At 70.4% G+C, this 57,671-nt stretch carries 45 protein-coding genes and 1 pseudogene (2 of these 46 running past the window's edge); 35 read left to right on the top strand and 11 right to left on the bottom strand.

The genetic code is table 11. The features are described 5' to 3' along the window. Positions 1 to 182 (top strand): annotated as a pseudogene (locus RKD20_RS12005) (LLM class flavin-dependent oxidoreductase) (its annotated part extends 565 nt beyond the left edge of the window); the annotation flags it as partial. Between the two features lie 55 nt (positions 183 to 237). On the opposite strand, the gene argG reads toward RKD20_RS12005, so the two are convergent. Next, a complete protein-coding gene (gene argG, locus RKD20_RS12000; RefSeq protein WP_007385143.1) occupies positions 238 to 1,692 on the bottom strand; it encodes an argininosuccinate synthase in 1,455 nt (484 codons plus the stop codon). A gap of 143 nt (positions 1,693 to 1,835) precedes the next feature. Here argG and miaB point away from each other — a divergent pair, with 143 nt between their 5' ends. From miaB to RKD20_RS11985, 3 genes are read left to right on the top strand one after another with little or no spacing between them, the layout of a single operon-like run. Next, positions 1,836 to 3,362 carry a tRNA (N6-isopentenyl adenosine(37)-C2)-methylthiotransferase MiaB gene (gene miaB, locus RKD20_RS11995; protein ID WP_424877729.1) on the top strand — a complete coding sequence of 509 codons (1,527 nt, stop codon included), beginning with the start codon at positions 1,836 to 1,838 and terminating at the stop codon, positions 3,360 to 3,362. 39 nt (positions 3,363 to 3,401) lie between these two features. Beyond that, the gene (locus RKD20_RS11990; protein ID WP_424877728.1) at positions 3,402 to 3,698 is read left to right on the top strand and encodes a hypothetical protein; all 297 of its coding nucleotides are present in this window, start codon (positions 3,402 to 3,404) and stop codon (positions 3,696 to 3,698) included. Between the two features lie 10 nt (positions 3,699 to 3,708). Further along, on the top strand, positions 3,709 to 4,422 hold the full coding sequence (locus tag RKD20_RS11985) for a class III extradiol dioxygenase subunit B-like domain-containing protein (protein ID WP_424877727.1): 714 nt from the start codon (positions 3,709 to 3,711) through the stop codon (positions 4,420 to 4,422). 137 nt (positions 4,423 to 4,559) lie between these two features. Here RKD20_RS11985 and RKD20_RS11980 read toward each other — a convergent pair whose 3' ends face one another. Continuing rightward, positions 4,560 to 4,829 (bottom strand): antitoxin, encoded by a 270-nt coding sequence (locus RKD20_RS11980; protein ID WP_424877726.1) that lies wholly within the window; start codon positions 4,827 to 4,829, stop codon positions 4,560 to 4,562. A gap of 24 nt (positions 4,830 to 4,853) precedes the next feature. After that, positions 4,854 to 5,201 carry a hypothetical protein gene (locus RKD20_RS11975; protein ID WP_424877725.1) on the bottom strand — a complete coding sequence of 116 codons (348 nt, stop codon included), beginning with the start codon at positions 5,199 to 5,201 and terminating at the stop codon, positions 4,854 to 4,856. A 183-nt stretch (positions 5,202 to 5,384) separates the two neighbouring features. Here RKD20_RS11975 and miaA point away from each other — a divergent pair, with 183 nt between their 5' ends. From miaA to hflX, 6 genes are all read left to right on the top strand, one after another. Then, positions 5,385 to 6,323, top strand: coding sequence for a tRNA (adenosine(37)-N6)-dimethylallyltransferase MiaA (miaA, locus tag RKD20_RS11970; RefSeq protein WP_424877724.1), 939 nt, complete (start codon positions 5,385 to 5,387; stop codon positions 6,321 to 6,323). Positions 6,324 to 6,431: 108 nt separating this feature from the next. Further along, positions 6,432 to 6,935, top strand: coding sequence for a hypothetical protein (locus tag RKD20_RS11965; protein ID WP_424883202.1), 504 nt, complete (start codon positions 6,432 to 6,434; stop codon positions 6,933 to 6,935). Between the two features lie 90 nt (positions 6,936 to 7,025). Next, positions 7,026 to 7,895 carry a diaminopimelate epimerase gene (gene dapF, locus RKD20_RS11960; protein ID WP_424877723.1) on the top strand — a complete coding sequence of 290 codons (870 nt, stop codon included), beginning with the start codon at positions 7,026 to 7,028 and terminating at the stop codon, positions 7,893 to 7,895. Between the two features lie 287 nt (positions 7,896 to 8,182). Continuing rightward, a complete protein-coding gene (locus RKD20_RS11955) occupies positions 8,183 to 10,474 on the top strand; it encodes a RelA/SpoT family protein (RefSeq protein WP_424877722.1) in 2,292 nt (763 codons plus the stop codon). 826 nt (positions 10,475 to 11,300) lie between these two features. Beyond that, entirely contained in the window at positions 11,301 to 12,833 is a 1,533-nt protein-coding gene (locus RKD20_RS11950; RefSeq protein ID WP_424877721.1) for a M1 family metallopeptidase, read from the top strand. Positions 12,834 to 12,967: 134 nt separating this feature from the next. Beyond that, a complete protein-coding gene (gene hflX, locus RKD20_RS11945) occupies positions 12,968 to 14,464 on the top strand; it encodes a GTPase HflX (protein ID WP_424877720.1) in 1,497 nt (498 codons plus the stop codon). A 144-nt stretch (positions 14,465 to 14,608) separates the two neighbouring features. Here the strand turns inward: hflX and RKD20_RS11940 are convergent, their stop codons facing one another. After that, entirely contained in the window at positions 14,609 to 15,838 is a 1,230-nt protein-coding gene (locus tag RKD20_RS11940) for a trypsin-like serine peptidase (protein ID WP_424877719.1), read from the bottom strand. Positions 15,839 to 16,255: 417 nt separating this feature from the next. Between RKD20_RS11940 and RKD20_RS11935 the strand changes: the two genes are divergently transcribed. The 4 genes from RKD20_RS11935 (at position 16,256) to RKD20_RS11920 (ending at position 23,688) form a co-directional block, all read left to right on the top strand. Next, the gene (locus tag RKD20_RS11935; RefSeq protein WP_424877718.1) at positions 16,256 to 17,797 is read left to right on the top strand and encodes a diaminobutyrate--2-oxoglutarate transaminase family protein; all 1,542 of its coding nucleotides are present in this window, start codon (positions 16,256 to 16,258) and stop codon (positions 17,795 to 17,797) included. A gap of 618 nt (positions 17,798 to 18,415) precedes the next feature. Further along, positions 18,416 to 20,431, top strand: coding sequence for an IucA/IucC family protein (locus RKD20_RS11930; protein ID WP_424877717.1), 2,016 nt, complete (start codon positions 18,416 to 18,418; stop codon positions 20,429 to 20,431). Between the two features lie 39 nt (positions 20,432 to 20,470). Then, positions 20,471 to 21,349 carry a GNAT family N-acetyltransferase gene (locus RKD20_RS11925; RefSeq protein WP_424877716.1) on the top strand — a complete coding sequence of 293 codons (879 nt, stop codon included), beginning with the start codon at positions 20,471 to 20,473 and terminating at the stop codon, positions 21,347 to 21,349. A 320-nt stretch (positions 21,350 to 21,669) separates the two neighbouring features. Continuing rightward, positions 21,670 to 23,688, top strand: a complete 2,019-nt coding sequence (locus RKD20_RS11920) for an ATP-dependent DNA helicase (RefSeq protein WP_424877715.1) — start codon at positions 21,670 to 21,672, stop codon at positions 23,686 to 23,688. A 142-nt stretch (positions 23,689 to 23,830) separates the two neighbouring features. On the opposite strand, the gene lexA is transcribed toward RKD20_RS11920, so the two are convergent. Next, positions 23,831 to 24,610 (bottom strand): transcriptional repressor LexA, encoded by a 780-nt coding sequence (gene lexA, locus RKD20_RS11915; protein WP_424877714.1) that lies wholly within the window; start codon positions 24,608 to 24,610, stop codon positions 23,831 to 23,833. 561 nt (positions 24,611 to 25,171) lie between these two features. Between lexA and nrdR the strand changes: the two genes are divergently transcribed. From nrdR to RKD20_RS11900, 3 genes are all read left to right on the top strand, one after another. Then, positions 25,172 to 25,750 (top strand): transcriptional regulator NrdR, encoded by a 579-nt coding sequence (gene nrdR, locus RKD20_RS11910; protein WP_424877713.1) that lies wholly within the window; start codon positions 25,172 to 25,174, stop codon positions 25,748 to 25,750. A gap of 163 nt (positions 25,751 to 25,913) precedes the next feature. Continuing rightward, positions 25,914 to 28,814: a vitamin B12-dependent ribonucleotide reductase gene (locus tag RKD20_RS11905; RefSeq protein ID WP_424877712.1), complete on the top strand. Its 2,901-nt coding sequence runs from the start codon at positions 25,914 to 25,916 to the stop codon at positions 28,812 to 28,814. 142 nt (positions 28,815 to 28,956) lie between these two features. Further along, positions 28,957 to 29,664 (top strand): DUF6215 domain-containing protein, encoded by a 708-nt coding sequence (locus tag RKD20_RS11900; protein ID WP_424877711.1) that lies wholly within the window; start codon positions 28,957 to 28,959, stop codon positions 29,662 to 29,664. Positions 29,665 to 29,668: 4 nt separating this feature from the next. On the opposite strand, the gene RKD20_RS11895 is transcribed toward RKD20_RS11900, so the two are convergent. Continuing rightward, the gene (locus RKD20_RS11895) at positions 29,669 to 30,193 is read right to left on the bottom strand and encodes a TerD family protein (protein ID WP_424877710.1); all 525 of its coding nucleotides are present in this window, start codon (positions 30,191 to 30,193) and stop codon (positions 29,669 to 29,671) included. A 148-nt stretch (positions 30,194 to 30,341) separates the two neighbouring features. Between RKD20_RS11895 and RKD20_RS11890 the strand changes: the two genes are divergently transcribed. From RKD20_RS11890 to RKD20_RS11880, 3 genes are all read left to right on the top strand, one after another. Next, entirely contained in the window at positions 30,342 to 30,947 is a 606-nt protein-coding gene (locus RKD20_RS11890) for a YdbC family protein (RefSeq protein WP_424877709.1), read from the top strand. 119 nt (positions 30,948 to 31,066) lie between these two features. Further along, positions 31,067 to 31,726: a histidine phosphatase family protein gene (locus tag RKD20_RS11885; protein ID WP_359432798.1), complete on the top strand. Its 660-nt coding sequence runs from the start codon at positions 31,067 to 31,069 to the stop codon at positions 31,724 to 31,726. A gap of 12 nt (positions 31,727 to 31,738) precedes the next feature. Further along, entirely contained in the window at positions 31,739 to 32,644 is a 906-nt protein-coding gene (locus tag RKD20_RS11880; RefSeq protein ID WP_424877708.1) for an ADP-ribosylglycohydrolase family protein, read from the top strand. A 276-nt stretch (positions 32,645 to 32,920) separates the two neighbouring features. Here the strand turns inward: RKD20_RS11880 and RKD20_RS11875 are convergent, their stop codons facing one another. Beyond that, positions 32,921 to 34,468 (bottom strand): MFS transporter, encoded by a 1,548-nt coding sequence (locus tag RKD20_RS11875; RefSeq protein ID WP_424877707.1) that lies wholly within the window; start codon positions 34,466 to 34,468, stop codon positions 32,921 to 32,923. A gap of 187 nt (positions 34,469 to 34,655) precedes the next feature. Here RKD20_RS11875 and RKD20_RS11870 point away from each other — a divergent pair, with 187 nt between their 5' ends. The 3 genes from RKD20_RS11870 to RKD20_RS11860 all read left to right on the top strand — a co-directional run bounded on the left by RKD20_RS11870 (position 34,656) and on the right by RKD20_RS11860 (position 36,796). Continuing rightward, entirely contained in the window at positions 34,656 to 35,279 is a 624-nt protein-coding gene (locus RKD20_RS11870) for a TetR/AcrR family transcriptional regulator (protein ID WP_424877706.1), read from the top strand. A gap of 81 nt (positions 35,280 to 35,360) precedes the next feature. After that, positions 35,361 to 36,062: a ribonuclease HII gene (locus RKD20_RS11865; RefSeq protein WP_424877705.1), complete on the top strand. Its 702-nt coding sequence runs from the start codon at positions 35,361 to 35,363 to the stop codon at positions 36,060 to 36,062. A 68-nt stretch (positions 36,063 to 36,130) separates the two neighbouring features. After that, complete coding sequence (locus tag RKD20_RS11860) at positions 36,131 to 36,796, top strand: hypothetical protein (protein WP_424877704.1); 666 nt, start codon at positions 36,131 to 36,133, stop codon at positions 36,794 to 36,796. A 259-nt stretch (positions 36,797 to 37,055) separates the two neighbouring features. Here the strand turns inward: RKD20_RS11860 and RKD20_RS11855 are convergent, their stop codons facing one another. Both RKD20_RS11855 and RKD20_RS11850 read right to left on the bottom strand, forming a co-directional pair. Beyond that, the gene (locus RKD20_RS11855) at positions 37,056 to 37,688 is read right to left on the bottom strand and encodes a hypothetical protein (RefSeq protein ID WP_381343097.1); all 633 of its coding nucleotides are present in this window, start codon (positions 37,686 to 37,688) and stop codon (positions 37,056 to 37,058) included. A gap of 301 nt (positions 37,689 to 37,989) precedes the next feature. Continuing rightward, the gene (locus RKD20_RS11850) at positions 37,990 to 40,161 is read right to left on the bottom strand and encodes a RecQ family ATP-dependent DNA helicase (protein WP_424877703.1); all 2,172 of its coding nucleotides are present in this window, start codon (positions 40,159 to 40,161) and stop codon (positions 37,990 to 37,992) included. 141 nt (positions 40,162 to 40,302) lie between these two features. Here RKD20_RS11850 and RKD20_RS11845 point away from each other — a divergent pair, with 141 nt between their 5' ends. The 5 genes from RKD20_RS11845 to RKD20_RS11825 all read left to right on the top strand — a co-directional run bounded on the left by RKD20_RS11845 (position 40,303) and on the right by RKD20_RS11825 (position 48,645). Next, positions 40,303 to 42,081 carry a DUF4192 family protein gene (locus RKD20_RS11845; RefSeq protein WP_424877702.1) on the top strand — a complete coding sequence of 593 codons (1,779 nt, stop codon included), beginning with the start codon at positions 40,303 to 40,305 and terminating at the stop codon, positions 42,079 to 42,081. 671 nt (positions 42,082 to 42,752) lie between these two features. After that, the gene (locus RKD20_RS11840) at positions 42,753 to 44,669 is read left to right on the top strand and encodes a glycogen debranching N-terminal domain-containing protein (protein ID WP_424883201.1); all 1,917 of its coding nucleotides are present in this window, start codon (positions 42,753 to 42,755) and stop codon (positions 44,667 to 44,669) included. A gap of 129 nt (positions 44,670 to 44,798) precedes the next feature. Continuing rightward, positions 44,799 to 45,557, top strand: coding sequence for an NUDIX hydrolase (locus RKD20_RS11835; protein ID WP_007385176.1), 759 nt, complete (start codon positions 44,799 to 44,801; stop codon positions 45,555 to 45,557). 40 nt (positions 45,558 to 45,597) lie between these two features. Further along, positions 45,598 to 47,595, top strand: a complete 1,998-nt coding sequence (locus RKD20_RS11830) for an ATP-binding cassette domain-containing protein (RefSeq protein ID WP_424877701.1) — start codon at positions 45,598 to 45,600, stop codon at positions 47,593 to 47,595. A gap of 162 nt (positions 47,596 to 47,757) precedes the next feature. After that, entirely contained in the window at positions 47,758 to 48,645 is an 888-nt protein-coding gene (locus RKD20_RS11825; protein ID WP_351990697.1) for a FadR/GntR family transcriptional regulator, read from the top strand. A 300-nt stretch (positions 48,646 to 48,945) separates the two neighbouring features. Here RKD20_RS11825 and RKD20_RS11820 read toward each other — a convergent pair whose 3' ends face one another. After that, entirely contained in the window at positions 48,946 to 49,128 is a 183-nt protein-coding gene (locus RKD20_RS11820; RefSeq protein ID WP_424883502.1) for a hypothetical protein, read from the bottom strand. Here RKD20_RS11820 and RKD20_RS11815 point away from each other — a divergent pair. Together RKD20_RS11815 and RKD20_RS11810 are read left to right on the top strand one after the other, a co-directional pair. Next, positions 49,070 to 50,608 (top strand): RNA polymerase sigma factor, encoded by a 1,539-nt coding sequence (locus RKD20_RS11815; protein WP_424877700.1) that lies wholly within the window; start codon positions 49,070 to 49,072, stop codon positions 50,606 to 50,608. The genes RKD20_RS11820 and RKD20_RS11815 overlap by 59 nt on opposite strands. Positions 50,609 to 50,728: 120 nt before the next feature. After that, complete coding sequence (locus RKD20_RS11810; RefSeq protein WP_424877699.1) at positions 50,729 to 51,592, top strand: serine protease; 864 nt, start codon at positions 50,729 to 50,731, stop codon at positions 51,590 to 51,592. Positions 51,593 to 51,711: 119 nt separating this feature from the next. On the opposite strand, the gene RKD20_RS11805 is transcribed toward RKD20_RS11810, so the two are convergent. Further along, positions 51,712 to 51,942 (bottom strand): DUF7455 domain-containing protein, encoded by a 231-nt coding sequence (locus RKD20_RS11805; RefSeq protein ID WP_007385181.1) that lies wholly within the window; start codon positions 51,940 to 51,942, stop codon positions 51,712 to 51,714. A 442-nt stretch (positions 51,943 to 52,384) separates the two neighbouring features. Between RKD20_RS11805 and RKD20_RS11800 the strand changes: the two genes are divergently transcribed. The 5 genes from RKD20_RS11800 to RKD20_RS11780 all read left to right on the top strand — a co-directional run. Beyond that, positions 52,385 to 54,508 (top strand): DNA gyrase/topoisomerase IV subunit B, encoded by a 2,124-nt coding sequence (locus RKD20_RS11800; protein WP_424877698.1) that lies wholly within the window; start codon positions 52,385 to 52,387, stop codon positions 54,506 to 54,508. A 370-nt stretch (positions 54,509 to 54,878) separates the two neighbouring features. Continuing rightward, complete coding sequence (locus RKD20_RS11795) at positions 54,879 to 55,403, top strand: DUF1453 domain-containing protein (protein ID WP_424877697.1); 525 nt, start codon at positions 54,879 to 54,881, stop codon at positions 55,401 to 55,403. Further along, complete coding sequence (locus RKD20_RS11790; RefSeq protein ID WP_424877696.1) at positions 55,400 to 56,551, top strand: sensor histidine kinase; 1,152 nt, start codon at positions 55,400 to 55,402, stop codon at positions 56,549 to 56,551. The genes RKD20_RS11795 and RKD20_RS11790 overlap by 4 nt, the downstream gene beginning before the upstream one ends. Continuing rightward, complete coding sequence (locus RKD20_RS11785; RefSeq protein WP_424877695.1) at positions 56,548 to 57,240, top strand: response regulator; 693 nt, start codon at positions 56,548 to 56,550, stop codon at positions 57,238 to 57,240. The genes RKD20_RS11790 and RKD20_RS11785 overlap by 4 nt, the downstream gene beginning before the upstream one ends. Positions 57,241 to 57,300: 60 nt before the next feature. After that, positions 57,301 to 57,671 carry the 5' portion of a DUF485 domain-containing protein gene (locus RKD20_RS11780; protein WP_424877694.1) on the top strand. 193 nt of this gene lie beyond the right edge of the window, so only the first 371 of its 564 coding nucleotides appear in the window; it begins with the start codon at positions 57,301 to 57,303; its stop codon lies off the right edge, out of view.

The following is a 57,671-nucleotide window of genomic DNA, read 5'->3' as shown; positions in this document are numbered from 1 at the left end:
TGAACTTCACCATGGGGACGCTCGTCGGGTCGTACGAGAGTGTCGCGCGCATGCCCGACGAGATCGCCGGGGTCGACGGGACCAAGGGGATCATGCTCGTCTTCGACGACTTCCTCGACGGGATCGAGACCTTCGGGACGCGGATCCAGCCGTTGATGCGGTCGCGGGAGGTGCGGGTGTGAGAAGGGGCCGGCGCTGTCTCGCACCGGCCCCTTCTCACGTACGTCGTGAGGTGCCTCAGTCCGTGCCGAACTCCATGGCGGCCCGGTCCAGCAGGGCCTCGTCCTCCGAGACCTCGCCGCGGGAGGCGATCGCCTCGGCGCCGCCCTCGGGGAGTTCCGGCATGGTGCCGATCAGGCCGGTCGCGGCGGCCTGGGAGGCGCCGATGGTGGGGCTGCCGGTGCCGATCAGGCCGAGGCCCGCGTACTGCTCCAGCTTGGCGCGGGAGTCGGCGATGTCGAGGTTGCGCATGGTGAGCTGGCCGATCCGGTCCACCGGGCCGAACGCCGAGTCCTCGGTCCGCTCCATCGACAGCTTGTCCGGGTGGTACGAGAACGCCGGGCCCGTGGTGTCGAGGATCGAGTAGTCCTCGCCGCGCCGCAGGCGGAGGGTGACCTCGCCCGTGATCGCCGCGCCGACCCACCGCTGGAGCGACTCGCGGATCATCAGGGCCTGCGGGTCCAGCCAGCGGCCCTCGTACATGAGACGGCCCAGGCGCCGGCCCTCGTTGTGGTACTGGGCGACGGTGTCCTCGTTGTGGATCGCGTTGACGAGACGCTCGTAGGCCGCGTGCAGCAGGGCCATGCCCGGGGCCTCGTAGATGCCGCGGCTCTTCGCCTCGATGATCCGGTTCTCGATCTGGTCGGACATGCCCAGGCCGTGCCGGCCGCCGATGGCGTTGGCCTCCATGACCAGGTCGACGGCGGAGCCGAACTCCTTGCCGTTGATCGTCACCGGGCGGCCCTGGTCGAAGCCGATCGTCACGTCCTCGGGCGCGATCTCGACCGAGGGGTCCCAGAACCTGACGCCCATGATCGGCTCGACCGTCTCGATGCCGGTGTTGAGGTGCTCCAGGGTCTTGGCCTCGTGCGTGGCGCCCCAGATGTTGGCGTCGGTGGAGTACGCCTTCTCCGTGGAGTCCCGGTACGGCAGCTGGTGCGCGACCAGCCACTCCGACATCTCCTTGCGGCCGCCGAGCTCGGTCACGAAGTCCGCGTCCAGCCACGGCTTGTAGATCCGCAGGTTCGGGTTGGCGAGCAGGCCGTAGCGGTAGAACCGCTCGATGTCGTTGCCCTTGAAGGTCGAACCGTCGCCCCAGATCTGGACGTTGTCCTCCATCATCGCCCGCACCAGGAGGGTGCCGGTGACGGCACGGCCCAGCGGGGTGGTGTTGAAGTACGCCCGCCCGCCCGAGCGGATGTGGAACGCCCCGCACGTGAGCGCGGCCAGCCCCTCCTCGACCAGCGCGGCCCGGCAGTCGACCAGGCGCGCGATCTCGGCACCGTAGGTCTTCGCGCGGCCGGGCACCGAGTCGATGTCGGGCTCGTCGTACTGGCCGATGTGCGCGGTGTAGGTGCACGGGATGGCGCCCTTGTCGCGCATCCACGCGACCGCGACGGAGGTGTCGAGACCGCCGGAGAAGGCGATGCCGACGCGTTCGCCGGCGGGGAGGGACGTGAGGACCTTGGACATAGGAAGATTATGCATCACAACGCATGGTCATGCAAAGCCCCTGATCGCCGTCCCTGACGTGATTCGGGTCATCCGTCCTGGCGGCCTCGGGGGTCGGCCGGGCGCCGGGGGAGGGCCCTCCGTGGAACGCCTACCCTTGAGCCATGACCAGCAGCAGCGACCGGGGCACGGCAGTGGACGTTTCATCTCCGAAAACGTACGAAGTGCGCACTTATGGGTGCCAGATGAACGTCCATGACTCCGAGCGATTGTCCGGACTGCTGGAGGAGGCGGGGTACGTGCCCGCCCCCGAGGGTTCCGACGGGGACGCGGACGTCGTCGTCTTCAACACCTGCGCGGTGCGGGAGAACGCCGACAACCGGCTCTACGGCAACCTCGGCCGGCTCGCGCCGCGCAAGGCCTCGCGGCCCGGCATGCAGATCGCGGTCGGTGGCTGTCTCGCGCAGAAGGACCGCGACACCATCGTGCGGAAGGCCCCTTGGGTCGACGTCGTCTTCGGCACGCACAACATCGGCAAGCTGCCCGTCCTGCTGGAACGCGCGCGCGTGCAGGAGGAGGCGCAGGTCGAGATCGCCGAGTCGCTGGAGGCGTTCCCGTCCACGCTTCCCACCCGGCGCGAGAGCGCCTACGCGGCCTGGGTGTCGATCTCCGTCGGCTGCAACAACACCTGCACCTTCTGCATCGTCCCCGCCCTGCGCGGCAAGGAGAAGGACCGCCGTACCGGCGACATCCTCGCCGAGATCGAGGCCCTGGTCGGCGAGGGCGTCTCCGAGATCACGCTGCTCGGCCAGAACGTCAACGCGTACGGCTCCGACATCGGCGACCGCGAGGCCTTCAGCAAGCTGCTGCGCGCGTGCGGCTCGATCGAGGGCCTGGAGCGGGTCCGCTTCACCTCTCCGCACCCCCGTGACTTCACGGACGACGTGATCGAGGCGATGGCCGAGACCCCGAACGTGATGCCGCAGCTGCACATGCCCCTGCAGTCCGGCTCGGACACGGTCCTCAAGGCGATGCGCCGCTCGTACCGCCAGGAGCGCTACCTGGGCATCATCGAGAAGGTCCGCGCCGCCATGCCGGACGCCGCGATCTCGACCGACATCATCGTGGGCTTCCCCGGCGAGACCGAGGAGGACTTCGAGCAGACCATGCACGTGGTCCGGCAGGCCCGCTTCACGAACGCCTTCACCTTCCAGTACTCCAAGCGCCCCGGAACCCCCGCGGCGACCATGGACGGGCAGATCCCCAAGGAGGTCGTGCAGTCGCGCTACGAGCGTCTGGTCGCCCTCCAGGAGGAGATCTCCTGGGAGGAGAACAAGAAGCAGGTCGGCCGCACCCTGGAGCTGATGGTCGCCGAGGGCGAGGGCCGCAAGGACGGCGCCACCCACCGCCTCTCCGGCCGCGCCCCGGACAACCGCCTGGTCCACTTCACCAAGCCCGACCAGGAGGTCCGCCCCGGCGACGTGGTCACGGTCGAGATCACCTACGCCGCCCCCCACCACCTCCTCGCCGAGGGCACCGTCCTTGACGTGCGCCGCACGCGCGCGGGGGACGCGTGGGAGAAGCGGAACGCGGCCGAGGCCGCCAAGCCGGCGGGTGTCATGCTGGGCCTCCCGAAGATCGGGATCCCCGAGCCGCTGCCGGCGGCGACGGGCGGCTGCGCGGCGCACTGAGCGTCCGCCGCCGGTCACGCGCGAGGGGCGGGGCGGGGCATGGAGCGCTGGGTGGTCCTGATCGACCGGGGTGCCGGAAACCATCAGGACGTCGACGAGGTGGCGCATTTCGAGTGCACCCGGGAGGAGGCCCGCGCCCGCCTGTACGAGATCGCCTGCACCCACCGTCCGGGCGTCGGCCTGCGCCAGAAGCGCCGGCAGGTCTACCGCATCGGTGACGGCGACGCCTACTACGTGAGCATCGAGGGCGCGCTGTCCACCTCTCGCGTGGTGTACCGGCTGGGCGCACTGGCGTGGAGCACCCATCCCGAGTCCTGGCCCTGGGCCTGGAAGTAAGCTGCCGATCATGCTTGTAGCAGCCGCCGTCTGCCCGTGTCCGCCCCTTCTCGTGCCACCGGTCGCCGCTGGGGCCGCGCCCGAGCTCGACGGGGCCCGCGCGGCCTGCACGGACGCGCTGGGCGTCCTCGCGGCGGCCCGGCCCGGCCTTCTCGTCGTCGTGGGGCCCGCCGAGCGGAGCGGACGCGGCCCGCACCCGCAGGGCGCCGAGGGCTCGTTCCGCGGCTTCGGCGTGGAGGTGGACGTACGACTCGGACCGGAGCGGGGACCGGTCCCGCAGGGCCCGCTGCCGACCTCCCTCGCTGTCGCCGCCTGGCTGCTGGAGCGCACCGGCTGGTCCGACGCCCCGATCGAGGGACTCGGGGTGGGGGAACCGCTGGAGCCCGAGCGGTGTATCCAGACGGGAAGGGACATCGCCGCCCGGGCCGAGCGGGTGGCGCTGCTCGTGATGGGCGACGCCAGCGCCTGCCGCACGCTCAAGGCGCCGGGCTACCTCGACGAGCGGGCGGCCCCCTTCGACGCGGAGGTCGCGCGGGCCCTGGGCGCGGCCGACGTGGCGGCCCTGCGCGCGCTGGACGCCGGGCTGGCGTACGAACTGAAGGCCTCCGGCCGGGCCTGCTGGCAGGTTCTTGCGGGCGCGGCAGAGGGCGCGGACCTCGGCGGCTCGCTGCTGTACGAGGACGCGCCGTACGGCGTGGGGTACATGGTCGCGACCTGGTCCTGACGGTCGAGGAGCACCGGCCGCGAGAGCCGCAGGGGCCGTCGAGGAGTCCGTGGCGGAGTCCTGGGCGGGCCCGGGAAACGGCGGACGGCCGGGGGCGTCCTGCCCCGCGGCCGTCCGCCGGTGTGCCGTACTGCCGTTCAGGAAGCCGGCGGCGGTGAGGCCGGCGGCGCGCTGCCGTCCCCCGGTCCCTTGGTGCCGTCGGTGTGCGCGAGGCGCTCCATGGCGACCTTGGCCTTGCCCGTGCCGGTCTGGATCCTGCCGCTGTACTTGCCCTTGGTCTTCTCGTCCACGACCTTCGCTGCCTTGTCGATGCCGTGCTGGATCCTGTCCCCGTGCTGCTGCGCGAGGCCGGAGACCTTGTCCTTGGCCGGGCTGAGCTTGGCCTTCACATTGTCCAGGAGACCCATCGTTCACCTTCCCACTAGGGACAGTTACGTGCGGGCGCCTTCGTCGGCCTCATGATCGGCCGTCGCTTCGGCGGACTGCTGCTTGGGGATCTCGACGCCCTCGGCGGCAGTGTCCTCGACGGCCTCCGTCGCCGTCGATCCGTCCGTGTCCTCGGCCGCGTCGGTCTCGGTGACCTCGACCTCGACCCGGGCGTCGCCCTCGACCTCAATCCCAGTCCCAGACCCGGCTTTGGCCTCGGCGTCGGTCGATCCCTTCGCTTCTGCCGCATCCCCCGCCGCGGACTCGGCCGTCAGGATGTCGGCCTGCGTCTCGGCGGTTGACGCCTCCTCCGTGGCCTTCGACCTGCGGAGAAGTCGTGCGAAAACGCCCATATCCACTCCATACGTTACTCGTGCGGGGGAAATCCCGCGTCGTCCGGTGCGCCCGTTCGCGCCCTCCGGAGCGCCGCCTCCATGAACAGGGCGGCGGAAACCACGCAACTGGCAACGACGCCGGACCCGCGCCGTCACGTAACTCGTTCGAGGTGGGGCTTCGAGGTTTGCGAGACTGGGGCGGTGAGCAGCACACCCCCCGCCCCCCGCGTCATCGCCGTCGTCGGCCCCACTGCGGCCGGAAAGTCCGATCTGGGCGTCTTCCTCGCCCAGCGACTGGGAGGCGAGGTCGTCAACGCCGACTCCATGCAGCTCTACCGAGGGATGGACATCGGCACCGCCAAGCTGACGCCCGCGGAACGCGACGGCGTCCCGCACCACCTCCTGGACATCTGGAACGTGACCGTCACCGCCTCCGTCGCCGAGTACCAGCGGCTGGCCCGCGCCAGGATCGACGCCCTGCTCGCCGAGGGCCGCTGGCCGATCCTCGTCGGCGGTTCCGGCCTGTACGTCCGCGGGGCCGTCGACAACCTGGAGTTCCCCGGTACCGACCCCGAGGTCAGGGCCCGGCTGGAGGAGGAGCTCGTCCTGCGCGGCTCCGGCGCGCTGCACGCCCGCCTCTCCGCCGCCGACCCCGGGGCCGCGCAGGCGATCCTGCCCAGCAACGGCCGCCGTATCGTCCGGGCTCTCGAGGTGATCGAGATCACCGGCAAGCCCTTCACCGCGAACCTCCCAGGCCACGACTCCGTCTACGACACCCTCCAGATCGGCGTCGACGTCGCCCGGCCCGAGCTCGACGAGCGCATCGCGCGCCGGGTCGACCGGATGTGGGAGGCGGGTCTCGTGGACGAGGTGCGGGAGCTGGAGGCGCGAGGGTTGCGCGAGGGGCGCACGGCCTCCCGTGCGCTCGGATACCAGCAGGTGCTCGCGGCGCTCTCGGGGGAGTGCACGATGGAGGACGCGCGGGCCGAGACCGTCCGTGCCACCAAACGCTTCGCGCGCCGTCAGGATTCATGGTTCAGGCGCGATCCCCGGGTGCACTGGTTGAGTGGGGCTGCGGCGGATCTCACAGAACTTCCGCAGCTCGCACTGGCATTGGTCGAACGACCGGTTACAGCCTGATCACGTCCTGGCATCGGGACGCTCCGGCCGTCATCCCGGCCTCCGGCGCCGTGCCATCATCGAGCTTCGATCGACCAAGTGGAGTCCGAGTTGGGAGGGCGCGTGGCGATGGAGGCCGGCCCTCGCGACACCGCACAAGGCACCGAGCCCCGCACCGCCGAGAGCGGTGAGCCGGAGCTTGACGCGGAGCGTCTGAGCCCCGACGGGCCCGACGACACCCTCGGCGGTGTGACCGCCGACGGTCCCGAGCCCGAGGAGATGTTCCCGGGCGGGGAAGAGGTCGAGGTCGAGCTGCGCCCGCAGCGCCGTCTGCGGATCTGGCAGCTCGCCCCCATCGTCTCGCTGGCCGCGGTCGGCTCCCTGATGTTCGCCTTCCCGCTGGCCTTCGACTTCGGCGACAGCGGAGCGGTGATCGCGATGCTGGGCCTGCTGATCTGCTCGTGCGCGGCCGGCTGGGGCATGATGGCGGCGCGCCGCGTTGGTTACACGTGGCCGGGACTGCCGCAGCGGGGGGCCGGCCGTCGCGCGGACTGGCGGGTCGCGCTCGGGTACGTGGTGCTGGTGGCGGTTGTGGTCGTTCTCGCGGTCTGGCGCGTGGCGAGGCTCCGCTAGACGCTTTCAGGGGCGCGGGACGGTGTCGGTCTGCGGCTACCGCCGCGTGAGCGCGATCAGTCCCCACCGGCCTGCACGTACGATCGAGACATGAGCACCCGGATCCCCTTTCTCAAGGGCCACGGCACCGAGAACGACTTCGTGATCGTCCCGGACCCCGAGAACACCCTCGACCTGCCCCCCGCCGCCGTCGCCGCCCTGTGCGACCGCCGGGCCGGCATCGGTGGTGACGGCCTGCTCCACGTCGTACGGTCCGCCGCGCACCCCGAGGCCGCGCACCTGGCCGGGGAGGCCGAGTGGTTCATGGACTACCGCAACGGCGACGGCTCCGTCGCGGAGATGTGCGGCAACGGCGTACGCGTCTTCGCCCGCTACCTCCAGCGTGCCGGGCACGTCACCGAGGGCGACCTCGCGGTGGCCACCCGCGGGGGCGTGAAGACCGTGCACATCGCGAAGGACGGTGACGTCACCGTCGGCATGGGCAAGGCGCTGCTCCCCGAGGGAGACGTCACGGTGAGCGTCGACGACCGCAGCTGGCCCGCACGGAACGTGAACATGGGCAACCCGCACGCCGTGGCCTTCGTGGACGACCTCGCGCACGCCGGCGACCTGTACTCCCCGCCGCCCTTCAGCCCGGCCGCCGCCTACCCGAGCGGGGTCAACGTCGAGTTCGTGGTCGACCGCGGCCCCCGCCACGTCGCCATGCGCGTGCACGAGCGCGGGGCGGGCGAGACCCGGTCCTGCGGCACGGGCGCCTGTGCCGTCGCCGTGGCCGCGGCCCGCAGGGACGGCGCCGACCCGGCGACGACCGGCAGCCCCGCGACGTACACCGTCGAGGTGCCCGGCGGCACCCTGGTGATCACCGAACGGGCCGACGGCGAGATCGAGATGACCGGCCCCGCGGTGATCGTCGCCGAGGGCGAGATCGACGCCGATTGGCTTGAAAACGCGGTTCGTTGACCATATGAATCGTCATGATCAGAGTCCCGGAGGCGTGGAACCGCAGCCTCTGACCCCTTGTTCGATGCGGAACCACAGCCAGGCGCAGGTCAGGTGGCGCGAAATCGTAAACCTGCAAACCTTCGCTCGAATGGGTGATCCGTTTCACGCTCGTCGAGAGGCGGTCAGCCGGGCGTGATGGGCTCGGTAGCATCAAGCACCGGCCCGGACGGGGGACAGATGCCATCCCCTGAGCCGTGTCCGCCATGGGGCACCCCGTCCGCCGGTCCACGCAGCCGGAGGTGCCCATGAGTGCGGAGGCGACGAACCCCGCGAACCCAGGTCCGGTAGCAGGCCCGGCCGCCCGGTGGCGGGCGCGGATCGACCTGCGCCGCCTGGGCCGTGCCGCGCTGCTCGGCCCGGCCGCCCGCGACCGGCTGCCCGACGCCATCGGCCACGTCGCCGAGGCCCACCGCGCCCACTATCCCGACGCCGACCTCGAGCCCCTGCGCCGCGCCTGGGTCCTGGCCGAGTCCTCGCACCGCGGTCAGATGCGCAAGAGCGGTGAGCCGTACATCACACACCCACTCGCGGTGACCCTGATCCTCGCCGAACTCGGTGCCGAGACCACGACCTTGACGGCCTCCCTGCTCCACGACACCGTCGAGGACACCGAGGTGACGCTCGATCAGGTCGGCGAGGAGTTCGGCGCGGAGGTCCGCTTCCTGGTCGACGGCGTCACCAAGCTGGAGAAGGTCGACTACGGCGCCGCCGCCGAGCCCGAGACCTTCCGCAAGATGCTCGTCGCCACCGGCAACGACGTCCGCGTGATGTCGATCAAACTCGCCGACCGGCTGCACAACATGCGCACCCTCGGCGTGATGCGCCCCGAGAAACAGGCCCGCATCGCCAAGGTCACCCGCGACGTCCTCATCCCGCTCGCCGAACGCCTCGGCGTCCAGGCCCTCAAGACCGAACTGGAAGACCTGGTCTTCGCGATCCTCCACCCCGAGGAGTACGAGCACACGCGCGAGTTGATCGTCGACAACGCCTCCCGCGCGGACGACCCGCTCGCCGAGATCGCCGACGAGGTACGGGGGGTGCTGCGCGAGGCCGGGATCCAGGCTGAAGTGGTCATCCGGCCACGCCACTTCGTCTCCGTGCACCGGACGGCCCGCAAGCGCGGCAGACTGCGCGGCGCGGACTTCGGCCGCCTGCTGGTCCTGGTCGGCGAGGACGCCGACTGCTACGCCGTCCTGGGCGAACTGCACACCTGTATGACGCCGGTCGTCTCGGAGTTCAAGGACTTCATCGCCGTACCGAAGTTCAACCTGTACCAGTCGCTGCACACCGCCGTGGCACGCGGCGACGGCCAGGTCGTCGAGGTCCTGATCCGTACGCACCAGATGCACAAGGTCGCCGAGGCCGGGGTTGTGGCGCTCGGCAATCCGTACGCCTCGCCTTCGGACTCCTCTTCGGACGCCTCGGGGGAGCAGGGCGCGTCCCACGGCGTCGGTGCCGACGAGGAGCGGGTGGACCCCACCCGGCCCGGCTGGCTCTCCCGCCTCCTCGACTGGCAGGCGGCCGCGCCCGACGCCGACACCTTCTGGTCCACCCTGCGCGAGGACCTCGCCCAGGACCGTGAGATCACCGTCTTCCGGCCCGACGGCGGCACTCTGGGCCTGCCCGAGGGCGCGACCTGTGTGGACGCCGCGTACGCGCAGTACGGCGAGGACGCGCACGCGTGCCTGGGCGCTCGTGTCAACGGCCGGCTGGCGACCCTGAGCACCGTCCTGAAGGACGGCGACACCGTCCAGCTCCTCATGGGGCAGGACCCCGCCGCCGAACCCTCCAAGGAGTGGCTGGAGCACGCGCACACGCCCGCCGCCCGGATCGCCATCCAGCGGTGGATCGCGACGCATCCGACGCCCCCGACGCACGAGACGCCGGAGGAGACCGCGGAGCGGGGCGGGACGGCCGGTACGACGGCCGACGTCACGACTCGGGGCGCGAACCCGTTCCGGCCCTCCGTAGCGGAGCCGCCGACTGCCGACACGCCCGACAGCGCGGGTCGGATCATCGCCGAGCCGCAGACCCACGACGACCAGTCCGCCGACCGGCCGGGCGCCGCCGTCGCCCTCGTCGACCAGCCCGGCGCGACCGTACGGCTGGCCGGCTGCTGCACGCCCGTACCGCCCGACGAGATCACCGGCTTCGCCGTCCGTGGGGGAGTGGTCACCGTGCACCGCGTCGAGTGCGCCGCGGTGGCCCGGATGAAGGGGCGCAAGGAGGTCGACGTGCGCTGGGGCGACACCGCCGAGTGCCGGGTCACGCTGTTCGCGGAATCGTTCGGCCGCCCGCACCTCCTGGCCGACCTCACCGAGGCCATGGCCGGCGAGGGCGCCGAAATCGTCTCCGCGACCGTCGAACCCCCCAGCCAGCAGCGGGTTCGCCACACGTACACGGTCCAACTGCCGGACGCGGCCCAGCTCCCCGCCCTGATGAGGGCGATGCGGAACGTGGCGGGCGTCTACGACGTGAGCAGGGCGCAGACGCCTGGGGACGGACGGGGTGTCGGGGGCGGGGTCGGCTGGGGGTGAGGTTTCCGGGGGCTGGGGCCGCCGGGGGCGATGTCTTAGGGGGCCGGGGCCGCGGGGTTCGGGGGGTTCGACGTCTCAGGAGCCTGGCCCGCAGGGGGCGATGTCTCAGCGAGTCGGCCGAAGTGCGGCGAGGCCGATCCTCAGGGGGCCGCGTTTGGGGCGGGCGACGGTTTGCCCGCGTCCGGGACGGGGCGACGGTTTGCCCCGCAGGGCGAGGTCGAGTCTCAGGGCGCCGTATCGGGGACGGTGTCGGCATCTCAGGGACCTGTTCACCAGGATCGACGTCTGAAGAGGCCGGGCCCGCCGGGGTCGACGCTTCAGCTGGTTCGCCGGAGTGGGGCGAGCCCGAGTCGCAGGGCGGCGCCTCAGGACATGTCGGCACTTCAGCGGACTCCGCACCGGGATCGACGCCATAGAGGGTTCGCCCGAGTAGGGCGTGGCGTGGTCCGCTCTCAGCGCACTGTGTCCGGGCCGGTGCTGACACCCCAGGGGTCTCGCCCACAGGATCAACGTCTCACGGGGGTGCGCCGACTGGGACGAGCCCGATTCTCAGCGGCCTGCCTCCAGGACGGTGCCGTAACAGGGAGCAAGCTCCCGACCCGCCTCGCGCCCGCAGGCCCACCGAGCGCGGGGACCGATCCGCGGGCCTTCGCGCGGGGACGCAGCCCGCAGTCCCGCGCGTGAGGACCGCTCGACACGCCCTCACGCGCGCGTGACGGGACACAGGACCACACGCGTCCACCTCAACGGGACCGGAGGACCCCGTTAGAGTGGGCCGGTCGCGCGTCGCCGCCGTGGCGCCCGCGCGCGCTGGTAGCGGTGGTGCATGCCGCTGACCCCCCACCCCGGCCCCGCCCACGCCGACCGGCCCGAACCCGACGCCCCCCGTCGCCGCATCGGACCCGCCCGACGACGCAAGGCGGCCGCGCTGCTCGCCTCCGCCGTCTCCGTCTGTCTGCTCGCCGCGAGCGCTCCGGCCGAGCCGCTCGGCGTCGGTGACCGCCTCTTCCCGCAGCTCGGCAACCCCGGCTACAACGTGGCGTCGTACGACCTGTCCTTCCACTATCCCGGCAGCAACAGCAAGCCGCTCACGGCCGTCACCACGATCGACGCCTGGACGACGACCGACCTCGACCGCATCAACCTCGACTTCGCGCACGGCGAGGTCCGGTCGGTCGAGGTCGACGGACGGCCCGCGGAATTCACCGGGGCGGGCGAGGATCTCGTCGTCACCCCCGACGAACCGCTGCCCCGCGGCAGCTGGATGCGGATCACCGTCCGGCACACCAGCGACCCCGTCTCCGCCGCGGACCGGGACGGCGGCTGGGTACGCACCGCGGACGGGCTCGCCATGGCCAACCAGGCCGACGTCGCCCACCTGGTGTTCCCGTGCAACGACCACCCCTCCGACAAGGCGATGTTCACCATCCGGATCACCGCGCCCGACGGTTACACGGCCGTCGCGAACGGACTCCCGACGGACGTGGACCGCGTCGGCCGGGCGACCACCTGGACGTACCGCACCCAGCACCCCATGGCCACCGAGCTCGCACAGGTGTCCATCGGCCGCTCCGCCGTGCTGCACCGCGCCGGACCGCACGGACTGCCCGTCCGGGACGTCGTGCCCGCAAAGGACCGCGCCGCACTCGAACCCTGGCTCAAGAAGACCCCCGCCCAGCTCGCCTGGATGGAGAACAAGGTCGGGACGTACCCCTTCGAGACGTACGGCCTCCTCATGGCCACCGCCGACACCGGCTTCGAGCTGGAAACCCAAACCCTCTCCCTCTTCGAGAAGGATCTCTTCACCGAGCCCGCCTACCCCAAGTGGTACGTCGAGTCGATCATGGTCCATGAGCTCTCCCACCAGTGGTTCGGCGACAGCGTCAGCCCCCGCACCTGGTCCGACCTGTGGCTCAACGAAGGACACGCCACCTGGTACGAGGCCCTGTACGCGGAGGAGAAGGCGGGCCGCACCCTCGAGGCCCGCATGAAGGCCGCGTACGGCGCCTCCGACCGCTGGCGCGCCACCGGCGGACCACCCGCCGCGCCCAAGCCGCCCAAGCCCGGCCAGAAGATCAGCATCTTCCGGCCGAACGTCTACGACGGCGCCGCCCTGGTCCTGTACGCCCTGCGCCAGGAGATCGGCCGCAGGTCCTTCGAGAGCCTGGAACGGGCCTGGGTGGAGGTACACCGGGACGGCACGGCGTCGACCGGGGATTTCGTGCACCTCGCCTCCGTGATCTCCGGACGCGACCTCGGCGGCTTCTTCCAGGGCTGGCTCTACGGCGAGAAGACCCCGCCGATGCCGGGCCACCCGGACTGGAAGGCCGTGGCACCCGCCGCCGCACCGGTGAAATAAGGCGGTGACGAGACGCCCCGTGCCGTGCGACCATCTTCAGGTCGGCGCGGCACGGGGCGCGGGAATCTCCCGGAGTGCTCGTGCGTTGAGTTGTGTGACCGCCGAATCGGAATCCCCATCGACGTAAGGATCAAATGACCTCCTCTTCATCCCCTTCCCAGGACACGCAGCGCCTCGCGCACACTTACGCCGAAGGTCTTCGGGCCGATGCCCTGATGGAAGAGGACGTCGCCTGGAGCCACGAGATCGACGGAGAGCGGGACGGCGAGCAGTTCGACCGCTCCGAGCGCGCGGCCCTGCGCCGTGTCGCCGGCCTCTCCACCGAGCTCGAGGACGTCACCGAGGTCGAGTACCGCCAGCTCCGTCTGGAGCGGGTCGTCCTCGTCGGCGTCTGGACCACGGGGACCGCGCAGGACGCAGACAACTCCCTCGCGGAGCTCGCCGCCCTCGCGGAGACCGCGGGCGCACTCGTGCTCGACGGCGTGATCCAGCGTCGCGACAAGCCCGACGCGGCCACCTACATCGGTTCCGGCAAGGCCGACGAGCTGCGGGACATCGTCCTGGAGACCGGCGCGGACACCGTCATCTGCGACGGTGAGCTCAGCCCGGGCCAGCTCATCCACCTCGAAGACGTCGTCAAGGTCAAGGTCATCGACCGTACGGCCCTGATCCTCGACATCTTCGCCCAGCACGCCAAGTCCCGTGAGGGCAAGGCGCAGGTCGCGCTCGCGCAGATGCAGTACATGCTGCCGCGACTGCGCGGCTGGGGTCAGTCGCTGTCCCGTCAGATGGGCGGCGGCAAGGGCGGCGGCCTCGCCACCCGTGGTCCCGGTGAGACCAAGATCGAGACGGACCGGCGTCGGATCCGCGAGAAGATGGCGAAGATGCGCCGGGAGATCGCGGACATGAAGACCGGCCGCGAGATCAAGCGCCAGGAACGCAAGCGCCACAAGGTGCCCTCGGTCGCCATCGCGGGTTACACCAACGCCGGCAAGTCGTCCCTGCTCAACCGCCTCACGGGCGCGGGCGTCCTGGTCGAGAACTCCCTGTTCGCGACCCTGGACCCCACCGTCCGCCGGGCGGAGACCCCGAGCGGCCGTCTGTACACACTGGCCGACACCGTCGGTTTTGTACGGCACCTGCCGCACCACCTGGTCGAGGCGTTCCGCTCCACCATGGAGGAGGTCGGTGAGTCCGACCTGATCCTGCATGTGGTGGACGGCTCGCACCCGAACCCGGAGGAGCAGCTGGCCGCCGTGCGCGAGGTGGTCAGGGACGTCGGCGCCACCGGTGTGCCCGAGATCGTGGTGATCAACAAGGCCGACGCGGCGGACCCGCTGACGCTCCAGCGGCTGATGCGGATCGAGAAGCGCTCCATCGCTGTCTCGGCCCGTACCGGCCAGGGCATCACCGAGCTGCTCGCCCTGATCGACAACGAACTGCCCAGGCCGTCCGTCGAGATCGAGGCGCTCGTGCCGTACACCCACGGCAAGCTGGTCGCCCGCGCCCATGACGAGGGCGAGGTGATCTCCGAGGAGCACACGGCGGAGGGCACCCTGCTCAAGGTGCGGGTGCACGAGGAACTGGCCGCGGAGCTCGCGCCGTATGTGCCGGCACCGGTCGTGGCCTGAGTGCCGTAGCTCTCCTGACAGGCCCGCCCTTTTCGAGAAAGGGGCGGGCCTTCAGCGTGTTCGGGTCACCGGCGCCACCGCTCGCGCCTCACGACGCGGGCGGGTCGTCGGTCGCGGGCTCGGGCCGACCGCGACCGGGAACTCTCACTGGCCGGCGAACTTCTGACTGACCGAGTCGTACACCCCCTTGGCCACCTCACCCAGCCGGGGCCCGGCCAGCCAGCCCGCGTTCACCGGGCCGATCGAGGTGTTGGACACCAGCGCCGGCTCGCCGTCCGCACCCGTCGCGACCCAGCCGCCGCCGGACGAACCACCGGTCATGGTGCAGCCGATCCGGTACATCGTCGGATCCGAGGCGTTGATCGACAGCCGTCCCGGCCGGTCCTGGCACTGGTACAGCGTCTCCCCGTCGAACGGCGCCGCCGCCGGATACCCGTCGACCGTGATGCTCTCCACCCGTGGCACCGCCGGCGCCGCGAAGTTCACCGGCAGGGCCGAACCGACCTTCTCCTCCAAGGACTTGCCGCTGCCCCCCTTCTCCGGCGTCACATGGATGACGGCGAAGTCGTACGGGGCACCCTCCCCGCCCGTCGGACCGCCCTGCGCGATCCACTGGTCCGAGGTCCCCGCCCAGTCGGCCCACCAGACGCCGTACGGAGCGAGCTCGTCCTCGGTCGCGCCGGCCAACTCCTCTGCCGAGAGCGCCTGGTCGTTGTACGACGGCACGAACGCGATGTTGCGGTACCAGCCGCCAGTTCTGCCCGCGTGCACACAATGTCCCGCCGTCCACACCAGGTTGGACCTGCCCGGGTGGGCCGGGTCCGCCACGACCGTCGCCGAGCAGACCATCGTGCCTTCGGGGGAGTCGAAGAACACCTTGCCCGCCTCGGGGACGTTGTCGTGGTACGTAGGCGACACGGCCTTCGCGTCCACCGGCGTCGGCTCCGGATCGGTCACACCCTGGTCACCCGAGAGGTCGCTCTCCTGGACACCACGGTCGGGATCCTCGGCCCCCTGCATCCGATCCGGGTCCCACAGGCCCTCGATGACGGGGTTGATGTAGTCCTGGGCCTCGCGCAGCCAGTCGTCCCTGTCCCAGTTCTTCCAGGCGCCGTCCTTCCACTTGTCGACATCGATCCCGTGCTCCTTGAGCCGGTCCCTGATGTCGTCCGGGATCGTGATCTTGCCGTCTCCCTCGGACGCCGCCGAGGCGGAGGCCTGCGCGTTCGCCTCCGGGTCGCCCGAGCCGCAGCCGGTGGCGGTCAGCGTCAGCACCGAGGCGAGGGCCACGGCAGCCAGCACGGGGGAGGTTCTGCGGCGCGCGCCCTTTTCGCCTTCGCTGCGAGCGCTCAACAACGGCGGTTCGGATCGCATGCTCTGCCTCCCCGTGGTGCGCACGAACCCGGTGCCTGAACCCGGTGCCTGAACCCGGCGCCGGGACCCGGGACTTCCCGCAGACGCCCACCAGTTGGCTGTCCGGCACCGCGCCTTGGAACGGCATCACCACTATGCGCCCGTTATGGGGGACTTCACGTCGAACCGCAATGGTTCCGGCATGTCAAAGATCTGCGGACAACCCGTAACCCGCCGAACAGTCCGGGGTTGGTAGCGGTGGGGGCCTGCTGTCGGCGGACCGTCGGTCCCCCACGCCCCAATCCCCGTAGTTTTCCAGACAGTCGGGGCATCGATGTTCCGAGATGTCGAGCAAAGGGTTCCGGGGCTCCGTATGTCGGGGCGGGCGAGTCCGCGAGGGAACCGCTTGCCCCTGCGCAGCGCGACGACGGGAGAACCATGGCCGTGACCGAGACCGCAACCGGGGAGGCCACGGCGGGACCCACCGCCGTCGCGGACCCGGCGCAGACCCGCTCGGCGCACGAAGGGATCCTCCGACGCCAGTCGGCCCGCGAGTCGGCTGCGCGCACCTACGCCCGCGCCCTCCCGATCGTCCCGGTACGCGCACGCGGCCTGACCATCGAGGGCGCCGACGGTCGCCGCTACCTCGACTGTCTCTCCGGCGCCGGCACCCTGGCCCTCGGACACAACCACCCCGTCGTCCTGGAAGCCATCCGCAAGGTCCTCGACTCGGGCGCGCCCCTCCACGTCCTCGACCTCGCGACCCCCGTCAAGGACGCCTTCATCACCGAACTGTTCCGCACCCTCCCTCCCGGGCTCGCCGACCACGCACGCGTGCAGTTCTGCGGCCCCGCCGGCACCGACGCGGTGGAGGCCGCCTTCAAGCTCGTACGCGCCGCGACCGGCCGCAACGGCATCCTCGCCTTCGCCGGCGCCTACCACGGCATGACCTCCGGAGCACTCGAAGCGTCCGGCGACGCCCTCGACGTACGGGTCGCCCGGCTGCCGTATCCGCAGGACTACCGCTGCCCCTTCGGGGTCGGTGGCCCGCACGGCGCCGAACTCGCCGCCCGTTGGACGCAATCCCTGCTCGACGACCCCAAGTCCGGGGTGCCGCTGCCCGCCGGGATGATTCTCGAACCCGTCCAGGGCGAGGGCGGGGTGCTTCCGGCCCCGGACGAGTGGATGCGGCGCATGCGCCGGATCACGGCCGACCGTTCTGTCCCGCTCATCGCCGACGAGGTCCAGACGGGGGTCGGCCGCACGGGCGCCTTCTGGGCCGTGGAGCACAGCGGCATCACCCCCGACGTGATGGTCCTTTCCAAGGCCATCGGCGGCAGCCTGCCTCTCGCCGTCGTCGTCTACCGCGACGACCTCGACGTCTGGGAACCAGGCGCCCACGCCGGCACCTTCCGCGGCAACCAACTCGCCATGGCCGCGGGCACGGCCACGATGGCCTACGTCCGTGAGAACGACCTCACAGCGCGCGCGGCAACGCTGGGAGCACTGATGCTGCAGCAACTTCGGTCTCTGGCCCAGGAGTTCCCTGTGATCGGTGATGTGCGAGGGAGGGGGTTGATGATCGGGGTCGAGATGGTGGACGGGGAGATGGAGGGAGAGGGCGAGAGCGTGGAGGGGGAGGGGTCCGCTGGGCTGTTGGGCGCGGTCGGGTTCGCTGGCGCAGGTGGAGCGGGCGCCGCGGTGGTGCCCGGGACCATCCCTCCTCCTCGTCCTGCCTCTTCCGAGCTGGCCGCCGCCGTCCAGCGAGAGTGCCTCCGGCGTGGCCTGATCGTCGAGCTCGGTGGCCGTCACGCGAGTGTCATCCGTCTGCTCCCACCTTTGACGATCACCGACGAACAGACCACCGCCGTCCTCGACCGCCTCGCCGACGCCGTGGCAGCGGTGGCCCGCAGCCACGGCCCTGACGGCGAGAGGCAACGGCAGCATCGACGGCGGAGCCGGGGTGAGGGGACGGGGTAGCTGCCGGGGCGGCGAGGCGATCCGGAGGAGCGGCGGGAGCTGGTGTGTCGGCTGAGGTCGGGAGAACGGCGGAGGCTGATGTGTCGGCTCGGGCGGATGGAGGGGGAGGGACTGGTGTGCGGGCTGGAACGGCACAGAAAGCCGGAATGGCAGCCGCGCCCTCGGCCGCAGCGACCGCTCCTCCGGAAGGCGGCGTGACAGCCGCCACAAGTGTCGGAGCTGGAGCCGGAGCCGACTTGGTGGCCGAGGTCGGGGGCTGGAGCCCGGTCGGAGCCGGAGTCGAGGCCGAGGGAGGAACCGGGGGCAGATCAGCAGCCGGAGTCCCGTCTCGCCCCGCAGCTGCCACCGTCCCTCGCGCCCTAGGCCGAGTCGCTCGCCGCTCGCCGACACCTCCGAGCAGCCGCCCCCATCACGTCGCTTGCTCACCGATTCCCTTCTGACCACCACTCACCTCCACGCGACCAGACCGCCCTTCTCTCACCAAGCCCAACCAGCAACACCGGATCGACCCCGTCTCGGCACCACCACCGCCACCGGTCTCGGCACCGACACAGCCGCTTCGACCCACCGCCCACGAGTCAGCAGCCCCCGAGGCAGACCCACCGAGGAACACCGAACGTGAACACCACCCCCACCCCCCACAGCCCCACCCCCACGCACCCGCGCAGCCACTCCGACACGCCCCCCTCCCCGCAACCCCGCTCCCGCCCCGCCCACACTCCGTCCCAGGGCGGTCCGCCCGAACTGGAACGCCTGCGCGGCGGCACCACCGACCTCCTGACCCACCCCGATCCACACACCGCGGCCGAAGCCGCGACCGTGGAGAATCTGTTGCGTTGCTGGGTCCGTGAGACCGCCCTGTCTGCCCCCACGGGCGGCACTCTCCGCATCCCACTTCCCGCCAGTGGCACATCCCTCCTCGTCCCCGTCCACTACTGGTCCCCGACGGGATGGCACCGCTTCGGCCTCCCCCGTCTCGCCGACGCCCCCGAACAGGCCCCGCCGGCCGACGCCGTGACCGTCGCGGCACTGCTCTCCCGTGAGTCGGCGGCGACAGAAGCTCCCGCCTCTGCCAGTGGTGCCGAACTCGTGGCCCGTGTGGCCGACTCCGTCCGCCGCACCGCCACCTTCGTCCGCGAGCGCCGCAAGGACTCCGAAGACCGTCCCGACCTCGTCCTCGACCGTCCCGCTCCCTTCCTCGACCGCCCCGACCTGTTCCTCACCGCCGAACAGTCGCTCGTCCTCGGCCACCCTCTGCACCCCGCCCCGAAGAGTCGCGAAGGTCTCTCCGAAGCCGAAGCGGCCCTGTACTCACCCGAACTGCGCGGCTCCTTCCCCCTGCACTGGCTTGCTGTCGATCCCTCTCTCCTCGCGACCGACTCGGCCTGGACCGAAGGCGGCCGTCCCGTCGCCGCCGCCCAGCTCACCCGGCGCCTGGCCGGCCCCGACCTGGCACTGCCCGAAGGACGCACGGTCCTGCCACTGCACCCCTGGCAGGTCCGCGAGGTTCGGAACCGCCCTGAGACCAGCCCTCTCTTCGATGCCGGACTGCTCCAGGACCTGGGCGCCCACGGCTCCCCTTGGCACCCCACCTCCTCCGTACGCACTGTCCATCGCTCCGGCGCCTTCGCCATGCTCAAGCTCTCGCTGGGCCTGCGCATCACCAACTCCCGCCGCGAGAACCTCCGCAAGGAGCTCCACCGTGGCGTCGAGGTTCACCGGCTCCTGCGCAGCGGCCTGTCCCCGGAGTGGCAGGCGGCCCACCCGGCGTTCGACATCGTCCGCGACCCGGCGTGGCTCGCCGTCGACGGACCCGACGGCAGTCCCGCCCCCGGAATCGACGTGGTGATCCGGCACAACCCGTTCAGCCCCTCGCACGACGTCTCCTGCATCGCAGGACTCGTCTCACCGCGCCCCCACGCCCGAGCCGGCGCCACCGATGACCGTCCGGACCGGGGCGGCCCGGGAATGGGCCGCCAGGGCAGGGACAGCTCGGAGACGGACCGACCGGCCTGGCGGTCCCGGCTGGCCGAGGTCGTCACGCGCCTGGCCGCCCGTACCGGCCGCCCCAGAGGAGCCGTCGCCGCCGAGTGGTTCCTGCGCTACCTGGAACACGTGGTCCGCCCGGTGCTGTGGCTCGACGGGGAGGCAGGGATCGCGCTGGAGGCACACCAGCAGAACACCTTGGTCCTTCTGGACGGCGACGGCTGGCCCGCCGGTGGCCGCTACCGCGACAACCAGGGCTACTACTTCCGTGAGTCCCGGCGGGCGGAACTCGACGCCCGGCTGCCCGGCATCGGTACACACAGCGACACCTTCGTCTCCGACGAGGTCACTGACGAGCGTTTCGCCTACTACCTCGCGATCAACAACGTCCTCGGCCTCATCGGTGCGTTCGGCTCCCAGCACCTGGCCGACGAACGGCTGCTGCTCGCCGCCTTCCGCCGCTTCCTCACGGACGTGGCCTCCGGACCCACCCGACTGCGCACCACGCTTCCCGGCCGCCTGCTCGACTCACCCGTCCTGCGCTGCAAGGCCAATCTGCTGACTCGCGTGCACGGCCTGGACGAACTCGTGGGCCCGGTCGACACCCAGTCCGTCTACGTCACCATCGCCAACCCCCTTCACTCCTGAGGAACATGACCCGCCCCACCTCCTGAGAGGAACGTCCCCGTGTCTCCCAGCGACGCGACTGCCGACGCCGTTTCCGCCCCCGCGCCCGACGTCGGCACCGGCACCTGTCCCGCCCCGGCCGGGGACGGCATCGCCGAGGGCGCCGCCCGGAGCACTGGCCGGAGCACCGACCGGGAGGACACGCTGGACCTGCGTCTGCCGGACGAATTCCTCGCGCTCTTCGATACAGGACAGCCGCGCTCGGACGACACCGACACCGGCCCCGATTCCGGAACCGGGCACAAGGGATGGCAACAGAGCTGGGGCGACAGCACTGCGCCGGCCTCCACAATCACCCCGGCCGACGGCGACCTGCTCGACGGCGTCGCCGAGTGGGGACCGATCACGACCCAGGTGGGTGTGTTCCAACTCGTGCCCGTACGCGTCGAGCGGGACCTTCCTCTCGTCTGCCGTTGGATGAACGACCCCGCCGTGAGCGCGTTCTGGGAGCTGGCCGGGCCCCAGAACGTGACGGAGGACCACCTGCGGTCCCAACCGGCCGACGACGGACGCAGCGTTCCCTGCCTCGGGGTGCTGGAGGGCGTCCCGATGAGCTACTGGGAGATCTACCGGGCCGACCTGGATCCGCTGGCCCGCCACTATCCGGCCCGACCGCACGACACCGGTATCCATCTCCTCATCGGCGCCGTCACCCATCGGGGGCGCGGTCTCGGCAGCACTCTTCTCCGAGCCGTCGCCGATCTCGTACTCGACAGGCGGTCCGCCTGTGCCCGCGTCGTCGCGGAACCCGACCTTCGCAACATCCCGTCCGTCACCGCCTTTCTGAATGCAGGATTCCGCTTCTCCGCCGAGGTGGACCTGCCCGCCAAGCGGGCGGCCCTCATGATCCGAGACCGGTCTCTGCGCGATCTGCTGTAGCAGTGCGTCATCGCGCAATCACCTTTGGTACACCGCTCGCGCCGAGTCGGTTCCCATCCGCAGCGAGACTTTTTCCGACGGGCTCGGCCCGGACGACCTCCACCGTGCCGCCGCATCGGTCTTGATCAATTCCGGCCGCTTCCGGGTCGGGTTCGGTCCCGCCCGGTCCCGACAGGACAAGTCCCGTTGAAGCCGAACCGGGCCGAGCTGGTCCGACCTCCAAGCCGCTACTTCTCCGAGGAGCTCCCGGTCTTGATCCCGCCCCTGGTCCCCGCCTTGATCACCCCTTTGTCAGTGCCGGGCCGTAGGGTGGTCGCGCTATGACGAAGCCCTCACTCCCCGAACTCCTGCATGCTGCCGTCACTGCCGTCGGCGGCACGGAGCGCCCCGGCCAGGTGACCATGGCCGAATCCGTCGCGGACGCGATCGACGACGGTTCCCACCTGCTGGTGCAGGCCGGCACCGGTACCGGAAAGTCCCTGGGCTATCTCGTGCCCGCGCTCGCGCACGGGGAGCGGGTCGTCGTAGCGACGGCCACCCTGGCCCTGCAGAGACAGCTCGTCGAGCGCGATCTGCCGCGCACGGTCGACGCACTGCACCCGCTGCTGCGCCGCCGCCCGGAGTTCGCGATGCTCAAGGGCCGGTCGAACTATTTGTGTCTCCACCGCCTCCACGAAGGCGTCCCGCAGGACGAGGAGGAGGGCCTCTTCGACCAGTTCGAGGCCGCCGCTCCCACCAGCAAGCTCGGTCAGGACCTGCTGCGGCTGCGGGACTGGTCGCAGGACACCGAGACCGGTGACCGCGACGACCTCACGCCGGGTGTCTCCGACCGGGCCTGGGCGCAGATCTCCGTGTCCTCCCGTGAATGCCTGGGAGCGACGAAGTGCGCCTACGGCGCCGAGTGCTTCGCCGAGATGGCCCGCGAGCGAGCCAAGCTCGCCGAGGTCGTCGTCACCAACCACGCGCTGCTCGCGATCGACGCCATCGAGGGCGCCCCGGTCCTTCCCCAGCACGAAGTACTGATCGTCGACGAGGCGCACGAACTGGTCTCCCGGGTCACCGGCGTCGCCACCGGCGAGCTCACCCCGGGCCAGGTCAACCGTGCCGTGCGCCGCGCCGCGAAGCTCGTCAACGAGAAGGCGGCCGACCAGCTCCAGACCGCGGCCGAGGGCTTCGAGCGGTTGATGGAGCTCGCTCTTCCCGGCCGGCTGGAGGACATCCCGGAGGACCTCGGCTACGCGCTGATGGCTCTGCGCGACGCCGCCCGTACGGTCATCTCCGCGATCGGAGCGACGCGCGACAAGTCGGTCCAGGACGAGGACGCGGTCCGCAAACAGGCCCTGGCCTCCGTGGAGGCGGTGCACGACGTGGCGGAGCGGATCACGAACGGTTCGGAATGGGACGTCGTCTGGTACGAGCGTCATGACCGTTTCGGCGCCTCCCTGCGCGTGGCCCCCATGTCCGTGTCCGGTCTGCTGCGGGAGAAGCTGTTCGCGGACCGCTCCGTGGTCCTGACCTCGGCGACCCTGAAGCTCGGCGGCGACTTCAACGGCGTAGGGGCGTCGCTGGGACTCGCTCCTGAAGGAACCGAGGGCGAAGACCTGCCGAAGTGGAAGGGCCTCGACGTCGGTTCGCCCTTCGACTATCCCAGGCAGGGCATCCTCTACGTCGCCAAGCACCTCTCGCGCCCCGCGCGGGACGGCGACCGAGTGGACATGCTCGACGAACTGACGGAGCTCATCCAGGCGGCCGGCGGCCGCACCCTGGGGCTGTTCTCCTCCATGAGGGCGGCCCAGCTGGCCGCCGAGGAACTGCGCTCCCGTGTCCCGGAGTTCCCGATCCTCCTCCAGGGGGAGGAGACCCTCGGCGAACTGATCAAGAACTTCGCGGCCGACCCGAAGACCTGTCTCTTCGGCACGCTGTCGCTCTGGCAGGGCGTCGACGTGCCCGGCCCCAGCTGCCAGCTGGTCGTCATGGACAAGATCCCGTTCCCGCGCCCCGACGACCCCCTGATGAGCGCCCGCCAGAAGGCAGTGGAGGACGCGGGCGGCAACGGCTTCATGGCGGTCGCCGCGACGCATGCCGCCCTGCTCATGGCCCAGGGCGCCGGCCGCCTCGTACGGGCGTCAGGGGACCGTGGCGTGGTCGCCGTACTGGATCAGCGACTGGCCACGGCGCGGTACGGCAGTTATCTCAAGGCGTCACTGCCCGACTTCTGGTACACGACGGACCGTAACCAGGTCCGGAAGTCGCTGGCGGCGATCGACGCGGCGGCGAAGGTCACGGAAGCGGCGGAGCTCGCCGCCGAGGCCGGGAAGGCCCAGGCGGAGCTCGAATGATCGTCGGTGGGACTGACCCCGCGCAGGGGCAGACCCACCGACGATGCCGGGAGACCCGTCACCGGGGCCGGACAGCGCAGGGCCCCGGAACCGGCGCAGGGGTTCCGGGGCCCGGTCGGGTCGGCGAGGCCCGTCGCGGTGCTCAGACGCGCCGCAGCACTGCGACTACCTTGCCGAGGATGGTCGCGTCGTCGCCCGGGATCGGCTCGTACGCGGAGTTGTGGGGGAGGAGCCAGACATGGCCGTCCTCGCGCTTGAAGCGCTTGACGGTGGCCTCGCCCTCGAGCATCGCGGCCACGATGTCGCCGTTCTCCGCGACGGGCTGGCGGCGCACGGTGACCCAGTCGCCGTCACAGATAGCCGCCTCGATCATCGAGTCACCGACGACCTTCAGCACGAACAGCTCACCGTCACCGACGAGCTGGCGCGGGAGGGGGAACACGTCCTCGACGGATTCCTCGGCGAGGATCGGGCCACCGGCGGCGATCCGGCCCACCAGCGGGACGTACGACGCGGCCGGCTTGCCCGCGGTGTCCGTGGGCTGCGCAGAGGCGCCCTGGTCCGAGCCGCGGACCTCGTACGCGCGCGGGCGGTGCGGGTCGCGGCGCAGGAAGCCCTTGCGCTCCAGTGCCATCAGCTGGTGTGCGACGGACGAGGTGCTGGACAGGCCGACCGCCTGGCCGATCTCCCGCATCGACGGCGGGTAGCCGCGCCGCTGGACGGAGTCCCTGATGACCTCGATCACCCGGCGCTGCCTGTCGGTGAGTCCCGAGCTGTCGGCCCTGATGCCTGGAGGTCGGCCCGGCAGGGAGCGCTTGGGCCCCTCCGGATTCGCGGCTTCGTTCATCGCATGCACCGGCTCGAGTCGGCCCTGGGAACGGTCCTGGGCAGTGATGGTGGCACTGTCTGCGGTCGTGGTCACGTCGGCCCCTCTCGATGGTCTCCCTGCTGGACAACGGTAGTTGCTTTCGAAAGGTTGCGCCAAACACACGTTCGAGTGAAAAATCGCGGATCACCTGTCGCGATCATGTGTCTGGGTGTATGGCTAACGCGCCGCCTGCCGAACAAAAGGGCCCATTGCTGTACTCTTCACCGCCGGATGGCGACCTCATGGGTTGCTGACCCAGTCTGCCACCCAGTGCCCTGTCGGCCGGGTAACGGCTCCCATCTGTGCGGGAATCCCACGTCCCCTCCTTGTGGCGCCCACGGTATCTCCGCATGCGCCGCAGCGATACGGCTGTGCGTCGTGTTCGCCGGGCGCCGGGACGGTCGTATGGCACATGCCAATACGGGCGCGACACGCGTGGACGGCGTGTACGGCGTGCCAATCCCTACATGTAGTGCTTGGATTGCTACAGCGGCCCAGAAGTTGTGGTCCCCCGGGTCTCCGCACCCGCTGCGATCGCCTATGCTGGGGGTTGCTTCGAGGGGCCCATGGGGCTCAGCGAGGCTATTGAGTCTGCTGTGAGGAGGTTGGGAGTTCATGCACTGCCCCTTCTGCAGGCACCCCGACAGCCGCGTCGTCGACAGTCGTACGACCGACGACGGCACGTCGATCCGCAGGCGCCGCCAGTGTCCGGACTGCTCCCGTCGTTTCACGACCGTGGAGACGTGCTCGCTGATGGTGGTCAAGCGGTCAGGAGTCACCGAGCCTTTCAGCCGTACCAAGGTCATCAACGGTGTGCGCAAGGCATGCCAGGGGCGGCCTGTCACCGAGGACGCGCTCGCCCAGCTCGGCCAACGGGTCGAGGAGGCGGTGCGGGCCACCGGAAGCGCCGAGTTGACCACCCATGACGTGGGGCTGGCCATACTCGGCCCGTTGCAGGAGCTCGATCTCGTCGCGTATCTGCGATTCGCCTCCGTCTACCGGGCGTTCGACTCGCTCGACGACTTCGAGGCCGCGATCGCGGAACTGAGGGAAGACACGGGACCCCCCGCCGCGGACGACGAGGACCGCGGAGAGGCTGCGGGCGGCGACGAGGCCGTCTCGGGGAGCCAGGAAGACGATCGCGGGCCCGGAGGGACTGCTCAGTTCCCCGAGCCCGCCCGCGCCGCCGACTGATCGGCGGGCCGGGCCGGGGTCAGGGCCCCGGACCGGCCGGAAGGCGGCGAACCAGGACCTGTTGCGGGCGGTAGCGAGTGGGTGCCCGCAATACCAGACAGAACACCGTGCCACGGGAACAACGGGGCACTTCAGGGCGTTTTCGCCCGTACAGGGAGGCGGCATGACAGAGACGGCGAGCGGTCCGGCACGGAGTTCCCGCGCCAAGGGCACCAAGGCGACTGCGAACAAGGGCCTGCGCATCGAGCGCATCCACACCACCCCCGGAGTGCATCCGTACGACGAGGTGGAATGGGCGCGTCGTGACGTCGTCATGACCAACTGGCGCGACGGCTCGGTCAACTTCGAGCAGCGTGGCGTCGAGTTCCCCGACTTCTGGTCGGTGAACGCGGTCAACATCGTCACCAGCAAGTACTTCCGAGGTGCCGTCGGCACCCCCCAGCGCGAGGTGAGCCTCAAGCAGCTCATCGACCGCATCGTGAAGACGTACCGGAAGGCCGGCGAGGACTACAAGTACTTCGCCTCGCCCGCCGACGCGGAGATCTTCGAGCACGAACTGGCGTACGCCCTCCTGCACCAGATCTTCAGCTTCAACAGCCCCGTGTGGTTCAACGTCGGCACGCCCCAGCTGCAGCAGGTCTCCGCCTGCTTCATCCTGTCCGTCGACGACTCCATGGAGTCGATCCTCGACTGGTACAAGGAAGAGGGCATGATCTTCAAGGGCGGCTCCGGCGCCGGCCTGAACCTCTCCCGCATCCGCTCCTCCAAGGAGCTGCTGTCCTCGGGCGGCAACGCCTCGGGTCCCGTCTCCTTCATGCGCGGTGCCGACGCCTCCGCAGGAACCATCAAGTCGGGCGGCGCCACGCGCCGCGCCGCCAAGATGGTCATCCTCGACGTCGACCACCCCGACATCGAGGACTTCATCGAGACCAAGGTGAAGGAGGAGGAGAAGATCCGCGCCCTGCGCGACGCGGGCTTCGACATGGACCTGGGCGGCGACGACATCACGTCCGTCCAGTACCAGAACGCCAACAACTCGGTCCGCGTGAACGACACGTTCATGAAGGCCGTCGAGACGGGCGGCAAGTTCGGCCTGACGTCCCGGATGACCGGCGAGGTCATCGAAGAGGTCGAGGCCAAGGCGCTGTTCCGCAAGATGGCCGAGGCGGCGTGGGCCTGTGCCGACCCGGGCATCCAGTACGACGACACCATCAACCACTGGCACACCTGCCCGGAGTCCGGCCGTATCAACGGCTCGAACCCCTGCAGCGAGTACATGCACCTGGACAACACGTCCTGCAACCTCGCCTCGCTGAACCTCATGAAGTTCCTGAAGGACGACGGCAAGGGCCACCAGTCCTTCGAGGCCGAGCGCTTCGCCAAGGTCGTCGAGCTCGTCATCACCGCGATGGACATCTCCATCTGCTTCGCGGACTTCCCGACGCAGAAGATCGGTGAGAACACACGCGCCTTCCGCCAGCTCGGCATCGGCTACGCCAACCTCGGCGCCCTGCTGATGGCGACCGGTCACGCTTACGACTCCGACGGCGGCCGCGCCCTCGCCGGGTCCATCACCTCTCTGATGACCGGTACCTCGTACAGGCGTTCCGCCGAACTCGCCGCGGTCGTCGGCCCGTACGACGGCTATGCCCGCAACGCCCAGCCGCATCTGCGGGTCATGAAGCAGCACTCCGACGAGAACGGCAAGGCCGTCCGCATGGACGACCTCGACACGCCGATCTGGGCCGCCGCCACGGAGGCCTGGCAGGACGTGCTGCGTCTCGGCGAGAAGAACGGTTTCCGTAACGCCCAGGCGTCCGTCATCGCCCCGACCGGCACCATCGGTCTCGCGATGTCCTGCGACACCACCGGCCTTGAGCCCGACCTCGCGCTGGTCAAGTTCAAGAAGCTGGTCGGCGGCGGCTCGATGCAGATCGTCAACGGCACCGTCCCGCAGGCCCTGCGCCGCCTGGGCTACCAGGAGGAGCAGATCGAGGCGATCGTCGCCCACATCGCCGAGAACGGCAATGTGATCGACGCCCCCGGGCTCAAGCACGAGCACTACGAGGTGTTCGACTGCGCCATGGGCGAGCGCTCCATCTCCGCGATGGGCCACGTCCGCATGATGGCCGCGATCCAGCCGTGGATCTCCGGTGCGCTCTCCAAGACGGTCAACCTGCCGGAGACGGCGACCGTCGAGGACGTCGAAGAGGTCTACTTCGAGGCCTGGAAGATGGGCGTGAAGGCGCTCGCCATCTACCGCGACAACTGCAAGGTCGGCCAGCCCCTCTCCGCGAAGACCAAGGAGAAGGAGAAGACCGAGGTAACGGAGAAGGCCGAGGCGACCATCCGCGAGACGGTCGAGAAGGTCATCGAGTACCGCCCGGTCCGCAAGCGCCTCCCGAAGGGCCGTCCCGGCATCACGACGTCCTTCACGGTCGGCGGCGCCGAGGGCTACATGACCGCCAACTCCTACCCGGACGACGGTCTCGGCGAGGTCTTCCTGAAGATGTCCAAGCAGGGCTCCACCCTCGCGGGCATGATGGACGCCTTCTCCATCGCGGTCTCCGTCGGTCTCCAGTACGGCGTGCCGCTGGAGACGTACGTCTCGAAGTTCACCAACATGCGCTTCGAGCCGGCCGGCATGACGGACGACCCGGACGTGCGGATGGCGCAGTCGATCGTCGACTACATCTTCCGCCGCCTGGCGCTCGACTTCCTGCCCTTCGAGACCCGCTCCGCGCTCGGCATCCATTCCGCCGAGGAGCGTCAGCGCCACCTCGAGACCGGCTCCTACGAGCCGACCGAGGAAGAGGTCGACGTCGAGGGCCTGGCCCAGTCGGCGCCGCGCACCCAGGAGCTGAAGGCCGTGGCCACGCCGCTCGCCGAGGTCGAGGCGGCCAAGCCCGCCCCGCAGCAGGCCCACACCAGCGCCGAGTTGGTGGAGATGCAGCTGGGCATCCAGGCCGACGCCCCGCTGTGCTTCTCCTGCGGTACGAAGATGCAGCGGGCCGGTTCCTGCTACATCTGCGAGGGTTGCGGCTCCACCAGCGGTTGCAGCTGATGTGAGGTAGGCCGTCCAGGGCGGTGCAGTCGTACGTCGACTGCACCGCCTTCGGCTTTTCCGTTTCTTCACAGGACGATCACACGTTAGGCTCCCCCAGCGCACGACCGGCGCGAACGGCAGGGTGGGGGACACGGGGAACATGTCTGAGCAGCAGATTGCCGATGTCGTGGTGAGCGTGAGAGAGCCCGAGAAGGGCCCGAACGCGTGGGGCCAGGCCATAACTGCACTGGTGGTGGTCGGGGGTCTCGCGGCTCTATTGTTGTCAGGGACCTTTCAGCAGAAGGCCGGCGACCCCGAACCGGCCGAGTGCCACTCATCGGACGACGCCCGGCCGTCCAAGCCCGTCTCAGGGGTGCAGTTGTGCACGGCGCTCAACCGGGCGGACCTGCCGACACTCCTCGGCACTCCGACCGAGTACGCGATGAACGCCAGCGGCAACGAGAGCGTGGGCAACTGGGCCGACGGCACCAAGACCGTCACGCCCGAGGCGGAAGTCCAGCTGGATACCTACACCGTGAACCTCTCCACGTCCGACGACGACATCCCGGTGGCCGAGATGGCCGGTTTCCTGGGGAGCTCGGCGCAGAACAGGACCATAGGCGGGCATCCGGCGGTCCTCTACTCGGACCGGACCGTCGCCCTCAAGTTCAACCTCGGTGGGGGCAAGGTCGACACCGGCCCCGGCGGCATCGCCCGCAGCCTGCTGGTCGCCAAGGACACCAAGGACGGCGGCGGCTTCTACGAGGTCTCCGTATGGCGTCAGGACGACGTCCCACCCGATGACCTCGCGTTGTTCCGCGTCGCCGAGACGGTGCTGCCGACGGTCCCGGGCTGGACCGCCGGCTGAGGCGTCACTGCCGGCCCATGCTCCGGGTGAACGTCGCGGGGTCGTCGTCGAAGCCTCGGATGCCCGGGTGGAAGTCCCAGGTGCCGGATTCCTGACGTACGAACTCCCCGATCCTCGCGGCCGTGGCGCCGAGGACGCCGCCGAAGTCGTCCTCGGCCAGGACCGTGTAGCCCTCCCGTATGCGCAGACCCGGGTTGATCACACCGACGAAGGTGCGGTGCGCGGAGCGCTGCTGGATGACGGCGCCGACGACCACGCGCGTGTACCGGTCGTCCAGCCGGTCGAGTTCGAGGGTCATGACCTCGTCCCAGCCGAAGCCCTTGCCGTCCTTGCTGTCCCGGTTGAGATAGATGGTGCCGTCGGGGGAACGGCTGTCGAAGTGCACCACATAGGCGGGATCGCCGTACGGATCGCCCGCCACGTAGGTCGCGGCGACGATGTCCAGGTCGGTGGGCGGCTGCCCCGCCGGACTCGGATCCCACTTGAGCGCGACCTCGACCTTGCGGATCCCCTTGTTGATGCCGCTCACCAGATTTCCCCTTCCCCCTGCGACCACGGTCCGAACTGCCTATCGGGCAGGCCCGGTTGTCCATCCTGCCACGCGCGTGTGTCACTCGTGGGTCACCTCTGCCGGCGAGAGTGACCGGCGCCACGCTCCGTGGCCTTACCATGGCGCGGTGCTGGTCAAGTGGATTCGCTGCACCGTGGTGGACCGCCGCGGCTTCGAGCGGGGGCAGCGAAAGTGGGCGGGGCTTCTGGGAGAGCCGGGATTTCGGGGACAGGGCGGAGGCTGGAGCCGGGGACGGCAGGGTGTGGCGCACATCTTCTCCTTCTGGGAGAGCCGTTCCTTCTACGACTCCTTCATGGCGCGTTCCCATGACCGGCTCGCGGCGGCCCAGTCCGGCACGTTCAAGGACATCCAGGTCAAACTGTTCGACTACCGCTTCGACGTGAAGACGGGCTTCGAGCCCCGGTTCACCGACGCCGACCTGGTGCGGTTCGCCCACTGCCGCGTCCATGAGGAGCGCGCGGAGCACTTCAGCCTCATGCAGGAAAAGGTCTGGAATCCGGCGATGGCCGGCTCACCCGGCATGATCCGCGGCTTGTTCGGCGAGGCTCCGGGGCACGAGTTCCTTGTGCTCTCGATGTGGCGGTCGGCCGCCGAGCACGGCAAGTACCGCACCGAACGGGTGGAACGGCTCGCCCTGCGGGCCCAGACCGAGGCCGATGTCGCCGCCCTCACGGGTGACATCCTGGACCTCGAACCGGCCTGGACGGTTTGATGTACGAACCCGCCGGACGTGCGCCCCTGCGCGGCCGATGGTGCGGGAAATGTGTGACCTACGCCGTATGGAGCCCGTACGAGTCCTCGATACGCCCTCACTCGATCTAGGGTCTTGGCATGGCACGACCACGGCGAATCGTCCTTGTCCGGCACGGGGAGTCAACGGGCAATGTTGATGACACCGTGTATGAACGCGAGCCCGATCACGCCCTGGCCCTGACGGAACGGGGCTGGCGGCAGGCGGAGGAGACCGGAAAGCGGCTGCGGGAGGTGCTGGGCCGCGAACAGGTCAGCGTGTACGTCTCTCCGTACCGTCGTACGCACGAGACCCTTCGCGCCTTTCATCTGGATCCCGAACTCATACGGGTGCGCGAGGAACCCCGGCTGCGGGAGCAGGACTGGGGGAACTGGCAGGATCGCGACGACGTACGTCTTCAGAAGGCGTACCGCGACGCCTACGGGCATTTCTTCTACCGGTTCGCGCAGGGCGAGTCCGGGGCCGATGTGTACGACCGGGTCGGCGGCTTCCTGGAGAGCCTGTTCCGCAGCTTCGAGGCGCCCGACCATCCGCCGAACGTCCTGATCGTGACGCACGGCCTGGCCATGCGGCTGTTCTGCATGCGCTGGTTCCACTGGACGGTCGCCGAATTCGAGTCGCTGTCGAATCCGGGGAACGCGGAGATGCGGATGCTCGTTCTCGGGGACGACGGAAAGTACGCCCTTGACCGGCCCTTCGGGCGCTGGCGGGAGCCGGAACCGTACGGGATCACCGATTAGAGTGGCTGACCGATGACCGCTGACTCCTCACCCGACGGGCGCCTGCACCGCGCCCTGGCCAGTCTGCGCGGCCTGGCCGTGGGAGACGCGCTGGGCTCGCAGTTCTTCGTGCCGGTGAACTACCCCCTGCTCAAGAACCGCGAGCTGCCGCCCGGCCACTGGCAGTGGACGGATGACACCGAGATGGCCTGTTCGGTCGTGGCCGTCCTGGCCGCCCATCACCGCGTCGACCAGGATGCCCTGGCCCAGTCCTTCGCCGAGCACCACGACTTCGACCGGGGCTACGGCCCCGCCGTCAACCGACTGCTGCGGCTGGTCCGCGAGGGCGGGGACTGGCGCGAGCTCGCCGCGGCCCTCTTCAACGGGCAGGGTTCCTGGGGCAACGGAGCCGCGATGCGCATCCCGCCCCTCGGCGCCTTCTACGCGGACGATCCGGAGCAGGCGACCCACCAGGCGGAGATCTCGTCGTACCCCACGCATCAGCACCGGGAAGCGGTAGTCGGCGCCATGGCCGTCGCGGCGGCCGCCGCGCTGGCCGCCGCCCCCGGTGGTGCGCCCAGCCCCGGTGCGCTTCTGGACGGTGTCATCGCGCTCGTCCCGAAGAGTGCCGTCGGCGCGGGGCTCAGGCGAGCCCGCGACATGCTCGACTACGGCGACGCCACCACCGTCGCGGCCGTGCTGGGATGCGGGCGCCGTACGACGGCCCATGACACCGTGCCGTTCGCTGTCTGGTCCGCCGCCCGCTCCCTGGGGGACTACGAAGAGGCGTTCTGGACGACCGCCCAGGTCGGCGGCGACGTGGACACGACCTGCGCCATCGTGGGCGGTGTGGTCGCCGCGGGGAAGGCCGGGGCGCCGCCCGCCGAGTGGGTGGAACGGACCGAGGCGTTTCCCGAGTGGTTGCGGGTGCCGGAGTAGGAGCCCGTGCCGGACCGCGTCATCTTGTCGAAACTCTCTGTGCATGACGGGAACTCTGCGTAACCATCGGCTCGTTGTCATGACAGTTGCGGTGCGACGGATGGGCCGGTGCGCGCAGGAGGCACGTGAGAGGGGCGGGGTGCAGTCATGGGGTGGTTGCTGCTGTTCGCCCTGATGAGCGCGGTTCTTCTGGTGCGGATGGCCGGACCGTCGTCCTCGCCGTCGATCCCACGGACTCGGACCGGCCATCCGCGGCTCACCGCGAGCCCGGCTCCCTCAGCCGAGACCCGGTCCCGCCGTGCCGGCGAGCGCCTCCAGGTCGCTCTTGCGTACCTTGATCACCAACCAGGCGGTGGCCAGGGCCAGTACGGCCATCGAGGCGGCGGCCACGAAGCCCGACGAGATGCCCTGGGCGAGCACCTCGTGTCCCCACGGGGCGGGCAGTTGGTGCGTCTTGGCGAACTCCGCCTTCTGTGCCGCCGAACCGTCGGCCATGAAATGCGGCAGCTGCTTCTCCGCCTCGTCCTTGCTGGCCGACCCGAACACCGTCGTCAGGATGGACAGACCGAGCGAACCGCCGACCTGCTGGGTGGTGTTGAGCAGCCCGGAGGCCGCACCCGCCTCGTGCTGGGCGACGCCGGAGACCGCGGTGATCGTCAGCGTCACGAAGTTCAGACCCATGCCGAAGCCGAAGATCAGCATGGGGCCGAGGACTCCGCCGACGTAGGAGCTGTCGGAGCTGATGAGGGCCTGCCAGGCGAGCCCGGTCACCGCGAGCGCCGAACCGGCGAGCATGAACGGCTTGGGGCCGAGCACCGGCAGGAATCGCTGCGACAGGCCCGCGCCCAGCGCGATGACGACGGTCACCGGCAGGAAGGCGAGACCGGCCTCGATCGGGGTGTAGTCCAGGACGTTCTGGACGAAGAGCACGATGTAGAAGAACATGCCGAACATCGCGGCAGCGAGGCTCAGCATGATCACGTACGTGCCCGAGCGGTTGCGGTCGGCGAACATCCGCAGGGGGGTGATCGGCTCCTTGGCGCGCGACTCGATGAACGCGAAGGCGAGCAGGAGCACCACGGCGATCCCGAAGGACCCGATGGTCAGGTTGTCCCGCCAGCCCTCGTCGGCGGCGCGGATGAAGCCGTAGACCAGCAGGGCCATGCCTCCCGTGGAGGTCAGGGCGCCCGCGATGTCGAAGCGGCCGCTGTGCCGTTGCGACTCGCTGATGTACAGCGGGGTGAGTACGGCGATCAGCACACCGATCGGCACGTTGACGAAGAGCACCCATCGCCAGTCGAGCCACTCGGTGAGCATGCCTCCCGCCAGCAGGCCTATGGCGCCACCGCCCGCGGAGACGGCGGCGAAGACCCCGAAGGCCCGGTTCCGCTCGGGCCCTTCGGGAAACGTGGTGGTGATCAGCGCCAGCGAGGTCGGCGACGCGATGGCGCCACCCACGCCCTGCAGGACACGGGCGGCCAGCAGCTGCCAGGGTTCCTGGGCGAGACCGCCGAGCAGCGAGGCGAAGGTGAACAGCAGGATGCCGGTCATGAAGACCCGGCGGCGCCCGAGGATGTCACCGGCGCGGCCGCCCAGGAGCAGCAGGCCGCCGAAGGTGAGCGTGTAGGCGCTGACGACCCAGGTGAGGTCGGTGGTGCTGAACTTGAGAGCGTCTTGAATGTGCGGCAGCGCGATGTTCACAATCGTCGCGTCGAGTACCACCATGAGTTGGCAGGCCGCGATGACGGCGAGCGCGATGCCGGGTCGCCCTTCCCGGCGGGCCGCACCTGGTTTCTGATCCTTGATCAACTGAGAGGTTGTCACTATGGGTCCCCCACAAGCGCCTTAGTGAACGGTCGCGTTCACTGTTGCGTCAACGGTAGTGAGTCCCCAGTAGTGAACGCAAGCGTTCACTTAAGTTTGTTGGCGCGTGGCGTGTCCCCCTGTGTCGCCGCGCGGTGTCCCGTCCCTCCCCGAAATCCCCGCTTCCCTGTTCGCTGGAGACACTCAGATGGTTACCTCGCGCTGGACGGCCGCCCCCGCTCAGACGGCCTCCCTCCGTCGGCGCGGCGCCGTGCTGGAGCGTGCGATTCTCGACGCCGCGCTGGACCAGCTCAGTACGGTCGGCTGGAACGGCCTCACGATGGAAGGCGTCGCCGCCGGAGCCCAGACCGGCAAGGCCGCGGTCTATCGCCGCTGGCCGTCCAAGGAGGACCTCGTGGCGGACGCCCTTCGGGCCGGACTGCCGCGCTTCGAGGAGGTCCCCGACCTCGGCGGTGTGCGCGAGGACCTGCTCGAGCTGTGCCGCCAAGCGCGCGAGGCGATGTTCTCGCGCCCCGGCTTCGCGCTGCGTTCGGTCATTCACGAATGCGACCAGGCTCAGGCGGAGCGCTTCCATGCGGTGATCTACAACGGGGTCGTGGAGCCGAGCGTCAAGCTGCTCCGCCAGATCATCACCCGTGGAATAGAGCGGGGTGAGGTGCGGCCTGACGCGGCGAACGACTACGTCTTCGATGCCATCCCCGCCATGATGATGTATCGCTCCAAGATGCGCGGTAGCGAATGGGGTGACCAGGATGTCAAAGAGATGATCGACCAGTTCATGCTGCCGTTGCTGCGGTCGAGCGGACCGTGAGCGCTCTTCGTGGACGTCTCGACGCCGTCCGGGGAAACCGGGTGTCGCAGGGTGATCAGAACGGCGTACGCTAAGGGTGCCATGCCGTACGAACCACCTACTCACACCGTCGAGCGCTCTCTTCGTGCCACGACCGGAGCGAAGATCATCGCCGGTGTCGACGAGGTGGGGCGAGGTGCCTGGGCCGGCCCTGTCACCGTCTGTGCGGCGGTCACCGGACTGCGCCGACCGCCCCAAGGCCTCACCGACTCCAAGCTGCTCAGCGTCAAACGCCGCACCGAACTCGCCGGGGAACTGAGGACATGGGTGACGTCGTACGCCCTGGGCCACGCCTCTCCGGAAGAGATCGACCACATGGGCATGACGGCCGCCCTGCGGATCGCCGCCGTGCGTGCCCTGGAGGCACTTCCGGTCCGGCCGGACGCGGTGATCCTCGACGGGAAGCACGACTATCTCGGAACGCCCTGGAAGGTCCGGACCGTGATCAAGGGCGACCAGTCCTGTGTGGCGGTAGCGGCGGCCTCGGTGATCGCCAAGGTTCAGCGCGACAAAATGATGGCCGAACTGGGTATCGACCATGCAGACTTCGGTTTCGCGGCCAACGCCGGGTATCCCTCACCCGTGCACAAGGCCGCGCTGGAGGTTCGGGGCCCCACCCCGTACCACCGGTTGTCGTGGGCGTATCTTGATGCGCTGCCTCAGTGGCGGCACCTCAAGAAGGCCCGCACCTGGGCGGACGGAAGCGTTCCGGCGATCGAGGGCCAACTCGGCTTCGATTTCTGACGATTCCGCTCGCACTGATGTGCCACCCGCTGACGCGAGCCGCACCAACGTTTGATAAATATCAGCCCATGCCTCTCATTCCCGAGGAGCCTCAGATTCACGAGAGTGCCCAGGGTCCCCGCGCCACTCCGGCCAGCAGCCGCACCGCGCCGACCCCCCGTCCCGTACCCGGTCCACGCCCCGTGGCTCCGCCGCGCCCCGGTCGTCCCGGCCCGCTGCGGCCCGCGCCGCCGGTGCAGCGGACGCCGCACGACGTGGCCGTGGCCAAGCCCGCAGTGCCGGGCCCCGCTGCCCCTGCCCCCTCCGCCCCGACCCCGGTCTCGGCTCCAGCTGCGGCTTCGGCGGCCCCGCAGATCCAGCTCATCCCGGCCTCGGCCGTCGGTGCGCTCGATGCTGCCGAGGAAGCCGTAGACCTTCTGCTGGAGTCCGGCCGTGCCCCCGGGGAGGTGCTGGTGATCACCACCGGTGAACAGCATCCGTGGGCCGCCCATGAGCTGTCCTTCGGTGAAACCGCCTACTGGGCCCAGCACGACGCCGGTGACGACGTGTTCTACGCGGACGCCACGGCGGCCTCGCGTGCCGCGTCCCGTCCGGTGGTCGTGGTCGCCGTCAACGGCGGTTCCGTCGAGGCGGTCGCCGAGGCCCTGCCTCTGGCCCACGCCCGGGCCGGTGCCCTGCTGATCGTCTGCGGCGACCCGCAGCAGATCAACTCGGTACTGGGCGCCGGCGTCTGAGCCGGTTTCGGTAGGTCCGGAAGGACACCCGGGGGCGAGGAAGGGTGCCGCCTGCGCGGCACCTGCACGGCGAGCCCTCAGGCATGCCCGCGTTTGAGCGGACGTCCGGTTCGGACCTCACGCCAAGCCGGTTCAGGGGCGTGGGCACCCGGTGCGCCAAGTCGGTTCAGGGAAACGTGCGCACCCGATACGTCACGACGTCGTGGGCCGTACGTCACGGACGTACGGCCGAAGAACGGTGATCGGGGCGGACTCGGCTTCAGCGAGCCGCCGCGCGGCGCAGGACCTCCGAGGCGGCGCCGCCGGTACGCGGGAGCAGAGGCGGTGACTCGGACGTGGCGAAGGGCTCCGGCGCCGAGTCCGCGTTCGGCCGGCGTCCGCCGCGTCCCTCGCCGAGCACCTGCCAGCCGTCGCGCGTCAGCGTGATGTACGCCCCGCAACGCAGCCCGTGCAGGGTGCAGGCGTCACGCAGTCCCCACATCCACGCACCGTCCTCCTCCGTCCAACGCGCGTCGCCCTCGCGGCAGTAGAGCAGCACGGCGGTGCGCACGGGGGTGCGGCGACGCAGGTCGTGCGGGATCACCCGGCGCAGCTGGGCCAGCAGCGTGTTCCGGAACATCCAGCCGTCGGCCGGTGCCGGACGGCGCGTGAACGAGGCACTCGCACGCAGCCGTTCGTCCGGGTCGAGGACCGCCACGATCGCGGTCGCCGGTTTGGGACGGTGCCGCGAGTGCAACCCGCTGACGACCTCGCGCGGGTTGCGCAGCAGCGGGATGCCGGCCTCGGCCCACTCGGCGGGTTCGAGCAGACGGGCCATAGGGTTGGCGGATGCGGCGGACAGGTCGGCTGACGACGTGGACGCCGCGGAGGACGGAGCGAGTCCGAAGGTCACGGTCCTCCCTTCGGCTACGCGCCCATACGGCGGGCGGGGTCGGATTCGGGGGAGCGCGCACCGCAGCAGAGCCCTACCGGTCTACCGGTCTACGGACAAGCCGTGCGGGGAGCGGACCTCAATTCTTCCTGTCGAACTTGGTTGCGGCAACGAGCAATTGGGTCCGCCGACCCGAATCAGGTCGTTCGTGGCTTATATCCCTACCCAGTGTTTTAGCGGAAGACGCCCGGGACCTCCGAGCCCCGCTGTGGGAGGCCCGCATCCGTCGCGCGCGTGACGCTCTGTCGACTGCGGTTCCTGCTCAGCCACGTACGGCCAGCACCAGAGGCAACACCCCCTGGGCACCTGATCGCAACAGCAGTCGGGAGGCGACTGCGAGGGTCCAGCCGGTCTCGGTCATGTCGTCGACGAGCAGGACGGGACCTGCGGCTGCCTGCAGCGCTTCCCGCAGGGGCGGAGGCACGACGATCGCCCCGTGCAGCGCACGCAGTCGCTGAGCACTGTTGGAGCGGGGCAGGGCCAGGTCGTCGGTGTGGTCCGTGTAGGCGAGGGACCCCAGGAACGGGAGGCGGCCGACGGCGGAGATCCGGCTGCCCAGCGAGTGGACCAACTCGGGCCGGCCGCGCGAGGGAACGGTGACCACCCCGACAGGGCGGGCCGGCGCGTCCGGGGCGCCGGAGGCCCAGCCGTCGGGCGACCTGGCCCAGTCGGCCAGAACGGTCACGACGGCGTTCGCCACGTCGTCGGGGACGGGGGCGTCCGGAGTCTGGGGTGCGAGCAGCGGTCGGAGGCGGTTGCCCCAGCCGATGTCCGACAGTCGCCCGAGAGCCCGACCCGGCAAAGCCTGTTCGCCGGACGGAATACGGCCCTTCAGGTCGACGCCGATGGCCGGCAGGCCCGTGGGCCACATGCGGCGGGGCTCCACCACGACACCGGCGCGGGAGAGCGAGCCGCCCGCCGTGTCCAGGGCGGCAGCGGAGATGTCGGCGGTGAAACGGGGGCCGGCGCAGTTGTCGCAGCGCCCGCAGGGAGCCGCCTGCTCGTCGTCCAACTGCCGCCTCAGGAACTCCATACGGCAGTCCGTGGTGGTGGCGTAGTCGCGCATGGCCTGCTGCTCGGTGGCGCGCTGTTTGGCGACCCAGGCGTAGCGCTCGGCATCGTAGGACCAGGGCGCTCCGGTGGCGATCCAGCCGCCCTTGACCCGGTGGACCGCGCCGTCCACGTCCAGCACCTTGAGCATGATCTCCAAGCGGGTGCGGTTGAGTTCCACCAGCGGTTCGAGCGCGGGCAGCGACAGCGGCCGGTCCGCCCGGGCGAGAGCGTCCAGGGTGCGCCGTACGGCTTCTTCGGGCGGGAACGCGACTGAGGCGAAGTAGGACCAGATCGCCTCGTCCTCACGGCCGGGCAGGAGCAGCACCTCCGCGTGCTCCACACCGCGTCCCGCGCGGCCGACCTGCTGGTAGTAGGCGATGGGGGAGGAGGGCGAGCCGACATGGACGACGAAGCCGAGGTCGGGCTTGTCGAACCCCATGCCGAGCGCGGAGGTGGCCACCAGCGCCTTGACCTTGTTCGCGAGGAGGGCTTCCTCGGCCTGCTGGCGTTCGGCGTTCTCCGTCTTTCCCGTGTACGAGGTGACGGTGTGCCCGCACTGCCGCAGGAAGGCGGTGATCTCCTCGGCGGCGGCCACCGTCAGCGTGTAGATGATGCCGGAGCCCGGCAGGTCGTCCAGGTGATCGGAGAGCCAGGCCAGCCGGTGGGCGGCGTCGGGCAGCTGGAGTACGCCGAGGCTCAGGCTCTCGCGGTCGAGTGGGCCGCGCAGGACCAGTGCGTCCGAAGCGGTGCCGGTGCCCAGCTGCTCCGCCACGTCGGCGGTGACCCGGGCATTGGCCGTGGCGGTGGTGGCCAGCACCGGCACCCCGGGCGGGAGGTCGGTCAGCATGGTGCGCAGCCGGCGGTAGTCGGGGCGGAAGTCGTGGCCCCAGTCGGAAATGCAGTGCGCCTCGTCGACGACGAGGAGGCCGGTGGCGGCCGACAGCTCGGGCAGGACGTTGTCGCGGAAGTCCGGGTTGTTGAGCCGCTCGGGGCTCACGAGCAGCACGTCCACGGTGCCCGCTGCGACCTCGGCGCGGATGGTCTCCCACTCCTCGGGGTTGGAGGAGTTGATGGTCCGGGCGTGGATGCCGGCCCGGGCGGCGGCCTCGACCTGGTTGCGCATGAGCGCGAGCAGCGGAGAGACGATCACGGTCGGCCCGGAGCTGCGCTCGCGCAGCAGGGCCGTGGCCACGAAATACACCGCGGACTTGCCCCATCCCGTGCGCTGCACGACCAGGGCCCGGCGCTTGTCGGCGACCAGCGCCTCGATCGCCCGCCACTGATCCTCGCGCAGCCGCGCCGATCCGGTGCCGTCCCCGACGAGCCGGACGAGGATCCGGTCGGCGGCCTCGCGCAACTCCGTCTTGCTCGTGTGCGTCATGCCCCCATACAACAGGACGCCTCCGACAGCGGGGCGTCCCGGCGTCCCGGCTGTGGATGACCGGACGGGGGTTGTCGTGGTCCTGATCGGACTTATCCACAGGTCCAAACGGAACCTCAAGATCCGCGAGATCGTCTGCGCATGACGAACCACAGCGAAACGACCGGATCCGCCGCAAACGGCAACGACCGCGAGAACCGCGACGCACGGAATGGCGATGGACGGCACGGCGACGGGCGGAGCAACACCGGAGGGCCCGGCGATGGCCGGAACGGCACCGGCCGGATCGGCGACGGGCGGGATGACGACGGCTCCGGGATCGGCGACCGCGTCGGATTCGACGCCCATGGCGCCGAACACCAGGTCACCCTGCGGACTCCGGGCGAACTGGCCGACGCCCTGCCCTACCTGCTCGGGTACCGGCCCGAGGACAGCATCGTTCTGGTCGCCCTGCACGACCGGGGCGGCCGCGGCCGGTTCGGTGGGCGGGCCCGGCTGGGCATTCCCGCGAACACGGACGACTGGCCGGCCGTGGCCCGGCAACTGGCCCACGGGCTGATCACCGGCAGCGAGCGCAGGGGCGGCCGCCCCGAGCAGATGGTCGCCTACCTCTGCCAGGAGCCGGGGGCCGGTGAGACGGGCAGGCAGATCACGGAGCGGCTCGCCCCGCTCGCCGGCCTGCTGCGCACGGAGTGCGGTCGGCTCGACGTTCCTGTGATCGAGGCGTTGTGCATCTCCGACGGCCGCTACTGGTCGTACTGCTGTCCGAGCGAGGACTGCTGCCCCGCGGAGGGACTTCCGATGGGTCTGCCCGGAACATCGGTGCTCGCCGCCGCGGCCACGTACGCCGGACTGCAGGTGCGCGGGACGCTTCGCGAGCTGCGGGCCAGGCTCCAGCCCTGGGAGACCGCGGCCGCGCTGGAGCAGGAGGTCGCCCTGGACACAGCCGGCATGGCCCTGGTTCCCAGGATGCTCGACCAGGCGAGCCGGGTGGACGTGGCCGAGAGGACGCTGCGCCTGGCCAGGCGCACCATGGCACGCTTCGCCGAGGCGGCGCCTGTGTCGGGTCCGCTCCAGGCCGACCTGCGCGACGACGAACTCCTGGGGCACGAACACGCGGCGGAGCTCATCCTCGGTCTGCAGGACCGCACGACCCGGGACCGCGCGGCGGAATGGATGGAAGCGGAGGAGGCCGGACCGGCCCTGCGTCTGTGGCGCGCATTGGCCCGCCGGTGTGTCGGACCCTACGGCGAGCACGCGGCGGCGCCGCTCACGCTCGCCGGATGGGTCGCCTGGTCCGCGGGCGACGAGATCGAGGCCAGGGAGGCGCTGGCCATGGCCCTGGGCGCAGATCCCAGCTACCTCTTCGCCCGGCTCCTGCACCAGGCCTGCAACGAGGGACTCGACCCGGAATCCATCCGCCGCTGCCTGCGAGCGGAGCGCGAGGGACGTGATGCACGCGCGCGGCCGGAGGCCGCTCGGTCCGCCGAGGCGGAGCCGGGCGAGGACATGGCGGGGCTGAACATGCCCGGCCCTGACGGAAATCGGGCGTCGTCCCCGGCCGCCTGCGAAGGAACCATGGAGGTGTCCGGGGACCCCGAGGACGCACCGGCTGTGTGTCCGTCCCCCGCCGAAGGAGCGCTGCCGTCGTGCCCGTCCGGTGCCGACCGGAATCTGCCGACGCCACCGCCCGCGGCCTCCCGTCGACGCAAGCGGGTGCGTCCCGGCGCTCGCGCCGATGCCTGTCCCCATCCCACCGAGACGGAGGGGCGACAGCCCTGCGCCGAGGAATCCCGCCCGCGCTCCCGCCCGGCCCGCGGCACGCGTCCCGGTGCCGTCCGCCGCACCACGGGCAAGGACGAAGCGCGCCGACCCGAGGGCACTCGGCCCGGGGGCGAGGCCACCGAGGAAAAGCGATGAGCGACCGCTCGAAGGGTGTCGCACGAGGCTGGTCACACCTGGGCCGTCGGGTGGTGGCCCTGGCCCGCCGCCATTCGGTCGGCTTCCGGGCCCATGGGCGTGACCCTGCACAGGCAAGTCCCGTTCACCTGAGTGGCGGAACCCCCTACCGGGCCGTACCGCCGCATCGCCCATGCCCTTCAGGAGCCCCGCACCGGGCGCCGAACACGCCCGGGCCGCGCAGAGTGCAGAGGAAGCGCCCCTTGTATCAGCCGACTCCGCCCTCCGCCGACGACGGCCGCGCCGCCCTCGGCGTGCCGACGACGGTGTGGAAAGGAAGCACCGGTCCGCCGCGGGCCATGGACACCGGTATGCCTGGACCTAGGTTCCCGAGCGGCACCCAGCACACCGCGGGAGCGGCGGCACATCGCCCGAACCCGAACCCGAACCCGAACCCGACTCCGGGACAGGACCGGAAGTACACCACTCCCTCGCTGTCATGGGACCGTGACCCGTCTCCGTCATCGGGGCCAGTACGACGCCCGCCGCCATCCACGAGGCAGGGCCGGACTCCGCCTCCGACGGCGAACCGTCCTGCCCGCCCTCCTTCACCCGTGCCGTCCAGGCCGACACAGAACCCTTCCCCGGCCCCTCGAGGCCCGGCTGGTCTCCCGCCGGCGCACTCGGTCCTCATCTGCGTGGCGCTCCCGGGCCTCGCCATCTCCACAAACCAAGGGCAGTTGACCGGTCAGGGGCTGGAGGGCTTCTATCGCGCAGGCAGGCGTGTGCTCTCCCGGTGCCAGATCCGTGTCGCGGGCCGTGAGCCACTCGCGGTCCAGGCCCGGACGACCGCGGCGGATCGCGCACGGTTCGTGGCCACCGCGCGTGTCTCCCAGAGTGGAGGCCCGGACCCTGACGTCGTCGTGGAGCGCACCCGCCACGCGGACGGGACGGAACGCATCATGCTGCACAGCGCCGCCGCCCGTCCGCTGCGACTGCCGGTGGAGGTGGCACTCGGTACGGACATGGCGGACCTGGGCGCGATCGCCTCGGGCCGAACGGGACCCGAACTGCCCGCCGTCGTCCACGACTCCGGCCTGCGCTGGTCCTGCGCGGCCGGCGGGGCATCGGTCACGGCCGACCCACCACCCGTCGACGCCCTCGCGTCGGCAGGCCTGCTGCGCTGGGAGTTCGAGCTGCCCCCCGGAGGCACCGTCGGTCTGGAGCTGCGCGTGCGTCTGGAGGGCGCGGACCCCGTCCGAGCTGTGGGGCGAGCGGCGACCAGCCCCCTGGCCTCCGCCCGCGCGACGGGAGACCACCCCGCGGTCCAGTCGCTCCTGCACACGAGCATCGACGATCTCCAGTCCCTGCTGCTGCGCGACCCGGCGCACCCCACCGACACCCACCTCGCGGCCGGAGCCCCATGGCGCTGCGGCCTGGCACCGGCCGACGCGCTGGTCGCGGCCCGTATGACGTTGCCGCTCGGTACCCGGCTCGCCGCGGGCACGCTCCGCACCCTGGCGCGCACCCAACTACGCGGGCAGACACGGCAGTCCGGCATGATTCCCGGGCCGCGCCGGGACGCGGGCGCCCACCTTCCGGCCTGTTGCACGGGGACCGAGGCAACCCTGCTCTTTCCCGCTCTCCTCGCGGAGGCCTTCCGGTGGGGGCTCTCGCCACAGGAGACGGAAGAGCTGCTCCCGGCTGCCGAACGGTGTCTGGGCTGGCTGCGGGCCGCCGTGGGGGAGGCGACGTATCTGTGCGACCCACAGCCCGGCGGCCCCGTCCGCTGCGAGACACAGGCGTACGCGCATCGCGCGGCCGTCCTCGGTGCCGACCTGCTCGACGCGTTCGACAGACCCGGCGGCGCGACGTTGCGGCAGTGGGCCCGCGCACTGCGCACGGCCTTCCGCGAGGACTTCTGGGTCGATGACCACAGCGGTGGCCGACCGGCGGCCGCTCGGGCCCCCGACGGACGCCTGGTGCCGCATCTCGGCGCCGGGGCTGTCCATCTCCTGGACACCGGACTGCTTGGTGGGGGCGCACAGGCACCCGGTCTGCTCGACAGGGTGCAGACCGAACAACTGGCCCGGCTGCTCGGGAGCCCGGCCATGGACTCCGGCTGGGGGCTGCGCGGACTCGGCGCGAACGAGGCGGGATACAACCCGTTCGGCCATCGCACCGGTGCCGTACGAGTCCACGAGACGGCCATCGCGGTCTCGGGTCTGGCCGCCGCCGGGTACGAGAAGGAGGCCGGCTCGCTCCTGCGGGGCCTGCTGGCCGCGGCTGAGGCCTTCGGCCACCGGCTCCCCGAGATGTACGCGGGTGAGCAGCGCACCGACGGGAGCGCTCCCCTTCCTCACCCGGCGGCCTGTCGTCCGGCGGCGACGGCGGCGGCCACCGGAGTTCAGCTGCTGAGCGCCCTGGCGGGAATCCGCCCCGATGTCCCGGCGGGGGCCGTCACACTGCGCCCCGTGCGCAGCGCGCCTCTCGGCGAGCTCGGTCTGACCGGTCTGAGGATCGCGGGGGCCCCGTTCTCGGTACGGGTCAGCAGACTCGGGCTCGCCATGGTCGAGGAGGCCGCCGGAGGGCTGCAACTGAGGGCGTGACCTCGAACGACGCTGTTCCGGCAGCAGCGCGCAGGGGAGGACGCGACCTGTTCGGACGGCAATGGATCAGGCACCGATGCGACCCGCGAAGGGAGTGTTTATCGTCAAGCAGACGACTATGATCGCCGCATGCCCTACGACCCGTCAGCCTTTCCGCCCTTCGCCGTCACCGTGGACCTGGTCGTGCTCACCGTGCGCCGTCACGCCCTGTGCGCGCTCGCGGTACGCAGGGGCGAGCCGCCGTTCCAGGGACGCTGGGCGCTTCCCGGCGGTTTCGTACGGGCCGACGAGGATCTGGCGCAGGCCGCTGCCCGCGAGCTGGCCGAGGAGACGGGACTGCGTGCCCATGACCCGGCCGTCCCCGTCCAGGACAACGGAGCACACCTGGAACAGCTCGCGACCTACGGCGACCCCAAGCGTGATCCCCGGATGCGCGTGGTGAGCGTCGCCCACCTCGCCCTCGCCCCCGACCTGCCCGCCCCCCGGGCAGGCGGTGACGCCAGCAACGCGCGCTGGGCGCCCGTCGAAGAACTGTTGCAGCAGGGCGGCTACGGTCGGGACGGCGAGCCGGTCGTGCCACTCGCGTTCGACCATGCGCAGATCCTGTCGGACGGAGTGGAGCGCGCCCGCTCCAAGATCGAGTACTCGTCGCTGGCCACCGCGTTCTGCCCGCCCGAGTTCACCGTCGGAGAGCTCCGCCGGGTCTACGAGGCGGTGTGGGGCGTGGCATTGGACCCGCGCAACTTCCACCGCAAGGTGACGGGCACACCGGGCTTCCTGGTCCCCACCGGCGGCACCACCACGCGACAGGGCGGCCGCCCCGCCCAGCTCTTCCGGGCCGGCGGCGCCACTCTTCTCAACCCCCCGATGCTGCGCCCCGAGGTGTGACGGCCCAGAAAACCGGACATAACCCGCTATCTTGCTACGGGTGATCCAGGCCTTCGGACTGACCAGCAATTCCCGCAAGGACCTTCCGCCCGCGGTCGACGACGTGTCCTTCGAAGCCCCGGCGGGCCGCGTCACCGCGCTTCTCGGAGCGTCGGGCGCGGGCAAGACGACGGCGCTCAGACTGATGCTCGAACTCCAACAGGGCCGTGGCCTGACCTACTTCAAGGGCCGGCCGCTGCATCGCATCGCGCACCCCTCGCGCGAGGTCGGCGTCCTCCTGGGCGAGGTGCCCGGCCATCCCGCGCGCACGGTCCGCGGACATCTGCGCATGCTGTGCGCCGCGGCCGGCGTCCCGGTCCGGCGTGCGGACGAAGTACTCGAAGTGGTGGGCCTGGTCAGTCTGCGCGACGAGCGGCTCGGCACCCTGTCGCGTGGCATGGACCGCCGCCTGGGCCTGGCCTGCGTCCTGTTGCCGGACCCGCACACACTCGTGCTGGACGCTCCGGCCGACGGGCTCTCCGTCCGTGAGAGCCACTGGCTGCACGGCATGCTGCGAGCGCACGCCGCCCAGGGCGGCACGGTCCTCTTCACCACGGCCGAGCCCAAAGAGGCCGCGCGCGCCGCAGATCACGTCATCACGCTCGAGCAGGGCAGGCTCGTCGCAGACCAGGCGGCCTCGGAGTTCGCCCGCACCAGACTCCGTCCCCGTGTCGCCGTCCGTAGCCCCCATGCCGTCCGCCTCGCCGCCCTGCTCACCAAGGAGGCCCGTACGGCTCACCGCTCCGTCGAAGTCGTCCGGGAAGGGGGCAACCGTCTGTCCGTGTACGGCAGTACGTGTGCCGACGTCGGCGAGACGGCCTTCCGGCACGGCGTCCTGGTTCACCAACTCGCCGACGAGATCGGGGACATGGGGCCCGGAGCGGAGCTGCTTCCCGGTGAGATCGCGGAAGCGGCCCAGGCGGCGTGGGAGAGCGTCACGCGGCCGGAGTCCGGGCTCGCCGGCAGTGAGGCTGCCGGAGTGGCGGCGACGGCAGTGCGAGGAGGTCAGGCGCACGACAACCCCTCAGCGCCGAGCGGCTCGCACCCGCACGGTGAGCGGGTGGTGCCCGCCGACCGGAGGGCGCCCGGTGACCAGGCGGCACACTGCAGCCCCGGCCCCGGCAGCGGTCCGGCCGTGGGAAGGGGTGACACCGCTCTGGGCCCCGCCGTCGGCTCCAGGCCCGCCGCCCCCCTGCCCTCCCTCCCGCCCCCCATCTCCGTCAGGTCCGCCCCCAGCCCCTTGCGCCCCCTGCGCTACGAACTGCGCCGCGCGGCAGGGATCGGCACCGGGTTCCTCACCGCCGCCGTCGTGCTCGTCGCGTCCGCCCTCACCGCCGTACTCCTGGCACGCGTCGGGCACACCCCGCAGGCGCGTCTGCTGGCCGCATGGCCGAGGGAACTGCCGCTGCCCCCGGCCGCGCTCGGGGCCGGACTGCTCGGTGCACTCGCGTTCGGCGACGAGTTCCGCCACCCCGCCCTGGCTGCGGACCGCGGCACCGTGCCCCGTCGGCTGGGCCTGCTGACCGCGAAACTCGCCGTAGCCACCGTCACCGCGCTTGCTCTCGCTTTTCTCACGGTGGGCTGCGACGCCGAAGTGCTCTATCTCGTCTACGGACGGGAACTCACGGAAGTTCCCGCGGGCTGGCTGGCGCTGAGCACGAGTTGGTTCGGGCTCGTGGTCGGTTGTGCCTGGTCCGGCGTCCTGGCCGCCGGCGTGTTCCGGTCCACCACGGCCGGGCTCGCGGCGGTGGTCGCCGTGCCCGTTCTCGTCGTACCCCTCGTACAAAGAGCCCTCGAGGGGGCGTCCGTGCGAGCGGCGGCGGGTTTTCCCGCGCGGCTGCGCGAGGTCTTCCTGCTGCAGTGGCCCTTCGGTGGCGAGCGCTATCTCGTCGCAGCGGTGCGGGTTATCGCCCAACCGGTGGGCGGGGCACTGGCGTTGTCGCTGACCGCTCTGCTGTGCGCATATCTGCTCACCACCCTGCGTAGGAGGGTCCGATGACGACCGTCCGCGCGCTTCCGGTCCCGACCTGCGCACAACTTCCCGACGAAAGCGCATTTCTTTCCGATAAGGCGTCAATTGCGACGGGGTGAGCGATCACCCTTTCGTGTGCTTTTCACCAAAGACCTCAAGGGAGTTGGAGGCGGCGCCGACAAAGGATCCGTGAGTACCCTTGCGCACACCATGATGACCGCCGCCCGCTCCGCCGACTCCGGTCTGGCCGGCCCGGGCGATCTCGACCGCTACTCCTACGCCGAGGCCCCGGCCGCAGGCCGCGTCGGAGCCTCCGTCTGGGACGGCTCGGACCCGGAGCTGGGCCGCGTGGGCCGACGGGCCGCGGGCAGCCGCGGGCGCGGACTGCACGGCCAACTCGTCCAGCAGCTGGGCCAGATGATCGTCTCCGGTGACCTGGGAGCCGACCGGCCGCTGGTCCCCGAGGAGATCGGCCAGCGTTTCGAGGTCTCCCGTACCGTCGTCCGTGAGTCGCTCCGCGTCCTGGAGGCCAAGGGTCTGGTCAGTGCCCGCCCGAACGTCGGCACGCGCGTGCGTCCCGTCAGCGACTGGAACCTGCTGGATCCGGACATCATCGAATGGCGGGCTTACGGGCCGCAGCGCGACGACCAGCGCCGCGAGCTGAGCGAGCTGCGCTGGACGATCGAGCCGCTCGCCGCGCGCCTGGCCGCGGGACATGGCCGGGAGGACGTCCAGCAGCGCCTCGGTGACATGGTCGAGATCATGGGGCACGCCATGAGCCAGGGTGACGCGCTCACCTTCTCCCGTGCCGACGCCGAGTTCCACTCCCTGCTCATCCAGCTCGCGGGCAACCGCATGCTGGAGCATCTCTCCGGGATTGTCTCCGCCGCCCTCCAGGTCTCCGGCAACCCGGTCACCGGCTGTGACCGGCCGAACGATACGTCCTTGGCGCATCACGGACGTATCGTCGACGCCCTCGCCACCGGCGATGCCGCGGCGGCCGAAGCGGCCATGCGTCAACTGCTCACCGTTCATCCCGAGGTCGAGCGTGTGGTGCCGGCGCCGCGCGAGCACTGACCGCGCACCGCGGACGGCGCGGTCGAGGATGACCTTCCCCTCCTGCGGCATCGTCCGGCCGCCGAGCCGCCTCCGTCGGACCCCGCAGGATCCCTGGGGATCCTGCGGGGTCCGACGGTGCGGTGACGGCACCCCGAGGCTCCGCTGGCCCGAACGGACGGGTGACCTTGTCTGTCCGTGTCTGACCGTTTTTGACTGCTTACGGGGTGTGACTCGGGCCACGCAGATTGGGCGTAACGCTCGCGGGAACAGCGCGATGACCTAAGAGGTGGCAGCCACGGAGGGAATACGGACGCCGTTTCAGGCGCTGTGCATCCTCCCGGCCCCCCCGCCCGCGCCGTCGGCCACTCCCAGGCCGATGGTCGGCTCCTGTCCGCTGTGGACGGGGCCGGAAGCCGTTTTCCAACGTTCCGAGAGGTTGTTCGTGTCGGCCAGCACATCCCGTACGCTCCCGCCGGAGATCGCCGAGTCCGTCTCTGTCATGGCTCTCATTGAGCGGGGAAAGGCCGAGGGGCAGATCGCCGGCGATGACGTGCGTCGGGCCTTCGAAGCTGACCAGATTCCGGCCACTCAGTGGAAGAACGTACTGCGCAGCCTCAACCAGATCCTCGAGGAAGAGGGTGTGACGCTGATGGTCAGTGCCGCGGAGCCCAAGCGCACCCGAAAGAGCGTCGCAGCGAAGAGTCCGGCCAAGCGCACCGCCACCAAGACGGTCGCGGCGAAGACGGTGACCACCAAGAAGGCCACCGCCACCGCCACCCCGGCGGCTCCTGCCGCTGAGCCCGCAGTCGAGGGCGAAGCGCCCACGAAGCCCGCCGCGAAGAAGGCGGTCGCCACCAAGAAGGCGGCCGCGAAGAAGACCGTCGCCACCAAGAAGACGGCGGCGGCCAAGAAGACGACCGGCAAGAAGGACGACGCCGAGGCTGTCGAGGAAGAAGTCCTCGAAGAGATCAAGCCCGGCGAAGAGGAAGAGGAGGGGGCCGAGAACAAGGGCTTCGTCCTCTCCGACGACGACGAGGACGACGCGCCTGCCCAGCAGGTCGCCGTGGCCGGTGCCACCGCCGACCCGGTCAAGGACTACCTCAAGCAGATCGGCAAGGTCCCGCTGCTCAACGCCGAGCAGGAGGTCGAGCTCGCCAAGCGCATCGAGGCCGGTCTGTTCGCCGAGGACAAGCTGGCCAACGCCGACAAGCTCGCCCCCAAGCTCAAGCGCGAGCTGGAGATCATCGCCGAGGACGGCCGCCGCGCCAAGAACCACCTCCTGGAGGCCAACCTCCGTCTGGTGGTCTCCCTGGCCAAGCGCTACACCGGCCGCGGCATGCTCTTCCTGGACCTCATCCAGGAGGGCAACCTCGGTCTGATCCGCGCGGTCGAGAAGTTCGACTACACCAAGGGCTACAAGTTCTCCACGTACGCCACCTGGTGGATCCGTCAGGCCATCACTCGCGCGATGGCCGACCAGGCCCGCACCATCCGTATCCCGGTGCACATGGTCGAGGTCATCAACAAGCTCGCGCGCGTGCAGCGCCAGATGCTCCAGGACCTGGGCCGCGAGCCCACCCCGGAGGAGCTGGCCAAGGAGCTCGACATGACCCCCGAGAAGGTCATCGAGGTCCAGAAGTACGGCCGCGAGCCCATCTCGCTGCACACCCCCCTGGGTGAGGACGGCGACAGCGAGTTCGGTGACCTCATCGAGGACTCCGAGGCCGTCGTCCCGGCCGACGCGGTCAGCTTCACCCTCCTGCAGGAGCAGCTGCACTCCGTCCTCGACACCCTGTCCGAGCGTGAGGCGGGCGTCGTATCCATGCGCTTCGGTCTCACCGACGGTCAGCCGAAGACCCTCGACGAGATCGGCAAGGTCTACGGCGTCACGCGCGAGCGCATCCGCCAGATCGAGTCGAAGACCATGTCGAAGCTGCGTCACCCGTCGCGTTCGCAGGTGCTGCGCGACTACCTCGACTAGACCGTCGTCGTACGACACCGAAGGCCCGGTCCCTCCTCGGGGACCGGGCCTTCGTGCTGCGCGCACAGGCGCCCTGCATGACTCTGGGTTTCCGATCACCACCCGGAGTGAGGAGCATGCATGCGTCACCCCATTGCCCGGGCGCTGGCCCGGCCGCTGATTCTGGCAGCCGTGGCGGCGGCCATACCGCTGGCGTCGGCCGCCCCCGTGGCGGCCGACAGCGTCGTCCTCGGGGGATTCCCCGTCGATGTGTCCAAGGCGCCCTGGACGGTGGCCCTGTCCAGCCGTGACCGGTTCGGAGGTACGCGCGCCGGGCAGTTCTGCGGCGGTGTCGCCGTCGGCCGGACCACGGTGCTCACCGCGGCCCACTGCATGAACGAGGACGTCCTGGGGGCACCGGCCGAGCAGGTGAGGGACTTCCGTGTCATCGCGGCCCGTACGGATCTGCTCTCGGACCAGGGCAAGGAGATCGCCATACGTGGAGCCTGGGTGAATCCCGGCTACGACCCGCAGAGCAACGCCGGGGACTTCGCCGTCCTCACCCTCGTCGAGCCGCTGCCGCAGAACGCGGTCGTCGCCATGGCGGCCGCCGGTGACGCCGCGTACGAGCCGGGAACCGGCGCCACGGTGTACGGCTGGGGTGATGTCACGGGCGGCGGCGACTACGCGCGCAGTCTGCGGGGGGCGAACGTGCACGTACTGGCCGACGCGGACTGCGAGACGGCCTATCCGGGCGGCGCCGAAGGCACCTACCGCGCCGACAGCATGCTGTGCGCCGGGGAGGACGCGGGTGGTCGTGACGCCTGCCAGGGGGACAGCGGTGGGCCGCTGGTGGCCCGGGGGAAGCTGATCGGGCTGGTGTCGTGGGGGAGCGGCTGCGGGCGAGCGGGCCGACCCGGTGTCTATGCCCGTGTGTCCGACGTCATGCGGACGCTGGACTGGGACGGTCGCAACGCGGCCGCCCGACGCCGTGGGACCGCGTGACAGCCCCTCGGGGGCGCTGAGCGCGTGAAGGCATGAGCAAGGGCGGCTGCCCCTGGGAGCAGGGGCAGCCGCCCTTGTGCCGGCCTGTGCCGGAGCTGGCTCGTCGTGGACGCGAAGTGTCAGCGCTCTTCTTCTGATACGGATGCGGGAACGGCCGTGAGCCGCTCCGTCTCGTCCTGTATCTCAGCGGCGATCTTCTTGAGTTCCGGCTCGAACTTGCGACCGTGGTGGGCGCAGAAGAGCAGTTCTCCGCCGCTGAGCAGCACGACGCGCACGTACGCCTGGGCGCCGCAGCGGTCGCAGCGGTCAGCGGCCGTCAGCGGGCTCGCGGGGGTCAGAACAGTAGTCACGTCGCCTCTTCTCTAGCTCGACGAGCTGTCGTACCAGGGTCAACATCCAACCAGCCCCAAAACGTTCCCGCTCGGGGCTTCACCCAGAGAGAAATTTTCCAGGCGGCCGGCTGCTGCCGGTTTGGCGGCGAATGTGCCGTATTGCGTGTCTATGTGTCTTACGGTTTCGCGCTGTCGGTCAAGGTCGGTCCTCCCGGCTGGGTTGCCGGTTGTTCATGAGGACGTGCCCGGAGCCTAAATGGTTCATGCCCCCAAGGGAACGTGATATGTACTTCACCCCATCGAGGGATCGAACAGGCATGCGACCCTGGACTACTCTGTGTTTCCGCATGAGGGTGGCGTTACAACGGCTCTACCAGGCCTCGGTACCCTCTTGGCGGCGACCGAAGCCGCGCCCTTACCCACAAGGGCCCCATCTGAAATTCAGCGAGGAGCGAACCGCGTGACCGCCGAGACGTCCGTGCCGTCCACAGCTCTGCTGGCAGGAGCAGACCGGGACGGGTCCAACTACACCGCGCGGCACCTGCTCGTCCTCGAGGGGCTCGAGGCCGTACGCAAGCGCCCTGGTATGTACATCGGATCAACCGACAGCCGTGGCTTGATGCACTGCCTGTGGGAGATCATCGACAACTCCGTCGACGAGGCCCTGGGCGGATACTGCGACCACATCGAGGTGATCCTCCACGACGACGCCTCCGTGGAGGTCCGGGACAACGGCCGGGGCATCCCGGTCGACGTCGAGCCCAAGACGGGCCTGTCCGGCGTCGAGGTCGTCATGACCAAGCTGCACGCCGGCGGCAAGTTCGGCGGTGGCTCGTACGCCGCCTCCGGCGGCCTGCACGGCGTTGGCGCCTCCGTGGTGAACGCCCTGTCGGCGCGGCTGGACGTCGAGGTGGACCGCGCGGGCAACACCCACGCGATCAGCTTCCGGCGCGGTGTGCCGGGTGCCTTCGTGGCGAACGGCCCCGACGCCAAGTTCGACTCCGCGAGCGGCCTGCGCAAGACCAAGAGGATCCCCAAGACCCGGACCGGCACGCGCGTGCGGTACTGGGCCGACCGGCAGATCTTCCTCAAGGACGCCAAGCTCTCCCTGGACAACCTCCACCAGCGCGCTCGCCAGACCGCCTTCCTGGTGCCCGGCCTGACCATCGTCGTCCGTGACGAGTACGGCCTGGGCGAAGGCGGCAGCAAGGGCGAGGAGTCGTTCCGTTTCGACGGGGGCATCAGCGAGTTCTGCGAGTACCTGGCCTCCGACAAGCCGGTCAACGACGTCCTCCGCTTCTCCGGTCAGGGCAGCTTCAAGGAGACCGTCCCGGTCCTCGACGACCACGGCCAGATGACGCCCACCGAGGTCACCCGCGAACTCGGCGTGGACGTCGCGATGCGCTGGGGGACCGGTTACGACACGACCCTGAGGTCGTTCGTCAACATCATCGCCACTCCCAAGGGCGGCACCCATGTCGCCGGCTTCGAGCAGGCCGTCACCAAGACGATGAACGAGGTGCTGCGCGCCAAGAAGATGCTGCGTGTCGCCGAGGACGACATCGTCAAGGACGACGCTCTCGAGGGGCTGACCGCGGTCGTCACCGTTCGCCTCGCCGAGCCGCAGTTCGAGGGCCAGACCAAGGAGGTCCTCGGTACCTCGGCGGCCCGCCGCATCGTGAACACCGTGATCTCCAAGGAGCTCAAGGCGTTCCTGACGTCCACGAAGCGGGATGCCGCGGCCCAGGCCCGGGTCGTCATGGAGAAGGCGGTCGCCGCCGCACGCACGCGTATCGCGGCCCGTCAGCACAAGGACGCACAGCGCCGCAAGACGGCTCTGGAGACCTCCTCGCTGCCCGCCAAGCTCGCGGACTGCCGCAGCGACGACGTCGACCGCAGCGAACTGTTCATCGTTGAGGGCGACTCCGCGCTCGGTACCGCGAAGCTCGCCCGGAACTCCGAGTTCCAGGCGCTGCTGCCCATCCGGGGCAAGATCCTCAACGTCCAGAAGTCGTCCGTCACCGACATGCTGAAGAACGTCGAGTGCGGTGCGATCATCCAGGTCATAGGAGCGGGGTCCGGCCGGACCTTCGACATCGACGCGGCTCGCTACGGCAAGATCATCATGATGACCGACGCCGACGTCGACGGCTCTCACATCCGGTGCCTGCTGCTGACGCTGTTCCAGCGCTACATGCGGCCCATGGTCGAGGCGGGCCGGGTCTTCGCCGCTGTGCCGCCGCTGCACCGCATCGAGCTGGTCCAGCCGAAGAAGGGGCAGGACAAGTACGTCTACACGTACTCGGACCGTGAGCTGCGCGAGAAACTGCTGGAGTTCCAGAGCAAGGGGGTCCGGTACAAGGACTCCATCCAGCGGTACAAGGGTCTCGGCGAGATGGACGCCGACCAGCTGGCCGAGACGACCATGGACCCGCGGCACCGGACCCTGCGGCGGATCAACCTCGCCGATCTGGAGGCCGCCGAGCAGGTCTTCGATCTGCTGATGGGCAACGACGTGGCGCCGCGGAAGGAGTTCATCTCGGGCTCGGCGGCGACGCTGGATCGGTCGCGCATCGACGCGTAGCGCTGCGCTGAGCTTCGGCGGACGCCCTGGTCGGCCTGGGCCTGAGGCCTCCGTGTGGAAGAGGAGAGTCATCCTCACCGCACGGAGGCCTTCGTCTTACGTCGTGCCACCCGTTACGCCCGGCTGCCCCTTCACCGGGGGCGGCGGGCAGGCGGGAGGGGGCAGGCGGCGGCCCGTGGCAGGACTGGCGCGGCGGCGTGGTGAGCCGTCGCGGCCCGGGTTCTCCACCCCTGGGTGGAGAACCCGGCAGCCTGGGAATCCACCCGTGATCCACCCCTGCTCCGATCTCCCGACCTGCGGATTTCCGTAGCTTCGAAGGTGTCGGCGGCGTCCGCTGCCGACAGACCCTTCCTCGCTCACGGAGGCTGTGATGTCCGGGCTCGTCGACGCGTTGCTGATCGTGGTCGCGGTGGTCGTGGTGATTGCCCGGCAGTTCCGGGCGAGCCGAATCGACACCGGGCGGCGCTGGTGGCTGCTGCCCGTCGTCCTGGCCGTCGTGGCCCTGCGCGAGCCAGGCCTGGTGGACGCCCAGCACCGCACGGCATCGATCGCCCTGCTCACCGTCGAACTCCTCACCGGCCTCGCCATCGGGGCCGGCTGGGCCTGGACGAGCCGTATATGGACGGAGCCGGACGGCGCGGTGTGGAGCAGGAGCACCAAGGCGAGCGGGGCTGTCTGGGCCGTCGGAATCGGACTGCGTGCCGGCCTCTTCGTGCTCGGCGCGGCGCTCGGTGTCCACCAGGACTCCTCCGCGCTGCTGCTCGCCCTCGCGGCCACCCTGCTCGTGCGCTCCGGGACCCTCGACTGGCGAGCGCGTTCCCTGAGCCCTTCCGCCGCACCCGCCCCGGCGTACGGTCAGCCCATGGTCCGGTCCTCGGGGAAGGAACGTGTGTGACGGACAACGTCTGGACCCGCTGGCCCTCCCGGGAGGCGCTCGGACGTGAGGCGACCACGCGTCCTCGGCGGCTTCTCGGCTGGGTCACGCGGTCGCTCGTGCTCGCCATGCTCATCTGGGGCGCTTTCAACAGCAGCCACGCGCACGGGTGGGGCGTGCTCGCAGCAGTGGCGGGAATCCTCCTGTCCGCAGTCGTCGCCTGGGCGCTCTACCGCACCACCCTGGCGCACCGGATCTGGCCCTCCCTGGCGCTCTTCGGCGCCCTCCTGGCGATCGCGGTCGCCGCCCAGGCCGCCGACTTCGGGGTCGTCGCCCTCGTCCTGTGGTGCGGCTGCGCCGTCACCGCTCTGGAACGGCTGCCCATCGCCGCCGCCATGCCCGTGACCGTGGTCGCCCTCGCCCTCTACGCAGCCGTCAACGACGACGTGTGGCTGACGACCCTGGCCACGACCGCGGGGCTCGCCCTTGCCGGCTACGTCCTGCGGCTCGACGCCGAGGCCCGCGGCAACGCGCAACGGCTGCTCACCCAGGAGCGGGCCGCGCGGGCCGCCGAGGCGGAGTCGGCGGCACTCGCGGAGCGGGCCCGGATCGCTCGGGAGATCCACGACGTGCTGGCCCACAGTCTCTCGGCCCAGCTCGTCCACCTGGAGGCGGCCCGGTTGCTGATCGAGGGGGGTGCGGACCGGGATCAGATCCTCGAAAGGGTGGTGGCGGCCCGAGGCATGGCTCGTGACGGTCTCGCGGAGACCCGGCAGGCGCTGTCGGCTCTGCGCGGGGACATGACTCCGCTGGAGGACTTCCTGAACCAGCTCGTCGGGACGGCCGACGGAGCCGAGACCATCATTTCGGGTGAGCGCAGACCGCTGCCGGTCGAGGCGTCGCAGGCCGTGCGCAGGGTCGCGCAGGAGGCCCTGACCAATGTCCGCAAGCATGCGCCGGGGGCCAGGATCCGGATGCGGCTGGAGTACGCCGAGGAGCAGGTGACGCTGGTCGTGCGGGACTCGGGCGGTTCGCCGGGTGAACTCACCACCACCGGAGGCGGGTACGGTCTGCTGGGGATGCGGGAGCGCGCCGAACTGCTGGGCGGTTCGCTGCACGCCGGGCCGGACGACGAAGGGTTCGTGGTGACGTTGAAGGTGCCGGTATGACGGAGGAGGCGGAGACGAAGCCCGCGCGGGTGGTGGTCGTGGACGACCAGACCGTGGTGCGCGAAGGCATCGTGATGCTGCTCGGTCTGCTGCCCGGCGTCGAGGTCGTGGGCGCGGCCGGGGACGGCGAGGAGGCGGTGGCGCTAGTCGCCGAACTCGCCCCGGACGTGGTGCTGATGGACCTGCGCATGCCCCGCTGTGACGGGGTGGAGGCGACTCGGAGAATCCGGGCCGAGTACCCCGGGACCCAGGTCGTGGTGCTGACGACCTTCGCGGACGACGAGTCGCTGTTTCCCGCGCTGAAGGCGGGGGCGCGCGGTTATCTCACCAAGGACGCGGGCGGTGACGAGATCGTGCGAGCTGTGCAGAGCGTGCTCTCCGGGGACGCCGGACTGTCGCCGAGCATCCAACGGCGGCTGCTGGAGCGGCTGTCCGACCCCGAACCGCCGCAGCGGGCACCGGCGGAGGCGCCCGACGGGCTCACCGCCCGGGAGGTCGAAGTGCTGGCGCTGATCGCCGAAGGGCTGACCAATCAGGAGATCGCCCGCGCCCTGCATGTCTCCACCGCCACGGTGAAGACCCACATCAACAACCTCTTCGCCAAGACGGGAATCAAGGACCGGGCACAGGCGGTGCGTTACGCCTATGCGAAGGGTCTTGTACGACCACCGATGAAAGGAGTCACCTGATGGGGTGAAGAGCGCCGGGAAGAAGAGTCAGGGATCTTCCCGTTCTGTCCATCCTTGGGCATGCAGTCAAGCAACGCTCGTCCCCGCGGAAGCGAGGGTGATGCCGAGAGCCCGGCCGAGAACCACGACGGCCTCGACACGGCCGGCGCCGAAGCGTCCGCCGGGGTGCGGTACAACGATCCCTGGTACGACGAGCTCGCCTCCGGCTGGGGCGAGACGGGTGGCGACGGCACCCCCGTGGCCCCGGTCGCCACGGCACGCGCGCAGCGCGAGGACCGGGCCGCAGCGGCGGCCGACGTCTACCTCGAGGTGCAGCGCAGCGCGGCCTTCCAGGAGGTGCGCAGCAGGTACCGGAGGTTCGTGGTGCCGGCGGGCATCGGATTCTTCACCTGGTACGTGGCCTACGTCGTGACGGCGACGAGCGCGCCCGG

The sequence above is a fragment of the Streptomyces sp. SLBN-8D4 genome (assembly GCF_049739545.1).
Lineage (GTDB): Bacteria > Actinomycetota > Actinomycetes > Streptomycetales > Streptomycetaceae > Streptomyces > Streptomyces canus_C.
The sequence above is the reverse complement of the archived record's forward strand: the minus strand, read 5'-3'. Positions and strand labels throughout refer to the sequence as shown.

Excerpts from the sequence above, each read along its gene's own strand:
- argG (WP_007385143.1), bottom strand. The coding sequence starts at position 1,692 with ATGTCCAAGGTCCTCACGTCCCTCCCCGCCGGCGAACGCGTCGGCATC.
- miaB (WP_424877729.1), top strand. The coding sequence starts at position 1,836 with ATGACCAGCAGCAGCGACCGGGGCACGGCAGTGGACGTTTCATCTCCG.
- RKD20_RS11990 (WP_424877728.1), top strand. The coding sequence starts at position 3,402 with ATGGAGCGCTGGGTGGTCCTGATCGACCGGGGTGCCGGAAACCATCAG.
- RKD20_RS11985 (WP_424877727.1), top strand. The coding sequence starts at position 3,709 with ATGCTTGTAGCAGCCGCCGTCTGCCCGTGTCCGCCCCTTCTCGTGCCA.
- RKD20_RS11980 (WP_424877726.1), bottom strand. The coding sequence starts at position 4,829 with ATGGGTCTCCTGGACAATGTGAAGGCCAAGCTCAGCCCGGCCAAGGAC.
- RKD20_RS11975 (WP_424877725.1), bottom strand. The coding sequence starts at position 5,201 with ATGGGCGTTTTCGCACGACTTCTCCGCAGGTCGAAGGCCACGGAGGAG.
- RKD20_RS11965 (WP_424883202.1), top strand. The coding sequence starts at position 6,432 with ATGGAGGCCGGCCCTCGCGACACCGCACAAGGCACCGAGCCCCGCACC.
- dapF (WP_424877723.1), top strand. The coding sequence starts at position 7,026 with ATGAGCACCCGGATCCCCTTTCTCAAGGGCCACGGCACCGAGAACGAC.
- RKD20_RS11955 (WP_424877722.1), top strand. The coding sequence starts at position 8,183 with ATGAGTGCGGAGGCGACGAACCCCGCGAACCCAGGTCCGGTAGCAGGC.
- RKD20_RS11950 (WP_424877721.1), top strand. The coding sequence starts at position 11,301 with ATGCCGCTGACCCCCCACCCCGGCCCCGCCCACGCCGACCGGCCCGAA.
- hflX (WP_424877720.1), top strand. The coding sequence starts at position 12,968 with ATGACCTCCTCTTCATCCCCTTCCCAGGACACGCAGCGCCTCGCGCAC.
- RKD20_RS11940 (WP_424877719.1), bottom strand. The coding sequence starts at position 15,838 with ATGCGATCCGAACCGCCGTTGTTGAGCGCTCGCAGCGAAGGCGAAAAG.
- RKD20_RS11935 (WP_424877718.1), top strand. The coding sequence starts at position 16,256 with ATGGCCGTGACCGAGACCGCAACCGGGGAGGCCACGGCGGGACCCACC.
- RKD20_RS11920 (WP_424877715.1), top strand. The coding sequence starts at position 21,670 with ATGACGAAGCCCTCACTCCCCGAACTCCTGCATGCTGCCGTCACTGCC.
- nrdR (WP_424877713.1), top strand. The coding sequence starts at position 25,172 with ATGCACTGCCCCTTCTGCAGGCACCCCGACAGCCGCGTCGTCGACAGT.
- RKD20_RS11905 (WP_424877712.1), top strand. The coding sequence starts at position 25,914 with ATGACAGAGACGGCGAGCGGTCCGGCACGGAGTTCCCGCGCCAAGGGC.
- RKD20_RS11900 (WP_424877711.1), top strand. The coding sequence starts at position 28,957 with ATGTCTGAGCAGCAGATTGCCGATGTCGTGGTGAGCGTGAGAGAGCCC.
- RKD20_RS11885 (WP_359432798.1), top strand. The coding sequence starts at position 31,067 with ATGGCACGACCACGGCGAATCGTCCTTGTCCGGCACGGGGAGTCAACG.
- RKD20_RS11880 (WP_424877708.1), top strand. The coding sequence starts at position 31,739 with ATGACCGCTGACTCCTCACCCGACGGGCGCCTGCACCGCGCCCTGGCC.
- RKD20_RS11870 (WP_424877706.1), top strand. The coding sequence starts at position 34,656 with ATGGTTACCTCGCGCTGGACGGCCGCCCCCGCTCAGACGGCCTCCCTC.
- RKD20_RS11865 (WP_424877705.1), top strand. The coding sequence starts at position 35,361 with ATGCCGTACGAACCACCTACTCACACCGTCGAGCGCTCTCTTCGTGCC.
- RKD20_RS11860 (WP_424877704.1), top strand. The coding sequence starts at position 36,131 with ATGCCTCTCATTCCCGAGGAGCCTCAGATTCACGAGAGTGCCCAGGGT.
- RKD20_RS11850 (WP_424877703.1), bottom strand. The coding sequence starts at position 40,161 with ATGACGCACACGAGCAAGACGGAGTTGCGCGAGGCCGCCGACCGGATC.
- RKD20_RS11845 (WP_424877702.1), top strand. The coding sequence starts at position 40,303 with ATGACGAACCACAGCGAAACGACCGGATCCGCCGCAAACGGCAACGAC.
- RKD20_RS11835 (WP_007385176.1), top strand. The coding sequence starts at position 44,799 with ATGCCCTACGACCCGTCAGCCTTTCCGCCCTTCGCCGTCACCGTGGAC.
- RKD20_RS11820 (WP_424883502.1), bottom strand. The coding sequence starts at position 49,128 with ATGACAGAGACGGACTCGGCGATCTCCGGCGGGAGCGTACGGGATGTG.
- RKD20_RS11810 (WP_424877699.1), top strand. The coding sequence starts at position 50,729 with ATGCGTCACCCCATTGCCCGGGCGCTGGCCCGGCCGCTGATTCTGGCA.
- RKD20_RS11795 (WP_424877697.1), top strand. The coding sequence starts at position 54,879 with ATGTCCGGGCTCGTCGACGCGTTGCTGATCGTGGTCGCGGTGGTCGTG.
- RKD20_RS11785 (WP_424877695.1), top strand. The coding sequence starts at position 56,548 with ATGACGGAGGAGGCGGAGACGAAGCCCGCGCGGGTGGTGGTCGTGGAC.